The 51793-nt window shown below is 43.6% G+C and carries 52 protein-coding genes and 1 pseudogene; 45 read left to right on the top strand and 8 right to left on the bottom strand.

Features of this window, described 5'->3' with window-relative positions; genetic code table 11:
• The 4 genes and pseudogenes from KH180_RS14745 to KH180_RS14730 form a co-directional block, all read left to right on the top strand.
• Window positions 1-334, top strand: a pseudogene (locus KH180_RS14745) (sugar phosphate isomerase/epimerase); the annotation flags it as partial.
• A 29-nt stretch (window positions 335-363) separates the two neighbouring features.
• Complete coding sequence (locus KH180_RS14740) at window positions 364-1305, top strand: sugar phosphate isomerase/epimerase family protein (RefSeq protein ID WP_290761623.1); 942 nt, start codon at window positions 364-366, stop codon at window positions 1303-1305.
• Window positions 1306-1321: 16 nt separating this feature from the next.
• Window positions 1322-2728: an MFS transporter gene (locus tag KH180_RS14735; RefSeq protein ID WP_290761621.1), complete on the top strand. Its 1407-nt coding sequence runs from the start codon at window positions 1322-1324 to the stop codon at window positions 2726-2728.
• A gap of 185 nt (window positions 2729-2913) precedes the next feature.
• Window positions 2914-3747 carry a Cof-type HAD-IIB family hydrolase gene (locus tag KH180_RS14730; RefSeq protein ID WP_290761619.1) on the top strand — a complete coding sequence of 278 codons (834 nt, stop codon included), beginning with the start codon at window positions 2914-2916 and terminating at the stop codon, window positions 3745-3747.
• Window positions 3748-3841: 94 nt separating this feature from the next.
• Here KH180_RS14730 and KH180_RS14725 read toward each other — a convergent pair whose 3' ends face one another.
• Complete coding sequence (locus tag KH180_RS14725) at window positions 3842-4447, bottom strand: flavin reductase (protein ID WP_290761617.1); 606 nt, start codon at window positions 4445-4447, stop codon at window positions 3842-3844.
• Between the two features lie 175 nt (window positions 4448-4622).
• On the opposite strand from KH180_RS14725, the gene KH180_RS14720 reads away from it, so the two are divergent.
• From KH180_RS14720 to KH180_RS14695, 6 genes are all read left to right on the top strand, one after another.
• Window positions 4623-5654 (top strand): LacI family DNA-binding transcriptional regulator, encoded by a 1032-nt coding sequence (locus KH180_RS14720; protein ID WP_290761616.1) that lies wholly within the window; start codon window positions 4623-4625, stop codon window positions 5652-5654.
• A 285-nt stretch (window positions 5655-5939) separates the two neighbouring features.
• A complete protein-coding gene (iolC, locus tag KH180_RS14715) occupies window positions 5940-6956 on the top strand; it encodes a 5-dehydro-2-deoxygluconokinase (RefSeq protein WP_290761614.1) in 1017 nt (338 codons plus the stop codon).
• A gap of 6 nt (window positions 6957-6962) precedes the next feature.
• Window positions 6963-8900 (top strand): 3D-(3,5/4)-trihydroxycyclohexane-1,2-dione acylhydrolase (decyclizing), encoded by a 1938-nt coding sequence (gene iolD, locus KH180_RS14710; RefSeq protein ID WP_290761612.1) that lies wholly within the window; start codon window positions 6963-6965, stop codon window positions 8898-8900.
• Window positions 8901-8915: 15 nt separating this feature from the next.
• Window positions 8916-9701 carry a 5-deoxy-glucuronate isomerase gene (locus tag KH180_RS14705; protein ID WP_290761610.1) on the top strand — a complete coding sequence of 262 codons (786 nt, stop codon included), beginning with the start codon at window positions 8916-8918 and terminating at the stop codon, window positions 9699-9701.
• 22 nt (window positions 9702-9723) lie between these two features.
• The gene (locus KH180_RS14700) at window positions 9724-10875 is read left to right on the top strand and encodes an iron-containing alcohol dehydrogenase (RefSeq protein ID WP_290761608.1); all 1152 of its coding nucleotides are present in this window, start codon (window positions 9724-9726) and stop codon (window positions 10873-10875) included.
• A gap of 251 nt (window positions 10876-11126) precedes the next feature.
• On the top strand, window positions 11127-11654 hold the full coding sequence (locus KH180_RS14695; RefSeq protein ID WP_330624582.1) for a methyltransferase family protein: 528 nt from the start codon (window positions 11127-11129) through the stop codon (window positions 11652-11654).
• A 68-nt stretch (window positions 11655-11722) separates the two neighbouring features.
• On the opposite strand, the gene KH180_RS14690 is transcribed toward KH180_RS14695, so the two are convergent.
• Window positions 11723-12112, bottom strand: coding sequence for a tautomerase family protein (locus KH180_RS14690; RefSeq protein WP_290761606.1), 390 nt, complete (start codon window positions 12110-12112; stop codon window positions 11723-11725).
• 202 nt (window positions 12113-12314) lie between these two features.
• On the opposite strand from KH180_RS14690, the gene KH180_RS14685 reads away from it, so the two are divergent.
• Together KH180_RS14685 and KH180_RS14680 are read left to right on the top strand one after the other, a co-directional pair.
• A complete protein-coding gene (locus KH180_RS14685) occupies window positions 12315-13061 on the top strand; it encodes an electron transfer flavoprotein subunit beta/FixA family protein (protein WP_290761604.1) in 747 nt (248 codons plus the stop codon).
• 11 nt (window positions 13062-13072) lie between these two features.
• Entirely contained in the window at window positions 13073-14047 is a 975-nt protein-coding gene (locus KH180_RS14680) for an electron transfer flavoprotein subunit alpha/FixB family protein (RefSeq protein WP_290761602.1), read from the top strand.
• 45 nt (window positions 14048-14092) lie between these two features.
• Here KH180_RS14680 and KH180_RS14675 read toward each other — a convergent pair whose 3' ends face one another.
• From KH180_RS14675 to KH180_RS14665, 3 genes are read right to left on the bottom strand one after another with little or no spacing between them, the layout of a single operon-like run.
• A complete protein-coding gene (locus tag KH180_RS14675; RefSeq protein ID WP_290761600.1) occupies window positions 14093-15400 on the bottom strand; it encodes a GntP family permease in 1308 nt (435 codons plus the stop codon).
• A 26-nt stretch (window positions 15401-15426) separates the two neighbouring features.
• On the bottom strand, window positions 15427-16986 hold the full coding sequence (locus tag KH180_RS14670) for an acyl CoA:acetate/3-ketoacid CoA transferase (protein ID WP_290761598.1): 1560 nt from the start codon (window positions 16984-16986) through the stop codon (window positions 15427-15429).
• Between the two features lie 24 nt (window positions 16987-17010).
• Window positions 17011-17787, bottom strand: a complete 777-nt coding sequence (locus KH180_RS14665) for an enoyl-CoA hydratase-related protein (protein WP_290761596.1) — start codon at window positions 17785-17787, stop codon at window positions 17011-17013.
• A gap of 319 nt (window positions 17788-18106) precedes the next feature.
• Between KH180_RS14665 and KH180_RS14660 the strand changes: the two genes are divergently transcribed.
• From KH180_RS14660 to KH180_RS14610, 11 genes are all read left to right on the top strand, one after another.
• Window positions 18107-19249 (top strand): acyl-CoA dehydrogenase family protein, encoded by a 1143-nt coding sequence (locus tag KH180_RS14660; RefSeq protein ID WP_290761594.1) that lies wholly within the window; start codon window positions 18107-18109, stop codon window positions 19247-19249.
• A 345-nt stretch (window positions 19250-19594) separates the two neighbouring features.
• Window positions 19595-20014, top strand: a complete 420-nt coding sequence (locus KH180_RS14655; RefSeq protein WP_290761592.1) for a MarR family winged helix-turn-helix transcriptional regulator — start codon at window positions 19595-19597, stop codon at window positions 20012-20014.
• Window positions 20015-20553: 539 nt separating this feature from the next.
• Complete coding sequence (locus tag KH180_RS14650) at window positions 20554-21822, top strand: M18 family aminopeptidase (protein ID WP_290761590.1); 1269 nt, start codon at window positions 20554-20556, stop codon at window positions 21820-21822.
• Between the two features lie 14 nt (window positions 21823-21836).
• Window positions 21837-22517 (top strand): YoaK family protein, encoded by a 681-nt coding sequence (locus tag KH180_RS14645; RefSeq protein ID WP_290761588.1) that lies wholly within the window; start codon window positions 21837-21839, stop codon window positions 22515-22517.
• Between the two features lie 86 nt (window positions 22518-22603).
• Window positions 22604-24163: a hydroxylamine reductase gene (hcp, locus tag KH180_RS14640; RefSeq protein ID WP_290761586.1), complete on the top strand. Its 1560-nt coding sequence runs from the start codon at window positions 22604-22606 to the stop codon at window positions 24161-24163.
• Between the two features lie 168 nt (window positions 24164-24331).
• Window positions 24332-25114 carry an ABC transporter ATP-binding protein gene (locus tag KH180_RS14635; protein ID WP_290761585.1) on the top strand — a complete coding sequence of 261 codons (783 nt, stop codon included), beginning with the start codon at window positions 24332-24334 and terminating at the stop codon, window positions 25112-25114.
• A gap of 15 nt (window positions 25115-25129) precedes the next feature.
• Window positions 25130-26812: an ABC transporter permease subunit gene (locus KH180_RS14630; protein ID WP_290761583.1), complete on the top strand. Its 1683-nt coding sequence runs from the start codon at window positions 25130-25132 to the stop codon at window positions 26810-26812.
• On the top strand, window positions 26809-27816 hold the full coding sequence (locus KH180_RS14625) for an extracellular solute-binding protein (RefSeq protein WP_290761581.1): 1008 nt from the start codon (window positions 26809-26811) through the stop codon (window positions 27814-27816). The genes KH180_RS14630 and KH180_RS14625 overlap by 4 nt, the downstream gene beginning before the upstream one ends.
• 14 nt (window positions 27817-27830) lie before the next feature.
• Window positions 27831-28928, top strand: coding sequence for a 2-aminoethylphosphonate--pyruvate transaminase (gene phnW, locus KH180_RS14620; protein WP_290761579.1), 1098 nt, complete (start codon window positions 27831-27833; stop codon window positions 28926-28928).
• Window positions 28925-29710 (top strand): phosphonoacetaldehyde hydrolase, encoded by a 786-nt coding sequence (phnX, locus tag KH180_RS14615; protein ID WP_290761577.1) that lies wholly within the window; start codon window positions 28925-28927, stop codon window positions 29708-29710. The genes phnW and phnX overlap by 4 nt, the downstream gene beginning before the upstream one ends.
• Before the next feature lie 133 nt (window positions 29711-29843).
• Entirely contained in the window at window positions 29844-30629 is a 786-nt protein-coding gene (locus KH180_RS14610) for a ZIP family metal transporter (RefSeq protein WP_290761576.1), read from the top strand.
• A gap of 68 nt (window positions 30630-30697) precedes the next feature.
• Here the strand turns inward: KH180_RS14610 and KH180_RS14605 are convergent, their stop codons facing one another.
• Entirely contained in the window at window positions 30698-31264 is a 567-nt protein-coding gene (locus KH180_RS14605) for an HD domain-containing protein (RefSeq protein ID WP_290761575.1), read from the bottom strand.
• Between the two features lie 213 nt (window positions 31265-31477).
• Between KH180_RS14605 and KH180_RS14600 the strand changes: the two genes are divergently transcribed.
• The 3 genes from KH180_RS14600 to KH180_RS14590 all read left to right on the top strand — a co-directional run bounded on the left by KH180_RS14600 (window position 31478) and on the right by KH180_RS14590 (window position 35271).
• Window positions 31478-32587, top strand: a complete 1110-nt coding sequence (locus tag KH180_RS14600) for a prephenate dehydrogenase (protein ID WP_290761573.1) — start codon at window positions 31478-31480, stop codon at window positions 32585-32587.
• 2 nt (window positions 32588-32589) lie between these two features.
• The gene (gene aroA / locus KH180_RS14595; protein WP_290761572.1) at window positions 32590-33870 is read left to right on the top strand and encodes a 3-phosphoshikimate 1-carboxyvinyltransferase; all 1281 of its coding nucleotides are present in this window, start codon (window positions 32590-32592) and stop codon (window positions 33868-33870) included.
• A 99-nt stretch (window positions 33871-33969) separates the two neighbouring features.
• Complete coding sequence (locus KH180_RS14590) at window positions 33970-35271, top strand: glycoside hydrolase family 10 protein (RefSeq protein WP_290761571.1); 1302 nt, start codon at window positions 33970-33972, stop codon at window positions 35269-35271.
• 220 nt (window positions 35272-35491) lie between these two features.
• On the opposite strand, the gene KH180_RS14585 is transcribed toward KH180_RS14590, so the two are convergent.
• Complete coding sequence (locus tag KH180_RS14585; protein WP_290761570.1) at window positions 35492-36262, bottom strand: DeoR/GlpR family DNA-binding transcription regulator; 771 nt, start codon at window positions 36260-36262, stop codon at window positions 35492-35494.
• Window positions 36263-36502: 240 nt separating this feature from the next.
• Here KH180_RS14585 and KH180_RS14580 point away from each other — a divergent pair, with 240 nt between their 5' ends.
• The 17 genes from KH180_RS14580 to KH180_RS14500 all read left to right on the top strand — a co-directional run bounded on the left by KH180_RS14580 (window position 36503) and on the right by KH180_RS14500 (window position 48631).
• Window positions 36503-36811, top strand: a complete 309-nt coding sequence (locus KH180_RS14580; RefSeq protein WP_290761569.1) for a PTS sugar transporter subunit IIB — start codon at window positions 36503-36505, stop codon at window positions 36809-36811.
• Between the two features lie 24 nt (window positions 36812-36835).
• Entirely contained in the window at window positions 36836-38128 is a 1293-nt protein-coding gene (locus KH180_RS14575) for a PTS transporter subunit IIC (RefSeq protein ID WP_290761567.1), read from the top strand.
• A 71-nt stretch (window positions 38129-38199) separates the two neighbouring features.
• The gene (locus KH180_RS14570; RefSeq protein ID WP_290761565.1) at window positions 38200-39249 is read left to right on the top strand and encodes an alcohol dehydrogenase catalytic domain-containing protein; all 1050 of its coding nucleotides are present in this window, start codon (window positions 38200-38202) and stop codon (window positions 39247-39249) included.
• A gap of 15 nt (window positions 39250-39264) precedes the next feature.
• Window positions 39265-39927, top strand: a complete 663-nt coding sequence (locus tag KH180_RS14565; protein WP_290761563.1) for a class II aldolase/adducin family protein — start codon at window positions 39265-39267, stop codon at window positions 39925-39927.
• Window positions 39928-40006: 79 nt separating this feature from the next.
• The gene (locus KH180_RS14560) at window positions 40007-40450 is read left to right on the top strand and encodes a PTS sugar transporter subunit IIA (RefSeq protein WP_290761562.1); all 444 of its coding nucleotides are present in this window, start codon (window positions 40007-40009) and stop codon (window positions 40448-40450) included.
• A gap of 13 nt (window positions 40451-40463) precedes the next feature.
• Window positions 40464-41618, top strand: a complete 1155-nt coding sequence (locus tag KH180_RS14555) for an iron-containing alcohol dehydrogenase (RefSeq protein WP_290761561.1) — start codon at window positions 40464-40466, stop codon at window positions 41616-41618.
• Between the two features lies 1 nt (window position 41619).
• On the top strand, window positions 41620-42660 hold the full coding sequence (locus tag KH180_RS14550) for a zinc-dependent alcohol dehydrogenase (protein WP_290761560.1): 1041 nt from the start codon (window positions 41620-41622) through the stop codon (window positions 42658-42660).
• Window positions 42661-42740: 80 nt separating this feature from the next.
• A complete protein-coding gene (locus tag KH180_RS14545) occupies window positions 42741-43040 on the top strand; it encodes a PTS sugar transporter subunit IIB (RefSeq protein ID WP_290761557.1) in 300 nt (99 codons plus the stop codon).
• Between the two features lie 145 nt (window positions 43041-43185).
• Complete coding sequence (locus KH180_RS14540) at window positions 43186-43512, top strand: PadR family transcriptional regulator (RefSeq protein WP_290761555.1); 327 nt, start codon at window positions 43186-43188, stop codon at window positions 43510-43512.
• On the top strand, window positions 43505-44185 hold the full coding sequence (locus KH180_RS14535) for a DUF1700 domain-containing protein (RefSeq protein ID WP_290761553.1): 681 nt from the start codon (window positions 43505-43507) through the stop codon (window positions 44183-44185). Before KH180_RS14540 ends, KH180_RS14535 begins: the two co-directional genes overlap by 8 nt.
• The gene (locus tag KH180_RS14530) at window positions 44182-44943 is read left to right on the top strand and encodes a DUF4097 family beta strand repeat-containing protein (protein ID WP_290761551.1); all 762 of its coding nucleotides are present in this window, start codon (window positions 44182-44184) and stop codon (window positions 44941-44943) included. The genes KH180_RS14535 and KH180_RS14530 overlap by 4 nt, the downstream gene beginning before the upstream one ends.
• Before the next feature lie 12 nt (window positions 44944-44955).
• Entirely contained in the window at window positions 44956-45144 is a 189-nt protein-coding gene (locus tag KH180_RS14525; RefSeq protein WP_290761549.1) for a PspC domain-containing protein, read from the top strand.
• Window positions 45145-45247: 103 nt separating this feature from the next.
• Window positions 45248-46765, top strand: coding sequence for a sodium/proline symporter PutP (putP, locus tag KH180_RS14520; protein ID WP_290761547.1), 1518 nt, complete (start codon window positions 45248-45250; stop codon window positions 46763-46765).
• A gap of 62 nt (window positions 46766-46827) precedes the next feature.
• Window positions 46828-47343, top strand: a complete 516-nt coding sequence (locus KH180_RS14515; protein ID WP_290761545.1) for a ferritin — start codon at window positions 46828-46830, stop codon at window positions 47341-47343.
• Between the two features lie 155 nt (window positions 47344-47498).
• Complete coding sequence (locus tag KH180_RS14510; RefSeq protein WP_330624580.1) at window positions 47499-47765, top strand: spore coat associated protein CotJA; 267 nt, start codon at window positions 47499-47501, stop codon at window positions 47763-47765.
• The gene (locus tag KH180_RS14505; protein WP_290761543.1) at window positions 47762-48022 is read left to right on the top strand and encodes a spore coat protein CotJB; all 261 of its coding nucleotides are present in this window, start codon (window positions 47762-47764) and stop codon (window positions 48020-48022) included. Before KH180_RS14510 ends, KH180_RS14505 begins: the two co-directional genes overlap by 4 nt.
• 3 nt (window positions 48023-48025) lie before the next feature.
• A complete protein-coding gene (locus KH180_RS14500) occupies window positions 48026-48631 on the top strand; it encodes a manganese catalase family protein (protein ID WP_290761541.1) in 606 nt (201 codons plus the stop codon).
• A gap of 51 nt (window positions 48632-48682) precedes the next feature.
• Here KH180_RS14500 and KH180_RS14495 read toward each other — a convergent pair whose 3' ends face one another.
• Complete coding sequence (locus tag KH180_RS14495) at window positions 48683-49105, bottom strand: metal-dependent transcriptional regulator (RefSeq protein WP_290761540.1); 423 nt, start codon at window positions 49103-49105, stop codon at window positions 48683-48685.
• A 112-nt stretch (window positions 49106-49217) separates the two neighbouring features.
• Here KH180_RS14495 and KH180_RS14490 point away from each other — a divergent pair, with 112 nt between their 5' ends.
• Both KH180_RS14490 and feoB read left to right on the top strand, forming a co-directional pair.
• Window positions 49218-49451: a FeoA family protein gene (locus tag KH180_RS14490; protein WP_290761538.1), complete on the top strand. Its 234-nt coding sequence runs from the start codon at window positions 49218-49220 to the stop codon at window positions 49449-49451.
• Between the two features lie 19 nt (window positions 49452-49470).
• The gene (feoB, locus tag KH180_RS14485; RefSeq protein ID WP_290761536.1) at window positions 49471-51618 is read left to right on the top strand and encodes a ferrous iron transport protein B; all 2148 of its coding nucleotides are present in this window, start codon (window positions 49471-49473) and stop codon (window positions 51616-51618) included.
• Window positions 51619-51793: the final 175 nt, after the last annotated feature.

Genomic DNA, 51793 nt, shown 5'->3' with positions numbered 1-51793 from the left:
CGCAGGAGAAGAACTGACCCATGTGCTGTTTGCAGATACCTTTAACCAGACCATGGACTGCCGCTATATTGCCAATCCGCCGTGGTTAAACGGAAGGGGCAAGGCGGATGTAACGATCCACCAGCACCTGGCAATGGGAGAGGGGGATGTGGATTTTGAAGGAATCTTTGAGACCTTAAGAGAAATGGACTTTGCCAACTGTCAGTTAAAAGAAAACGCGCCGAAGACCGGGGGAGACAACATCGCATGTGTATCCATGTTCGGATTTCCGGAAAAGATGGAGAAACAGGCACCGGAAGCGAGAGAACGCATTGAGCGGGAATTGTTAAAATAAAAAACAGAGAAAAGAAAGGAAATGAAATTATGAAATTAGCACTTTGTACAGATGTATTGGGTGATTTGACATTTACTGAAATGCTCGATAAAGTAAAAGCATTAGGAATTGATGCTGTAGAAATGACAGCAGGAGGCTGGGGAGGCTGCAAGCACGTGCCGACACAGGAACTTCTTGAAGACGATGAGAAATTGGCTGCTTACAAAGCAGAGATTGAAAAAAGAGGAATGGAGATCGCTGCCCTGAACTGTTCAGGAAATCCTCTTTCGCCTGCAGAGATGGGAGAATTACATACAAAGTCAATTTATGACACAGCAGTGCTGGCCGGCAGACTGGGAGTGGAAAAGCTGGTGATGATGTCAGGGCTTCCGGCAGGAGCACCTGGAGACAAGACTCCCAACTGGATTACATCCACAGTATCCTGGCCGGATTATATGGTAGAAGCTGTACGCTACCAGTGGGAAGATGTAGCGGTTCCATGGTGGAAAAAGTTTGTGGAGCACTGTAAGAAACAGGGGATAAAACAAATCGCAATTGAGGAATTCCCATGCCAGCTGGTTTACAATCCTGAAACACTGCTGAAATTAAGAGATGCTGTTGATCCGATGATCGGAATAAATATGGATCCGTCTCATTTGATCGCTATGGGTGCAGATCCAATTGCTGCAGTTCGTGCCCTGGAAGGATGCATTTATCATGTACATGGAAAGGATGCAAGAATTGAACGGGGACTGTGTGATATTAATGGACTGGCAGAGACTAAGCCGGTGACAGATACAAAGAACCGTACATGGAACTATGTTGCTGTAGGGTGCGGACAGGATCTTCAGTGGTGGAAAGAATTCTTTTCCGTATGCCATATGATGGGATATGATGGTCATGTATCTTTGGAAATGGAAGATTTGACTATGAGTGTAGAAGCCGGACTGAGCACTTCAATTGATGCCTTGAATCAGACGATCAGCAAATAAGAGAAGAGGTGAAGGAATGAATCTCAACGGATTTAACAAATGGACTCAGAAGGACCGGGTTACTGGTTTTGAGAAGTTTGCATACGGGTGCGGGGAAATCTCTACGAACATTGTGTTTACAATAGCGACCAGTCTTCTGGTTATGTTTTACACAGATGTGGCCCATGTTTCACCGTCTGTTATCGGAATGATCATCGCTTTATCCCAGGTGTTTAACGGAGTTTCTGATATTACGGCAGGATTTATTGTGGACCGTACCAGATCCAAATACGGCAGAGCCCGTGTCTGGATGCTGAGAATGTCCATTCCGTATGCAGTTGCAGCGGTTCTTTTGATGACAGTTCCGCAGATTGCACCGATGGCTCAGGCTATTTATATTTTTATTACCTACAATTTAATGCTTACGGTAGTATATACGCTGTTTCAGCTGCCGTTTGCCACAACTATGACTTATATGACCAGAAGCCAGGATGAGAGGGCAAAGATCAACATTGTCCGCATGGCAATGAGTCCTGTAGGAAATATTCTGGTAACTCTGCTCTTTACGAGAATACTTGGTATAATGCCGGGCGGAGGAATGGATTCCCAGAGAAACTGGGTAGTGCTGACGGCTATATACGCAGTATTTGCAGCTGCTATGATGCTGTTCTGCTTTGCTTCCGTAAGGGAAAGGGTTGTAGTAAAAGATGATATGGCAGGCGAAAAGATTCCCCTGAAAAAAGCCATACCCGCATTGTTTAAAAATAAGTACTTTGTTATGCTGTTCCTCTTTTTCGTATTTTTCGCCATGTATCAGACCTTTTCAGGGACAATGGCAACCTACTACTGCAAATGGATTGTAGGTGACACGAATATTATCGGAAATGTAAATACGGCATGCTATGGAATCACGATCATTGCAACATTGCTGCTGGGCAAGGTCATGGACTTTACTACTAAGAAAAACTGGTGTATGCTGGGAGCTCTGTTCATCATCGGCGGTTCTCTGATCCTCCTTCTTAACCCGACGAGCATCGCCCTGGTAACATTCGGCGGACTGCTCAGGGGAATTGGTATGACACCGATTCTTGGCATGATCTTTACAATGATCGCTGACTGTATTGAGTACGGCCAGTGGAAAACAGGGCTGAGGACTGCGGGAGCTATTCAGTCTGCGGTTACATCAGGCCAGAAGTTTGGTCAGGGGATTGGGTCAGCCCTCATCGGATTTATCATGGAGGCAAATACATACAGCGGTAATGCATCTGCACAGAGTGCACAGGCATTAACCACCATTTCAAATCTTTTTATCTATGGAATTGCGGTGCTGGGAGTTATTATGATCTTTATCCTGTGTTTCTATCATTTGGACAAAGAGTATCCGAAAATTATGAAAGAATTGCTGGACAGAGAAGCTAAAATTGAACTGAAGGAAGAAAAATAAAACTGTTTATTTCCTATGTTTGTTAGATTGTATATACGAAAAGACCTTTCCAAGGGATAAAATCACTGGGAAGGTCTTTTCCTGTTATTTCTTCTGCGGTATAATAGAGCAAAAGGTACTTTATCAGGCGGGGAACTTGGATCCGGAAGATATAAAACATGCTGAAAGGAACAGCGGGGGACAGGATGAAAGAACAAGAAATTAAATTAATTGCAATGGATATGGACGGCACGCTGCTGACCAGTGAAAAGAAAGTTACGAAGAATACGGTGGAAGTATTAGAGAAAGCCATGGACAAAGGAATCCAGATCGTACCGGCTACAGGGCGGTCCGTAAATGGGCTTCCGAAGGAATTGACAGAGCTTAAAAGATTAAGGTACTGTATTCTTAGCAACGGAGCCAGGGTCTATGATATGCACCGGCAGACATCAATTTACGAGAATCAGTTTAATACGGACCAGATTCTCAGACTTTTGGACACGATCAAGCCCTACCGTGCATTCCGGAGTATAGCAAAAGATGGGAAAGTGTACTGCTATAAGGAAGAGCTGGACAGACTTGAATCGTTCCATCTTGGTGAATATTCTGAGGAGATGATTCGTGCATCCAGAACGCCGGTAGAGGATTTAAAAGAATATATCCGGCGAGAAGGAGGAAGCTCTGAAAAGCTGACGCTGTTTTTTGAAGACCAGGAAGAACGCGCAAAAGCAAGGAAAGAATTGACTGAATGCGGATTATATGCAGTTGTGGCTTCCTTGAAAAATAATCTTGAAATTTCTCTGCATTCGTGCAATAAGGGCGATGCACTGGCTCATTTGATGGAACATCTGAACCTTAAGAAAGAAAACATCATGGCCTGCGGAGATGCAGAGAATGACTATCAGATGATTGAGGCTGCCGGAATCGGAGTTGTCATGGAAAATGGCAGTGATGAGATGAAAGAGATTGCCGATTATATTACAGAGGATCATAACAGTGATGGAGTTGCCAAAGCGATTGAAGCACTCGTGCTGAAATAAGAAATTTTAGATACAAGAAAAAAAGGCAGCCAGGGTTTTGGCTGCCTTTTTATTGCATAGGATCTTCAGAAACCCCTGCGTCTATATGTGAAGATTATTCGATCCGTTCAAAATCCGAAGCTCCGTGTTTGCAGATTGGGCATATGAAATCTGCCGGAAGTTCGTCACCCTCGTAGATGTAACCGCAGATTTTACAGCGCCATCCGGATTTTTTTGTTTCCTGGGGCTGGGGTTTAATGTGCTTGTGATAATATGCATAGGTGACAGAAGGCACATCGGATAACACTTCACCGTCTGTGACATCGGCAATAAACATTGTATGTGTACCGAGATCTACAGTTTCAGCTACGGAAGCGCTGAGAAATGCATTGGCATATTGATTCAGATAAATAATTCCGTTGGATGAACGGTCATATTCTGTGAAATTTTCTAATTTATCCACATCCCGTCCGCTTTGAAAGCCAAAATGTTTGAAAATATCAAAAGGTACTGCTTCAGAAAGGATGGATACGTTAAAAGAACCGGTGGATTGGATCATATCATGCGTGAAATTGCCTTTGTTGACGGCCACGGAAATACGGTTTGGCGTTGTTGTAATCTGCTGCACAGTATTGACAATGCAGCCATTGTCCTTTTCTCCGTCTTTTGCGGATAGGACAAACAGACCGTAGCTTAATTGGAACATTGCTGCTTGATTCATATAAAAACCCCTTTCTATACTTGATTAGTGTTGTCAATATATTCGAATTATAATCCCTTTATGATACATTTGCAATGATGGATTGGGGATATTCCTTTACTTTTGGGAAAAGCGAGGTTATAATAAAATAAATGCGTGCAATGTGTCAAAATTTAAGAAAAAGCGAGGAAAGCACATGGCAGGAACAATTAAAGAAATTGCAGAGCGTGCCGGGGTTTCCCGGGGAACAGTGGACAGGGCGCTGAATAACCGGGGCAGGATTAAGCCGGAAGTGGCAGACCGGATTCTGGCAATCGCCAAGGAGTTAGACTATCATTCAAACAGAAAGGCAAAAAAGGACACGCAGAACCCGGACAAAAATATAAAGATCGGAGTTATCACCCAGCTCTCGGAAGCATCTTTTATGATCCCGGTCAAAGCGGGAATACAAGATGCGGAGAGGGAACTTGAGTATCTGGGGGTAGAGCTTTTGCTGAAGGATATAGATTCAGTGGATGAGCAGGCTCAGATGAAAGCCATTGATGAACTGGAAGCAGAAGGAATCCAGGGTCTTGCTATTATGCCGGTACAGTCAGAGTGTGTCAGGGAACGGCTGAACAGGCTGATGGAAGAAAAAAAGATTCCTGTGGTTACCTTCAACTCTGATATCGTCGGTACAAAGCGTGCATGCTTTGTAGGCCTGGATAACAAGAAAAGCGGGCGTACTGCTGCAGGGCTTATGGGGATGCTGACGAGGGGAAAGGGCAAAGTTTTGGTGATTACAGGATTTTTCACCAACAGTGTAAACAGTCTCCGCGTGGAAGGATTTGTGCAGGAGATTAAGAACTCTTATCCGGATATGGAATTGCTTGGTGTCCAGAGCAGTTTTGATGAGACAAAGGAAGTAGAAAAGATTATTGAAAATACAATGGCTATTGCACCTGACCTGGAGGGAGTCTTTGTGGCATCCGGCGGACAGGCCGGAGTATGCATGGCTTTTGAGAAGCTGAAGCTTGAGAAACGGCCTTATGTTATAGTTTATGATGCCACACCTAATAACGCAAAAGCCCTGAAAGAAGACCGGTATGATTTTCTGATCGATCAGGAAGGGTATGAACAGGGCTACCGGCCTCCGAATCTTTTGTACAATATGATTCAAAAGGGAGAGGAACCAGGAGCAGACCATATCTATACAGATATAAAGATAAAAAATAAATATAATGTATGACATGTTTTATAAAAGAGCGAGATACACAAATATGGTATCTTGCTCTTTTTTTGCGTGTATTTGCGTGTCATATAATTGTGCAATAACACCGAAGAAGTCTGTATACATTTGTGAAATGTAGCAAAAACAATATTTTTTTGAAAAAGTGCTTGCACATAAAAGGCGTGCGTGGTAGTATAAGCACATAAGGAAAGCACATAAAACGCATTTGAAAGCAATAAACAAATTAATAAAACACGCAAACAACACGCAAAAAGCGTGGAATACAAAACTGAGGTGAAAGTTATGAAGTATGTTGAATTTGACCAGACAAGACCAATGGATTTAGTGCTCATCGGAAGGGTAGCTATTGATTTCAACCCGGCAGATTATTTCCATCCATTATCTGAGTGTACGACATTCAAGAAGTATGTGGGAGGATCTCCGGCAAACATCGCAGTGGGCATTACAAGGCACGGAAAGAAAGCCGGGTTCATCGGCAAGGTTTCTGATGACCAGTTCGGAGAGTATGTAGTAGATTTCTTTAATAAAGAAGGAATTGACACATCTCATATTTCAAAATGTACAAACGGAGAAAAACTTGGACTCACCTTCACTGAAATTCTTTCCAGAGAAGAGAGCAGCATTTTAATGTACCGCAACTGTATTGCGGACTTACAGTTATCTGTCGATGACATTGATGAAGAATACATAAAGAACACAAAAGCAATCTTGGTTTCAGGAACCGCATTGGCAGAAAGCCCATCAAGAGAAGCAGTTTTAAAAGCGGTAATGCTTGCAAAGAAGAACGATACGAAAATTATTTTTGACATTGACTACAGAGAATATAACTGGAAAAATTCTGATGAAATTTCAATCTACTACTCACTGGTAGCCAGGGAAGCAGATATCATCATGGGATCAAGAGAAGAGTTTGACCTGACAGAAAAATTGATTCAGCCGGGCAGAACAGACAAAGAATCTGCACAGGCATGGAACAGTGAAAATGCAAAGATCGTTGTCATCAAACACGGCAAGAAAGGATCTACAGCGTATACAAATGACGGAAATGACTACTCAATCAAACCATTTCCTGTAGAAGCATTAAAAGGTTTCGGCGGAGGAGACGGATATGCATCCGGATTCTTATATGGAGTTTTTGAAGGATGGGATATGATCGAGTGTCTTGAATTCGGAAGTGCAGAGGCAGCTATGATGGTGAGAAGCCATTCATGTTCTGAGGAGCTTCCAAATCCGCAGGAAGTAAAAGAATTTATCCGGGAAACAAAAGATAAATATGGCGAAATGATTGCGAGAGTATAGGAGGATATGAAAATGAGTACAACTAGAATGACAGTAGCGCAGGCTCTTGTAAAATTCCTTGACAATCAGTATGTGGAATTTGACGGAGAAGAAACAAAATTTGTAGAAGGTATTTTTACAATCTTCGGACACGGAATTGCCGTTGGACTTGGAGAAGCACTGGACAGCAATCCGGGAAGCTTAAAGGTTCTTCAGGGAAGGAATGAACAGGGTATGTGCCATGTGGCAACAGCCTATGCAAAACAGAACAGAAGAAGAAAGATCATTCCCTGTGCATCTTCCGTAGGACCTGGGGCAGCAAATATGGTTACAGCAGCAGCTACAGCAACCGTCAACAATATTCCGCTTTTGGTACTGCCATCCGATACATTTGCCACAAGACAGCCGGATCCGGTACTTCAGCAGTTAGAAAAGAGCGACAGCCTTTCTACCACAACAAACGATGCATTTAAGCCGGTTTGTAAATATTGGGACAGGATCATTCGTCCGGAACAGCTGATGACAGCTATGATTAATGCAATGCGTGTTCTCACAGATCCGTCAGAAACAGGAGCTGTCTGTATCGCACTTTCCCAGGATGTAGAAGGTGAATCTTATGACTTCCCGGATTACCTGTTTGAAAAACGCGTACATAGAATTACAAGACCATGTGCAGTAAAAGAAGAAATCGAAGACATTGTAAATGTTATAAAAGACGCAAAGAATCCATTGGTGATTGTAGGCGGCGGCGTGAAGTATTCAGAGGCAGGAGAAGCTGTAGAAAAGTTCTGCGAAGACTTTAACATTCCGTTCGGAGAGAGCCAGGCTGGAAAAAGTGCCTGCAAGTCAAGCCATCCTTACTGCTTAGGAGGAATCGGCGTCACAGGAACTCTTGCTGCCAATACCATTGCTGACGAAGCAGATGTGGTTATTGCAGTAGGTACCAGACTTTCTGATTTTACAACAGGATCCAAAGGACAGTTTAAAAATCCTGATGTAAAAATGGTGACCATCAACAACAACAAGTATCATGCATATAAGATGGACGCAGTAAAAGCAGTGGGAGATGCAAAGGCCACTGTGGAAGCACTTTCTGCCAGGCTGAAAGAAGAAGGCTATAAGTCTGCTTATACAACAGAAATTAAAGACGCAAAGGCTGCCTGGGATAAAGAAATGGACCGACTTGCAAACATTGAGTATACAGGTGACGGCTTTGAACCGGAGATCAAAGCAAGAGATCCGCGTACGATTCCTGAGTTCGTAAAACTTACAGGCGGACTCATCACTCAGACTGCAGCACTGTGCAAGATCCGCGAAGTGATTGATGAAAATGCGAATATCGTGACGGCAGGGGGAAGCCTTCCAAGCTGCATGCAGAGAATCTGGACTACAGACAAACGCGGCGGATACCATGCAGAATACGGATATTCCTGTATGGGATATGAAGTTGCAGGAGCTCTCGGCGTAAAAATGGCTGAGCCTGAAAATGAATCCTATGTTGTTGTGGGAGATGCCAGCTTCCAGATGCTGCACAGTGAGATCATGACGGCAATGCAGGAAAAGCAGAAGATCAATATTCTCGTATTTGACAACTGCGGATTCGGATGTATTAATAACCTTCAGATGAACCATGGTGTGGGAAGCCTTGCCACAGAGTTCAGATACCGTGATGAAAACAACGAGATCAAGGGTGATCTGATACCGGTTGACTATGCAAAAGTCGGCGAAGGATACGGACTTAAGACATACAGTGTAAGAACGATTAAAGAACTTGAGGAAGCGCTGATCGATGCTAAGAAGCAGGATGTTGCCACATTGATCGACTTGAAAGTTATTCCTAAGACAATGACAGACGGTTATAAGTCATGGTGGAACGTGGGGATTGCGACAACTTCTGTGAAAGAAAGCGTGCAGAAAGCATGTGAAGGAGTATTAGAAGGACGCGCAAACGCAAGACAGTATTAGAAAAGAGGTATGACAATGGGTAAAGTATTCGGCTATCCTGAGTTTGATGCAAACGGGGAAAAGGTTTTAACAACATACGACAATGAATATAAAGAAATGCTGATGGACATCCGCGTCTTCCGCTTAAAAGCGGGAGATGTGAAGACCTTCTGCAAGGACAAAGAAGAGACAGCAGTTCTCTTATTGAAAGGGGATATCGTATTCTCATTTGATGAGACATCCAGGGAAGTTACAAGAAAAGATGTATTTACAGAAGGGCCTTGGGCGGTGCATATCTGCACAGGAGCCGAGGTTACGGTGGAAGCAAAAGCAGATTCTGAAATCCTGGTACAGTCCACAAAGAATGATACTATATTTGAGAGCAAACTGTATGCACCGGAAGATGCTCCCTGGGGATATTCCTGCGTAGGAAAGTTTGGAAATGTGGCAAAACGCCGTGTCAATACCATCTTTGACCATGACATTGCACCATACTCCAATATGGTATTGGGCGAAGTTTTGAATGACAGGGGAAACTGGTCAGGATATCTTCCTCACAGACATCCGCAGCCGGAAACTTATTATTTCCTGTTTGATCATCCGGAAGGATTTGGGGCAAGTTTTGTGGGAGACCAGGTATTCAAGAGTGCAGACGGAAGCTTTTCAGCAATTCCGGGAGGAGAACTTCATCCTCAGGCAGTAGCTCCGGGATATCAGATGTATACTTGCTGGATGATTCGTCATTTGGATGGAAACCCATGGCTTCAGACAGACAGAAATGAAGATGAGCGCTACGTTTGGCTTCATGACGCAGAATTTTAAGAAATTATAGGAGGATAAAAACATGGCAAGAGAATTTATCGCGCCGGGCCAGATTTACACTGGTGAGGGTGCGCTTGATATGGCAGAAGGAAAGTTAGGGACTCTCGGTAAAAAAGCACTGATCGTTACAGACAGGATCATGGTTGAATTAGGCAATACTGCAAAAGTAGAGAAAGCCTTAAAAAACCAGAACATTGAATATGTGATTTACAGTGAGATCAACGGAGAGCCAACCGACACAATGATCGAAGGAGGCCTTAATCTTTATAAAGAAGAAGGGTGTGACTTTATCATCGCTCTTGGAGGCGGAAGCCCGATTGATTCCATGAAAGCCATCGGGGCTTTGGTAAGCAACGGCGGACAGATTTCTGACTACATGGGAAAAATCATCACAAAGGCAGCACCGACCCTTGTTGCAATTCCTACGACTGCGGGAACAGGTTCTGAGGCAACTCAGTTTACGATTATCACAGATACAAAAAATGATATTAAGATGCTGCTCAAAGGCGCGGTATTAATGCCGGACCTTGCCATCATTGATCCTCAGTTTACAATGACTGCGCCTCCTAAAATTACGGCTGCTACAGGACTTGATGCCCTGACTCATGCGGCGGAGGCTTATACATCAAAACTGGCACAGCCATTATCCGATACATTTGCGCTTTCTGCGATTAAGAGAATTTTCAAATATCTTCCGGCTGCTTTTAAAGACGGAAAAAATGTAGAGGCCAGAGAACAGATGTCTATCGCGGCTCTGGAGGCAGGAATCGCATTTAACAATGCTTCCGTAACTTTAGTTCACGGAATGAGCCGTCCGATCGGTGCCATGTTCCATGTAGCTCATGGGCTTTCCAATGCAATGCTTTTAAAAGAATGCTTTATTTATGCATTAGACGGAGCTTATGACCGCTTTGGAGAACTTGGAAGAGCCATCAATGTGGCAGCAGAGACGGATACAGACCAGGCTGCCAGTGAAAAATTCCTGCAGGCAGTCGTAGATATCTGCGATGAACTTGAAACTCCGTCATTAGAGGAATATGGAATCAATAAAGAAGAATTCTTCAGTGTGATTGACAAAATGGCAAATGACGCTATGGACAGCGGAAGTCCGTCCAATACAAGAAAAGCAATCACTGCAGAAGATGTCAAAGATATTTACCGCAACCTGTGGTAAATCCCAACGCAGTAAGTACGTGCGTTTAACGTACTTAAATATAGATCAATGCAGATTTATGCCACTGAAACTCCTAAAAAATAGAAACAATAAAACAAAAATACCCCGAGCCTAACCCTCCAATACCTGGCTCAAAAATGAATTGTTATTGTGTAATATCTGCATTACAGAAAGCATGGACCTTTTTTCTCCTAGGTCCATGCTTTTGTGCTATAATCGAAACAGAAAAATAAGCTGGAAGAGGTTTTATTATGAATATAAATGGCTTTTTATTGCTGATACCCTTTTTGCTGATAAGATTCGGATTCCTGTCAGTTTTAAATAAGAGTGCAGTAAAACGTGCGGCGTATTTCCCTCCTGTGTATGGAAAAGAAGTGGCAGCATATTGGATTTATCAGATTTCAAATGCTGTAATCTTTCTGTATTTATGTTTTCTGACAGTAAAAACAGAAGCTTCCTGGCGATTCTGTATAAGTCTTCTGATCTATCTGTCGGGATTGGTATTATGTGCGGTTTCAATACTGGATTTTTCGGCTCCGTCTGAAGAAGGGTTAAATCACAATGGGGTTTACCGATTCTCCCGCAATCCTATGTATGTATCTTATTTCATTTGTTTTACAGGATGTGCTTTGCTGACACGGTCACTGATATTATATGGGTTTGTCTTTTTGTTTCAGGTGACTTCGCACTGGATTATTCTTTCCGAGGAAAGATGGTGTATCGAGAAGTTTGGTGATGCATACAGGCAGTATATGAAAAAGGTGAGACGGTATATTTAATGTTTTACTGTAAAGACAGGTCATAACAAAAAAGCCCCTTATAAAGGGGCTTTTTTGTTCTTAAAATTCTACAGATCTCCGGTCAGAAACTGGGCTTTGCCAAAGCCGAAGCTCCAGTCAGCGTCTCCGTTTTCTACGATAGATACTAAGAGATTACAAGGATCTATCCGGCAGTTTTCTTTTAATTTTGTGCAAAGAAGAGAATAAAGCAGTTCTTTTTTATCCTGGGTTCTTTGTTTGCTTGTGACGCGAACGACGATCTGATCCTGGGTCCGCTCAAAACCGAGTCCTGTGTCTAACAGGATCATTTCCTCCGGCTCATGCTGGTTTACGATCTGATAGCGGTCCCGTTCCGGGATTTCAAAGGCTTCCACGGCGCACTGGTGGATGGTATCCAGAATATTTTTAAGTCTTTCTTTATCGTTTTGTCTTAACAAATCTACTTGGATTAACGGCATAACAGATTCCTCTCTTTCTGTGATTGACATATAAAATTAATAATGGTAATATAACAGTATCAATTAATTAGCATACGAACTAATGGGATGCGAATTAATTTGTATGGGTATCATAGCACAGCATTTTTGAAGAGTCAACTTAAAATTTTATATACAAAATTATTTGCAGAGAAATTCAGATTGTGAAGGGAGTGGTGAATGGATGAAGATCTTGATATTTTTAAAAGAAATTCCCCCGGAAGAAGAGCGGAATCTGTACCAGGATATAGAAGGCATTGGTGACAGCGATAAGAATGTCCTGACGGAGGCTTTGAATCTGAGAGATCAGGAAGGAGGAACAGTGACAGCTATGGTTCTCGGTCCGGCTCAGGGAGAGAAGACTGCAAGGGAAGCCCTGACCTGGGGAGTTGACAGATCGGTCCTGGTTTTAAAAGAGGGAAAGACAGCAGGGGATATCCGGGAGAGTGCCCGGGTGCTTGCCAAGGCCATAGAAGAGGAAGGAGCCTTTGATCTGGTTTTATGCGGAAGGCAGGCGATTGACGGAGATGCTGCCCATATGGCGGCTATGACGGCGTTTTTTTTAGATATTCCGCTTATTGCATATTCCAAAAGAATGGAGACGGAAAACGGACAGCTGTATAACTGGTGTGCGGCAAAAGAAGGGACAGAACGGACAAAGTGCAATATGCCGGCCCTGGTTCTGTCGGTGAAAGAGGATCAAAAAATCAGGCATCCCAATGTGTGTGATATTATGTCCGCTTATGCTGAGAGTACTGTGATTCCGGTTATAAAGCCGGAACAGGATGTACGGGAGCAGATTATAAGACAGACAGGGGAGTATCTGCCGGAGGGAAGGTCTAAGCAAAGGAAGATCCTGAACGGAAAAAATGACCGGGAGAAGGCAGAGCTGCTTTATCAGGTATTAAAGAAGCATAAGGTACCAGAATAAAAGGAGACCATATGAACAGACCATACAAAATATTGATCATCGGGGAAATTCAGGAGGGAAAGCCTGCTCCGGCAACTCTGGAATTGATAGGAGAGGGGAAGAAAACAGCTGATCAACTGGATGCAGAGCTCTTGCTTGTAATAGCAGGGAGCGGAATTAAAGGAATCTGCAGTGATCTTCTCCGATATCCTGTGGATCGGATTATTGCAGTGGATCATCCAAGGCTGGAACCAAAACAAATGGAGATTCATTGCAGAGCACTGGAGGCCGTTATCCGGGAGCAGGAGCCGGATATCATTCTCGGAGGGGAAACGCTGTTTGGGAGAACCTTGCTTCCGTCTTTGGCAGCAGTGCTCGGAACGGAAGTAATTACAGATGCCGCCGGCCTGAAGATTGACAGGAAAACAGGAAAGCTTTTGGTCTGCAAACCGGCATATGACGGAAAACGAATGTCTGTAGTGTCAATGCCTGAGTCTTATGTCCAGATCGTTTCTGTAAAGCCGGGAATTTTTCAGAGAGCCGATGAGACGGACGTCAGGAAAGGCAGCATTATCATGACGGAATCTGACTGGCTGGAGAATCTCAAACAACCAAAACAGATACTTGGCATCATTTCTGAGGAGAAACAGATCTCTTTGGAGGATGCAAAGATTATCGTATCCGGAGGACGCGGTCTGAAAGGCCCGGAAGGGTTCAAACTTTTAAAGCTGTTTGCAGGACGCATAGGAGCACAGACCGGCTGTACAAGACCGTGTGTGGACGCTGGCTGGATGCCTGGCAGGCAGCAGATCGGACAGACCGGATCGATTGTTAAGCCGGATCTTTATCTGGCATTCGGGATTTCCGGTGCAATCCAGCACATGACGGGGGTCAGGGCCCGGACAGTCATAGCGGTCAACAGTAACCCGGATGCGGCTATATTTCAAAACTGTGATTATGGGATTGTCGGAGATGCGGTAAAGATACTGGAAGAACTGCTGAAGTAAATAAATAAAAAGAAGACCCGGAAAACCGGATCTTCAAAATTAAGTTTATAGTCCAAAAGAAGCTAAAACGATAAAGATTCCGCAGGATATAAATGGAATGATAATCTGCGTAACCGCAATATCCCAATAAGCTTCCTTATGGGTCATTTTACAAATGCCGAGCAGAGTGATCTGTGCTCCCTGGTGAGGAAGAGTATCTAAGGTACCCGCTGCAATTGCGGAAATCCTATGTACATAAGGAAGCGGGATTCCCATTTTAATATAGGTAGACTTCAGGGCATTAAATGCAACACCCATTCCGCCGGAAGCAGAACCGCAGGCTCCTGCACAGACAGCAACTGTGATCATTACAAATACCAAAGGAGGCATGCTCATATTTTTCAGAGCAGCGACCAGATCTGTAAAGCCCTGTGTTTTCTGTACAACACCGCCGAATCCTACGACAATGGCAGTATTCAGGATGGCAACGCCGGAATCAGAAGCTCCTTTATTAAAGACATTGATCCATTCATTGACACCTTTGACTCTATTGAACATCAGAACGGTTGCCAGGGCTACTCCTGCAAATACAGAAGTCTCTACCGGAAGCTTCACGATGTTAAAGAGTACAAGGATAAGGATAATCGGAAGAATAGCGATGACAACATGAGGAAGATCCTTGTCTTCATCAATAGCCATTTCTTCTTCGCTCAGCTGGTATTTTAAAGATTTATCAATAAAACGATAACCTTTTTTTGTAAACTTTCTTGCACGCATTTCCAGCCATAAAAAGATCATGATAAACATGGCGGCTGTTGTGAGCAGAGATGGTACGAATGCGGCTGTTGCCGGTGTACCTAAGTTATCCATGGCAATGACATTCTGGATAGAAGGAGAACCGGGGCCGCTCATGGACCAGGTCCAGCATCCGGCAGAGATCGCCGCCGGGATGAGCCGCCTTGTAAGGTTGGCTTCCTTAAACAGATTTAATGCGATAGGATAGATAACAAAAAATACAACAAAACCACTGACTCCTCCAAAGGTCAAAAGACCGGTGATGATCATGATGATCGGTGCCACGAATTTTCCGCGGCAGAGACCTGCGATCGCTCTGGCAATGGATTCTGCAGCACCAGTATACTGGTAGACAGAACCAAACAGTGCACCGACAAAGAAGACAAGGAAATACTTTGTTACATAGTCGGAAGCGGCAGGCATAAACGCATTTTTTAACGAGTCCAGAATCGGGAGCCGGGAGCAGATGACAACAAAGATTGTGACAAGCGGCGCCAGGATTAAGGCACTCATCTGTTTAAACGCAAGCACTCCGAACAGGACAATCGCCAGGACTAAGACTAAGATTTGTAAATTCACAAAAACCCTCCTTTATTTGTGGATCGTTAATCGTGTTTCAGGCCCATCAGCTCATCTTTGAAAATTCTTTCATCCATGAGTTTTGGCGTTCCGTCCATTTTTGGGGTGAATCCCATATGGTCGATGATCTGTGTCTGGATATCGATGCCGGGGGCAACTTCCGTTAAGTATACACCGTCTTTCCGGAGTTCAAATACAGCACGTTCTGTAATGTAAAGAACCGGCTGGCCGACTTTATTTGCGTATTCACCGCTGAAAGTGATTTGCTCTACCGTATCCAGGAACTTATTTGATTTACCTTCCTGATCGATGATGAGTTTACCGTCCTGTACGGATGTTTTTAATCCTCCGGCAGTAAAGGTTCCGCAGAAGTAGCAGCGTTTTGCATTCTGTGTGATATTGACAAATCCGCCGCAGCCGGCAATTCTTGGGCCGAACTTGCTGACGTTGATATTTCCGCCTTTGTCTGCCTGTGCAAGGCCTAAGAAAGCGTAGTCAACACCGCCGCCGTCATAAAAATCAAACTGGTATGGCTGGTCTAAAATACATTCCGGGTTGACAGAACCGCCGAATTTGGCACCGCCCTGAGGCACACCGCCGACTGGTCCGGCTTCTACAGTAAGCGTCATATAATCTCCGATTCCCTCTTCATTGGCAACCATAGAAATATATTCGGGGATACCGATACCTAAGTTTACAACTGTATTTTCTGTAAGTTCCATGGCAGCTCTGCGTCCAATGATTTTCTTTGCAGAAAGAGGAGGGTACTCAAGGCTGCTTAAAGGAATACGGAAATCTCCGGTCATAGCACCGTCGTAGTCACAGCCTACGCACTGCTCGTGATCCTTCATGTCTTCAACTTCTACAACAGCATCTACATAGATTCCGGGAATTTTGACTAATTTCGGATCTAATGTTCCGTCGGCAACGACCTTTTCTACCTGAACGACGATTTTTCCGCCGCTGTTTTTTACAGCCTGGGCCATTGTTGTAACCTCTGTGGTGCAGCATTCATGTGACAGGGTTACGTTGCCGTGTTCATCTGCATATGTACCGCGGATAAATCCAATGTTTAACGGGAAGGATTTATACAGTAATTTTTCTTCTCCAAGGATTTCAACTACATCGACGATATCCTCGGTTGTGATGTCATTTAACTTGCCGCCTTCAATCCTTGGATCAGCAAATGTGTTTAATCCGACATGTGTGATAACGCCTGGTTTATGCCCGGCAATCGCGCGGTATAACTGCGCCAAAGTACCCTGAGGCAGGTTGTAGCCTTCAATTTTGTTATCCAGAACCATCTGTCCCAGTGTCGGAACCATGTTCCAGTGTCCGCCGATAACCCGTTTGGTCATTCCCTCGTGGGCAAAATGATCCGCACCGCTTCCGTCACGGTTCCCCTGGGCAGCAGCATAAAATAAAGTCAGGTTTTTCGGAGAGCCGGTTTCCAAAAATCTTTTTTCCAGAGCCTTAGTGAGGGCTTCCGGCATTCCGCTGGCAACAAATCCGCTGGTTGTAATGGTTGTATTATCCTCTACCAGAGCAGCGGCCTGATCTGCGGTAATAATCTTAACTTTTCCCATAATTCTTCTCCTTCATAAAATGCATTAGAAATCTGTTAAATCAGCTTTGCGTTTTTCAAGGAATGCTGTCATGCCTTCTTTTTTGTCAGCAGTAGAGAATGCAAGTCCGAATAAGTCAGCTTCTAATGTAAGGCCGCTGCTTAAGTCTGTGTCCATACCTGTATTGATGGCTTCTTTTGCAAGGGAAATTGCATAGCTGCCTTTGGACATGATTTTTGCTGCCATCTTTTTGCAGTAATCGATCAATTCTGCCTGCGGCACAACTTTATTTGCAAGTCCGATTCTGTAAGCTTCTTCTGCGTCGATCTGGTCGCATGTAAAGATCAATTCTTTTGCGCGTCCTTTTCCTACTAAACGGGAGAGACGCTGTGTTCCGCCGAATCCCGGAAGGATTCCAAGACCTGTCTCAGGCTGTGCGAATTTTGCATTTTCTGCAGCTACACGGATATCGCAGGCCATGGAGATTTCGCATCCGCCTCCGAGGGCATAGCCGTTCACAGCAGCGATGGTTACCTGAGGCATTGTCTCTAATTTCAGAAATGCTTCTTTTGCTAAAAGTCCCATCTGTCTTCCCTCTGCAGGAGTTGCATTGACCATCTCAGAAATGTCGGCTCCGGCTACGAAAGATTTTTCACCTGATCCTGTAAGAATCACGACTCTGATATCTTTCCGTCCGGAAATTTCTGTGAAGCACTGATCTAACTCGGCTAATGTTTCGCTGTTCAGTGCGTTTAAAGATTTAGGCCTGTTGATGGTTACGACTGCTACTTCGTTTTCTACTTCCATTAATAAATTGTTCATTACAAATCCTCCTAAAATCATTTACAGATTACATTTGATAAGTTTTCGTTAGAAAATTAACATGTTGGTGCGCAAATATTTGGGATACAAAATATTATTTATGCTTATAATATGGACTATATTCATCTGGTTGTCAATAGTTTATCAATATGTTTTATATAAATTGTATAGATGTATAAAAAAATATAAAATATTATTGACAGTATGCACAAACAGTGATATATTTAGCTTACAAAATATTAGCGTGCAAATATATGGATACAAGATGATGATATTTATGTTAAGTTTATAGTCTATTTTGGGTGAAAGGAGTCTATCTATGAATTTTGAATTGACAGAACAGCAGGCGGCTATCCAGGAAACAGCAAGGAATTTTGCTCAGACAGAGCTGCAGCCAGGTGTGCTCGAGAGAGATGCAAACAGTGAGTTTCCGGTAGAACTTTATAAAAAGATGGGAGATATGGGGCTGATTGGTCTTCCTTATCCGAAAGAAGTCGGAGGACAGGGAGCTGATTATCTTTCTTATGTATTGGCGGTAGAAGAGATTTCAAAAGTAGATGCCTCTGTGGGTATTTCTTATTCTGTTTCTACTTCTCTATATGGCGGAAGTATTATGAACTCTGACGCTTCCATTGAGAAAAAGAATGAATTTCTCGCACCGGTATTATCCGGACAGCATTTTGGATCTTTTGGGCTTACTGAGCCAAACGCAGGATCTGACGCGGGAGGATGTGTTACCGTAGCAGAAAAAGACGGCGATGAATACATATTGAATGGTATGAAGTGCTTCAATACAAACGGGCCGTTGGCTGATTATACAGCAGTCTATGCTTTGACGGAACCTGAAAAGAAAGCCAAAGGACTTTCCTGCTTTGTAGTAAAAAAAGGAACCCCTGGTTTTTCTGTGGGCAAGGTGGAAGATAAGATGGGAATCCGTTCTGCGCAGGTTTCCGAGATGATTCTGGAAAATGTAAGAGTACCGGCGGAGAATATGGTTGTGCCTTCCGGAGACGGATTTAAGCTGGCGATGAAGACTTTGGACGGAGGACGAATCGGTGTTGCCGCACAGGGACTCGGAATTGCAGAAGGTGCTTTTGAAATCGCAAAAGAATACTTAAAGAGCAGAGAACAATTTGGAAAGCCGTTATATAAAAATCAGTATCTTGCATTTAAGATGGCAGAGCTTGAAATGGAAATTGATGCTGCAAAATATATGCTTTATAAAGCTGCTACAGATAAACAGGAAGGAAGATCTTATTCCATCCCGGCTGCAAAGGCAAAATACCTTTGTACAGAGGCAGCAATGCATGTAACAACAGAAGCGGTGCAGATGTTAGGCGGAAATGGATACATGAAAGGTTACCATGTAGAGCGCATGATGAGAGATGCCAAGATCACTCAGATCTATGAGGGAACCAATGAAATCCAGAAGCTTGTTGTAAGCGGAGCAATTTTCAGATAAAAATCAGGCTTCTCAAGGTGTGACCGATAAAGTCTTGAAGGGATGTCAATGACGGCATCCCTTTTTATTTTTTCATAGGAAAGTGCGTCCTATGAAATAAAAAGCACTCCGTGCAGGATGCGCACAAATGCGCAAGGAATCTATTTGCCTTTGGCAAATCGCATTTGGCGCGCAAAGTGAACAAGCCCCTCAAAGAATGAGGGGTTGGGGGAGATGAGGTGGGCGTGCCCACTTTGTTCAGTGTTCTCTTGACAGAAGTTTGGGTAACGGATATGATGAATTATATAGCATGCGAACAATTTGCGGTGAGAGCATGCAGTTTAGTGTAGGAGGGATAAGGAACCGATGGAATTAAATCAATGTATCAACTATCTTTTGACTACGGCGCAGCATGCGGTGTTTCAGGAGATGAGCTCACAGCTTGCCAAATATGACGTAACTCCTGTACAGTACGGCGTTATGTACTGTCTCTGGGTAAAGAAGAAAAACAGCCCAAAGGAAATCGCGGAAGAGCTGAAGCTGGAGAACTCCACAATCTCAGGGGTGCTTGAGAGAATGGAGAAAAAAGGCCTGATTAAGAGGAAAGTCAGCAAAGAGGACCGGCGGTTTGTGGAAATCGTCCTGACAGATAAGGGAAATGATCTGGAAGAACCGATTTTGGACACAGTGGATGAGGTCAACAGGATCGTACTAAAAGATATGGGACAGCAGGAGCAGGAAGCGCTGAAGGCTTCACTTAGACATTTGGCAGGGATAAATGAATAGTCGTTAAAAAATATGCAGCGGAAAGAAGTTTTTTCCAGCTGCTATTTTTGTGTATAAAACATGCCAAGAGATTATATACATAATTAGATTTTTGCTTTATAATAGGAGTAATTTATAAAAATTGGAAAAAAAGGAGGGCTTTATGTTTATCACGAATTACACTTTGGCTGTTATCACAGCATTTATCATATGTTTATACATACAGCTAAAATTGGTAAAGACAAATCGGCGGGGAATCAAGTTTGTGATCCCGGCTGTTTTAATTTTTTGCGTCCTTATTATATGGGCAGACAATGGATTTGATGTTGTAAAATGTCTACCGATTACGATCATTTTCTTATTTTATTGTTTCATAAATTTACTTATCACTATTTGTTATACGCTTTATCAAAAGGGTAAGAAAAACATTTGATTTGCTCAAATCACTTTTTACATATCACATGAAAGAAATCCACACAAAACTTTCTTTTATTTCACGGTTTTGCTAAAATAGATAGAAATGATTTGAGATAGCAGATAAGTTTGGAAGGAGGCAGATCATGTCAGAGCAAATCAACACACAGTTGTTCAAGTTTATAGAAAAAAGCCCGTGCAGCTATCATGTTGTACAGCAGATCGGAAGAGAACTTGCGGAAAATGGGTTTCTGGAACTTGAGGAAAGCAAGGCTTGGAAGATTGAAGAGGGGGGAAAGTACTTTATCCGGCGAAACGGATCCTCTGTCATCGCGTTTTGTGTGCCGGATAAAGGATTCAAAGGGTTTCACATTACTGCGTCCCACACGGACTCACCCTCGTTTAAAATAAAAGAAAATGCGGAGATTCAGGCGGAAAATCATTATACGAAGCTGAATACGGAAAAATACGGAGGGATGCTGATGGATTCCTGGCTGGACCGCCCATTGTCCGTTGCGGGAAAGCTTGTCGTAAAAGAAGGAGAGGGGCTGAAAGAAATTTTGGTTCATATTGACAGAGACCTTCTGATGATTCCAAGGCTGGCCATTCATATGAAAAGGGGCGCAGAGGATGAGACTTTAAATGCACAGATACATATGCTTCCTCTGTTCGGGGACGGGAACGCCGGGAATGCGTTTCTGACTGAGATAGCCTCCGCAGCAAATGTGGAAATACAGGATATTCTGGGGACAGATTTATACCTGTATAACCGGATGCCGGGAACCGTATGGGGAGCGAAGGGAGAATATCTGTCAGCACCCAGGCTGGATGATCTGCAGTGTGTATTCGCATCCCTGCAGGCATTTGTCAACAGTGAGGGCAGAGAGTATATGAATGTCTACTGTGCTTTTGATAATGAAGAAGTGGGAAGCGGGACAAAACAGGGAGCAGGGTCTACGTTTCTTAAGGATATTCTGCGGCGCGTCAATGAGGCTTTGGGAAGGAACGAAGAACAGTATCGGATGGCAGCAGCGGAAAGTTTTATGATTTCAGCAGACAATGCCCATGCAGTTCATCCGAACCAGCCGGCGAAAGCGGACCTGACAAACCGGCCGTATATGAATGAAGGGATTGTCATTAAATACAGTGCCAATCAAAAATATACCACCGATGCGTATTCAGGTGCTTTGATGAAGCATATCTGTGAAAAAGCAGAGGTGCCGTACCAGACATTCCACAACCGTTCGGATCTGCCGGGAGGATCTACCCTGGGGAATATCCTGACCGGACAGGTGTCTTTGAGAGCCGCAGATATTGGCCTGGCACAGCTTGCCATGCACTCCGCTTATGAGACTGCCGGGACAAAGGATACGGAATATATGATCAGGGCTTTACAGGAGTTTTATCGCAGTTAAGGGAGGCGTATTCAGTGAAACAGCATAAGAAGATTCAGATGTCTGAGGCCTTTCAGCTGGGAGCTGTCCTGGCGGTTGTAGGAGGATTTCTGGATGCGTACAGTTATCTTTTAAGAGGAGGCGTATTCGCTAATGCCCAGACTGGAAATATCGTGCTGCTGGGTATCAGCCTGCAAAAAGGAGAATGGCAGGGAGCTGTACATTATGCCATTCCCATTCTCGCTTTTGCAGCGGGGGTCATTGTAGTGGAAATTATCAAAAAGTATTTTAAACAATATCCAAAGATTCATTGGAGGCAGATCATTGTTATAATCGAGGCGGTTTTGCTCTGTCTTGTGGCATTGATCCCTTCCGGAGAGATGGATATGATAGCCAATGTGATGATTTCCTTCGTATGTGCCATGCAGGTAGAGACCTTCCGGAAGGTCCACGGAAATGCTTATGCGACTACCATGTGCACAGGAAATCTAAGAAGCGGCATGGAAATCCTGTTTAAATACAGCCAGACAAAAGACCGTGAACTGCTGAGCAGGAGCCTGAAATATTTCGGGATCATTCTCTTCTTTATTATTGGGGCAGCAGTGGGTACTGCGGCGGGGCGTGTCCTTTGCCATAATGCGATTCTGATTTGTTCGGCAATGCTGCTTGCAGTATTTTTTATGATGTTTATGGAAACAAAAAAAATTAAAGGTTAATGTGTTGAATATCCAACAGATTTATGAGAACTGTTCCTGTATACTCAAGGAAACACTACAAAAACAAGGATCAGGAGGATAAATCAATGGATAATAAAATGTTTTGTTTTCAGTGTGAACAGACGGCAGGGTGCAGCGGCTGTACGGGTGCTGCCGGAGTCTGCGGGAAAGATGCCCGGACATCAGAACTTCAGGATCAGCTGACGGGTGCACTGATCGGCCTGGCACGGTCGTCAGAAGGAAACCGGACAAAAGAAAGTACAGACAGAGTGATGCTGTCAGGGCTTTTTACAACTGTGACCAATGTCAATTTTAACCCGGAAACCATAAGGGAGCAGATTGAGCTTGTGCATAGAGAACAAGAAGATAATGATGATTATAATATGGCGGACCTTTGGGAAGAACAAGAAGATATCCGTTCCTTAAAATCACTGATTTTATTCGGGCTTCGGGGGATGGCAGCTTATGCCTATCATGCTATGGTTCTTGGCTATTCAGATCAGGAAGTAAATCAGTTTTTCTATGAAGGACTGGCATCTGTCGGGTATGATCTTCCCCAGGAACAGCTTTTGTCTCTTGCCTTAAAACTGGGGAAAGTGAATTTAAGGTGTATGGAGCTTTTGGATCAGGCCAATACAGAGACCTTCGGCAGCCCAAGTCCGGAAAATGTATCGTTTAAAGTGGAAAAGGGACCGTTCATTGTTATAACAGGCCATGATCTGTATGATTTGAAGCTGCTGCTTGAGCAGACGGAAGGTAAAGGGATTCACATTTATACCCATGGAGAGATGCTTCCGGCCCATGCATATCCGGAGCTGAAAAAGTATTCCCATCTGAAAGGGAATTTCGGCACTGCATGGCAGAATCAGCAGAAGGAATTTGACGGCATTCCGGCGCCGGTACTGTTTACCACCAACTGTCTAATGCCGGTGAAGCCTTCTTATGCTGACAGAGTATTTACCACAGAGGTTGTTTCTTATCCTGGTATGGTCCATATCGGAGATGACAAAGATTTTACGCCTTTGATAGAGAAAGCATTGGAACTGGGAGGATACTGTGAAGACAAAGAGTTTACGGGAATCAACGGGGGAAACGGCACAGTCACAGGTTTCGGCCACAATGCCGTATTGTCTGCGGCAGATACAATTGTAAATGCGGTGAAAGATGGAGACATCAGCCATTTCTTTTTGGTCGGCGGCTGTGACGGGGCACATAAAGAGAGAAGCTACTATACAGAATTTGTAAAACAGGCTCCGAAAGACAGTGTGGTCCTGACACTGGCCTGCGGCAAATACCGGTTTAATGATATGGATATGGGCCGGATCAGGGGACTTCCCAGAATTATGGATATGGGCCAGTGCAATGATGCATACAGTGCTGTCCGTACAGCACAGGCATTGGCAGAGGCGTTTTCCTGCGGGATCAATGATCTGCCGCTGACTTTGATATTGTCATGGTATGAGCAAAAGGCGGTCTGTATTTTGCTGACACTCCTGTATCTTGGCATGAAAGACATTTATCTCGGACCAAAGCTTCCTGTGTTTCTGTCCCGGGGAGTACTGGACATCCTTATAAAAGAATACCGGATCCGCCCGATTACTGATCCGGCAAGCGACTTAAACGTAATTCTTAAGGGAAGATCTTAAATAGAAAAATAAATCATTAAAAAAAACAGAAGGAAAAACCTCTTTTCAGGTTCTTCCTTCTGTTTTTTTACCAACATTTAACATGATATTCAAATGAATTCAAACTTTCAGTGATAGACTAGGCCTTGTTCAAAGAGATTGAGTTGATTGAGAAAGGAATGGAAGTTTATGCTGAAATTACAAAATATAAAGAAATCTTATGACGGCACCACCGTGCTGGACGGAATATCACTGGAAATACCGGACGGAGAGATTGTATCAATTTTAGGGCCGTCCGGCTGCGGAAAGACAACGCTTCTGAACATGATCCTGGGGATCACAGAACCGGACAGCGGGCGTATTGAGTTTAACGGGGAAGACATCACAAATTCCCCTATGGAAAAAAGAGGGTTTAATATTGTGTTTCAGGATTATGCCCTGTTTCCGAATCTGAATGTATACCAGAATATTACTTACGGGCTGAAAAACAAGCCGGATATTTCTTCTGAGGAAGAGGTGGAGGAGCTGATCAGCCTGCTTGGTTTAAAAGAGCATCTTCCAAAGAAGATTGAACAGCTTTCAGGGGGACAGAAGCAGAGGGTGGCTCTGGCAAGAACCCTGGTTATGAAACCGAAGATCCTTCTCCTGGATGAGCCTTTAAGTGCACTGGACGGAGTGATTAAGGAATCCATCAAAGACAGAATCAAGACCATTGCAAAAGAATTTCATCTGACGACTGTAATCGTAACACATGATCCGGAAGAGGCACTGACTCTTTCTGACAGAGTGCTGATCGTAAATGAAGGACGGATTTCCCAGTACAGCAAACCGGAGCAGATTGTCAATGCACCGCAGAATGATTTTGTAAAGAACTTTATATTAAACCAGCTGGAGATCAAAAAGAATAATATCTTTACACTGTTTAAAAATCAGCTGAATATTCAGCCCGGAAAGGAAAGCCTTGTCTCATAAGGCGGTAAATATAAGATGAAACATAGAAAAGAAAAAGAGATTAAAATTATATTTGCCGGCATCATGGTCATTTTTCTGTCATTTTTGGCAATACCGATGGTACAGCTCCTTATGAAATCTTTTACAACAGAGCAGGGCGGGCTGACCTTACAAAATTTTCAGGCCGTATTTGCAGGGAGAGACTTTTTTGAGATATTGAAAAACAGTTTCGGAGTAGCAGGGCTCAGCGCGGTGCTCACTACACTGCTTGCTTTTTTTCTGGCCTACACGATCCATTATACCAATATACCCCGCCAGATAAAAACGCTTATCAAAGGGGCAGCAGTTCTTCCCATGTTTCTTCCCACGATTACCTATGGCTTTGCCATTATCTATTCGTTCGGAAAACAGGGCCTGCTGACCCGCCTGTTTGGCCGTCAGCTGTTTCATATTTACGGCATCAATGGACTTTTGATGGGCTATGTGATCTATACACTTCCTATCTCGTTTATGCTGATCAACAACACTATGGGATATATCGACAAAAAGTACATGGTAGTCTCAAGGGTCATGGGAGACAGCCCGCTTGCAAATTTTAAAATGACAGTGCTGCGTCCGCTTTTGGGCACATTGGCTGCCTCCGTTATTCAGTCTTTCTTTTTAAGCTTTACGGATTTTGGTATCCCAGCGGCAGTGGGAGGAAAGTTTCAGACTGTGGCTGCACTGCTTTACAGCGAGATGCTCGGAAGCATTCCAAATTTCCAGAACGGAGCGGTGGTGGCTGTTGTCATGCTGGTTCCTTCTGTGGTCAGCATCACTGTGCTGAAGATTTTAGAAAAATACCAGATCAGGTACAACAAAATTTCGAATATAGAATTAAAAAAGAACAAAGCCAGAGACGTGATTTGCGGAGGAGCGGGTATCCTGCTGATTGTTAGTATCCTGTCCGTTTTTGCGGTTATCTTCGTGATCCCCTTTGTGGAGGAATGGCCGTACCGGCTGAATTTTACCATGGCCAATTTCAGAAATGTTTTTGAAGACCCGAACCTTTCCAACGTCTACACGAATTCGCTGTTTGTTGCCGCAGCTACGGCTGCACTGGGTACCCTGGCCGCCTACGGAAGTGCTCTTGTGACCGCAAGGAGCAAAATAAGCGTCAAAGCAAAGGAGGTCATTGAGGGAATTGCACTGGTGACAAATACAATACCGGGAATGGTACTTGGCCTTGCATTTTTATTCCTGTTTACAGGTACCGGCCTTCAGAATACATTTTTGCTGATTATCATCTGCAACGTGATTCACTTTTTCTCTACACCGTACCTGATGATGAAAAGTTCGCTGGGGAAAATGAATGCATCATGGGAAACAACCGCAATGCTCATGGGAGACAGCTGGGCAAAAACGATTTTGAGGATTGTAACACCCAATGCACTGAGCACGATTATTGAAGTGTTCAGCTATTATTTCATTAATGCGATGGTAACAATCAGCGCTGTGATCTTTATTGCGGGAGCCAGGACGATGGTCATCACGACAAAGATCAAAGAGCTGCAGTATTATAACAAATTTAACGAAGTGTTTGTGCTTTCGCTTCTCATTCTTGCTACCAATATCACAGGAAAATTTATCTTTACAAAACTGGCGGAGATGACGGAAAGAGGCACAGTAAAACAGTTCTTTAAATTACATATTAGAAAAAATAAGGAGAGAAGTTTATGAGAAAGACATGGTTAAAAAGAGCATCTGTGATGTGTATGGCTGCTATGCTGGCGGCAGCAGGGGTTCTTGCCTCAGGATGTTCCAGTAAAAAGCAGGATGATCAGGTTGTCATCTATTCCAATGCGGATGACGAAGCAGTGGAAGCTATGAAAAAGGCACTGGATGGAAACGGATACGAAGGAAAATACATTCTTCAGACATTCGGCACATCAGAGCTTGGCGGAAAACTGGTGGCAGAAGGTAAAAAAATAGAGGCAGATATGGTAACGATGAGTACGTTCTATATTGAAAGTGCCCAGGATAAAAATAAGATGTTTACGGACCTTACATTTGACAGGAACCTGCAGAAAGAAGATGACTTCCAGAAATATGAATCTCCGATTACGGCACAGGAAGGTACATTGATCCTGAATACTGAAGTCATGAAGGAGAAAAAACTTCCGAAACCAACTTCTATTAAAGATCTTGCAAAGCCGGTATATAAAGGTTACATATCTGTGACTGATGTAAAAGCATCATCTACCGCATGGCTTTTGATTCAGGGGCTGGTATCTGAATACGGAGAAAAAGAAGCAAAATCCATTCTTCACGATATTTATCAGAATGCAGGAGACCATATTGAGGATTCAGGATCTGCTCCGATCAAAAAAGTGCGTGCAGGAGAAGTAGCGATCGGATTTGGATTAAGACAGCAGGCTGTGGCAGACAAAAAAGACGGACTTCCGATTGATTACGTGGATCCGAAAGAAGGAAACTTTTCTCTGACCGAGTGTGTGGCAGTCGTTGACAAAAAAGACAGCGATAAGAAAAAACTTGCTCAGGAAATGGCAGAGTGCATTATTAAAAAAGGAAGAGCTGACCTGATCAAAACATATCCGATTCCAATCTACAATGGTGAGAAAGAATCCAGCGAAAATAAATCAGGAAACCCAAAAGTATTTAAAGAAAAGCTTACCTTGGATCTGCTGGAAAAACATCAGGAATTATCAGAAAGTGCGAAATAAGAGGAAGGTATAAGATGAATCAGTACAAGCTATTAACTCCCGGACCGCTGACTACTTCGGATACAGTAAAAAAAGAAATGCTCTTTGACCACTGCACCTGGGATGACGATTACAAAAATATAACACAAAAAATCAGAAAGCAGCTGCTTTCCCTGGCCCATGTCTCAGAGGACGATTACACAGCCGTCCTCATGCAGGGCAGCGGGACCTTTGGCGTGGAATCTGTGATTACCAGTGTGATTGGTGAGGACGGCAAGCTTCTGATTATTGCCAACGGCGCTTATGGGGAACGGATGGAGAACATCGCGGCTCATGCTAAAATACCGTATAAAATCTACAGGGAAGATTACCGGACAATTCCTTCCGCGGCGGCGGTGGAAAAAATTCTGAGTGATGATCCGGAAATCAGCCACGTGGCTATGGTGCACAGTGAGACAACTTCAGGAATACTCAATGATATCGCTTCTGTATCTTCCGTTGTGAAAGGACATCATAAAACGTTTATTGTGGATGCTATGAGCAGTTTCGGAGGAGTGGACATCCAGGTTGGGAAACTGGGAATTGACTTTCTTATCAGCAGTGCAAATAAATGTATTCAGGGTGTGCCGGGCTTTTCTTTCATTATTGCTGACAAGAAAAAATTGATGAACAGCAAGGGTAAAGCAAGAAGTCTGTCCCTGGATCTTTATGAACAGTGGGAGACGATGCACAGGGACGGAAAGTGGAGATTTACATCTCCTACCCACACAGTTCTGGCATTTGCAAAAGCGCTGGAGGAACTTGAACAGGAGGGCGGAATTGAGAAGCGGGCAGAGCGTTATAAGGAAAACAACCGCATCCTGATTGAGAGATTCCGCGCCATGGGAATTGAACCTTACATAGACAGCACACATCAGGGTCCTGTTATCACTACATTTTTTTATCCGGAAGAAGCAGATTTTACGTTCAGCCAGATGTATCATTATATCAAAGAGCGGGGATATGCAATCTATCCGGGAAAAGTGACAGAAGCTGAAACTTTCCGGATCGGTACCATAGGAGAAATATATCCTGAGGATATTGAGAAACTTTCTGAGATCATGGAGCAATTTTTAAAGGAGAGACAAAAATGAGCAGAGGTATAGAGGCAGTTATATTTGACTGGGCAGGAACAACAGTTGATTACGGATGCTTTGCTCCGGTGCAGGCATTTGCGGAGGTGTTTAAACATTTTGGTGTTGAGCCGACAATGGATGAAGTCAGAGAGCCAATGGGAATGCTGAAAATAGACCATATCCGAACTATGCTTTCCATGCCCCGGATTCATGGCTTGTGGGTGAAAGAACATGGGACCCGGCCCGGCGAGGATGATGTAAAACAGATGTATGATCTTTTTGAATCTAAGCTTATGGATATTTTAGATCAGTTTACAAAAATCAAACCATATGTTCTTGAAACTGTAAATATGCTCCGGGAAAAAGGGATTAAAATCGGTTCCACCACAGGATATACAGACGCAATGATGGAAGTTGTGGCAAAAGGTGCAAAAGAACAGGGATATGAGCCGGATGCATGGTTTTCACCGGATTCTGCCGGGGGAATCGGCCGTCCGTATCCGTATATGATTTTTAAGAATCTGGAAGCCTTGAAAGTTTCTTCTGTAAAAAACGTGGTAAAGATCGGAGATACAGTTTCTGACATCAAAGAAGCAAGGCACGCAGGTGTCATTTCTGTGGGTGTAGTAGAAGGAAGCTCTGAGATGGGAATGACGGAAGAAGAGTATGCAGAATTAACAGATTCACAGAAGGAAATGGCCTGCAGAAAAGTAAAGGAGACGTTCAAAAATGCCGGAGCCCATTATGTGATAAAAAATATGTCGGAACTGTCTGAACTTTTGAAAAAATTGACCCAATAAAGGACTTTATGTTTTCGGCAGGATTGCATATAATAAAAATATATGAAATAATAAGTCATATCTTAAGGTATGGCTTATTTTAATTATATAAATGAACATATGATGATACATTGATAAAGAAAGGAAAAGTTATATGGAAGCTTTGAAATGGGCGGCTGCCGGTACAGGCTTTACATTTTTGATGACAGCGCTGGGTGCCGCCACTGTATTTTTCCTGAAAAGCGATATTCATGCAAATATGCAGAGGATTTTTCTTGGGTTTGCCGCGGGAGTCATGATTGCGGCCTCTGTATGGTCACTGCTGATCCCGGCTATCGAGGAGGCAGAAGCCAACGGGCAGATTGGCTGGATTCCGGCTGCCGGAGGTTTCATGCTCGGAGGAGGCTTTTTGCTTTTGATGGACCGGCTTATGCCGCATCTGCATCTGGGAGAGAAGAATCCGGAAGGTCTTTCTTCTTCCTTTAAACGGACGACACTTCTTGTGCTGGCAGTGACTCTGCACAACATACCGGAAGGAATGGCTGTGGGTGTAGCCTTTGCTGTGGCAAGCGGACACGGCGGTGCGGGTTTCAGCGCTGCAGCTGCCTTGGCTTTAGGCATCGGGATTCAAAATTTTCCGGAAGGTGCAGCGATCTCGCTTCCGCTTAGAAGGGAAGGATTTTCAAGATTTAAGTCTTTTGTTTATGGGGCACTGTCAGGAATTGTAGAATTTATTTTTGGGGTCCTGGCCGTTCTTGCAGCGAAAGGACTTGGCATGTATATGCCGTGGCTTTTATCGTTCGCTGCGGGTGCTATGATCTATGTGGTAGTGGAAGAACTGATTCCGGAAGCCCATCTGGGAGAACATTCCCATACAGGAACCCTTGGTGTCATGGCAGGGTTTCTGATTATGATGATATTGGATGTGGCTTTAGGATAGCCGTATTTGATGGGGTATCTCTGCCGAGAACAACCCACCCTCCCAAATGCTGGGAGGGTGGGTTGTTTTTAATATACGGAAGGGTCTATATCCACAGTGTCTTTAAATACCTGGTCTACAAGACAGCAGTATTCATTATATTCATGAAAATCAGAGAATTCTTCAAAGCATTCGATCATACTTTTATAATACCATCCCTGCATGTTTTTATCTTTCATATTAAAACGCTGCCACAGCTCGTCCCCCAGAAGCTTATAGTCTCTGGCCAGAGAACGGACATTGGCAAGCTTGTCCCCAAGGGCTATGACCTTGGCAGGACGCTTGGCCCGGTGCTTTAGAAAGTCGATCGTATGGCTCTTTCTTTCGATCCAGGAACGGCTTTTATCTTCGCTTTCCATCAGAACATAATCCGCTACTTTGTCACCGAATTCTCTGCGGATGTCTTCACTGGACACATCTTTGCAGTCTTCGATCACATCGTGGAGAACCGCGGCGCACATCATCTCTTCATCCGGTGTAATACCGGCAACGATCGAGGCGACTTCCAGAGGATGGATCATAAACGGAATATTCGTTCCTTTTCGCTTCTGGCCGGAATGGGCATTCGCTGCAAAGATAATTGCTTTTTCAAACATGGGTTTCTCCTTTTTTGCGGACATTTTTACATACTTATCATAAATCATTTTTACTTCACGGTCAATGCAGGAATTTTCCGCTTTGTTACTTTAAAGTGACGATGTGTTGACTTTTGGGAGGCAGCACGGTAAAATAAAGCTTAATCGTGCAAAGCACGCCTGAACAAGGGCACAGAATGCGGAATATGAATCAACATAAGGAGAGCGATCTATATGTCAACAGAGACGAATTTTACAATCGGTTTTATCGGGCTTGGGCTCATCGGCGGTTCCATTGCCAAAAACATACGCCGGGTATTTCCCAATTATACAGTAATCGGATATGATACAGACAAAGAAGCCCTGGAAAATGCTGTGGAGGAGGGAGTTCTCGACAGAGCTGCTTCTGAGATCAAAAGTGATTTTGCCGAATGCAGCTATATATTTTTATGTGCACCGGTACAGCACAATCTTCAGTTTTTGGAACAGCTGAAGCCATATATTAAAGAAGGCTGTATTTTGACAGATGTGGGCAGCGTAAAAGGCGGGATACATGACAAAGTGAAGGAACTGAACATGGAGTCCTGTTTTATCGGGGGACATCCTATGGTTGGTTCAGAGAAAGCCGGATTTTCCTACAGCTCTGACCGCTTGATTGAAAATGCCTACTATTTTATCACGCCGACCGGAAAAGTCAGTGAAGAAAAGGTAAAAGAATTCACCGCATTTATTGAGGAATTAGGGGCCCTGACTATTTTGCTGGATGCAAAACGCCATGATGCTTTCACAGCGGCTATCAGCCATGTTCCGCATATTATGGCGGCTGAGCTTGTACATACAGTAAAGGATATGGATACCGAGGACGGGATACTAAAGCAGCTGGCAGCAGGGGGATTTAAGGATATTACGAGAATCGCATCATCATCTCCGGTTGTGTGGGAACAGATCAGTCTTTCAAACAAGGAAAATATTAAAGAGATTCTGCTGCAGATCAAGGACAGTATCACGGGAATGATCGATGCCCTGGACAGGAGTGACCGCAAATATTTGAACCAATATTTTAAAGAAGCGGGGGAATACAGGGAAACGGTGCCGGACAGTGCGGTGGGACTTATGGAGAAGTCCTATGAAATCTTTGTTGATATTCCGGATGAACCGGGAACTTTGTCTACAACAACAACCCTGCTGGCATTGAATAATATCAGTATTAAAAATATCGGTATTATCCATAACCGTGAATTTGAAGAGGGTGTCTTAAAGATCATGCTCTATGACGATGTCTCTGCGAAACGCGCCAGGGAGATACTGCAGGATAAAAATTACAGTGTATATGAAAGGAACTGACAATGAAACTGAAAAAAGTAAAAGGATTAAACGGCACCATATCAATACCGGGAGATAAATCCATCAGCCACAGAGCTGTCATGTTCGGCTCTCTGGCAAAGGGCACCACAAAAATCACAAATTTTCTCTCCGGGGCTGACTGTCTTGCAACGATAGACTGCTTCCGGGCAATGGGAGTTCAGATCGAACAGAACGGAACCAATGTTACAGTTCACGGCAACGGCCTCCATGGGCTGAAAAAACCGGAAAAGCAGCTGGATGTGGGAAACAGCGGGACAACAACCCGGCTGATCTCCGGTATTTTAAGCGGACAGGATTTTGAAGTTACTTTGTCAGGAGACGAGTCTTTAAATAAACGTCCGATGGGCCGGATTATGAAGCCTCTTGCCATGATGGGAGCAGATATCGAAAGTATCAGCGGAAACGGATGTGCGCCGCTCAGGATCAGCGGAAGACCCCTGAAAGCTGTTCATTATAATTCGCCGGTGGCATCAGCCCAGGTAAAATCTGCAGTGCTTTTGGCAGGACTTTATGCGGACGGAAAGACCAGTGTCACAGAACCTGCACTGTCCAGAAATCATACAGAGCTGATGCTTCAGTCCTTTGGGGTTGAGGTGACGTCGGAAGGAACAACGGCTGTGCTGACACCTCCGGAAGAGATGACGGCTGCGGATATTGCAGTTCCGGGAGATATTTCTTCCGCAGCGTTTTTTATCGCAGCAGGCCTTGTGACACCGGATTCCTGTATCACATTAAAGCAGGTCGGAATCAACCCTACAAGAAACGGGATCTTAAAAGTATGTGAAGCTATGGGGGCAGACCTTACATTATCCAATGTTAAGGATGATAACGGGGAGCCGACAGCAGATATTACGGTAAAGACAAGCAGACTGAAAGGAACTGAGATAGGAGGGGAACTGATTCCTGCATTGATCGATGAAATTCCTGTCATTGCTTTGATGGCGGCATTTGCAGAGGGAGAGACGGTGATCAGGGATGCAGCAGAGCTTAAGGTGAAGGAATCCAACCGGATTGACCTTACAGTAGACAATCTGGTCAAAATGGGCGTGGACGCAGAAGCTACAGAAGACGGGATGATCATCCGGGGTGGAAACCCTCTGAAAGGAGCCTCTGTATACTGTAAGTATGACCACAGGATTGCTATGACATTTTCCATAGCAGGAATCAATGCTGACGGCGTGACCGTGATCGAGGATGCAGAGTGTGTTGATGTGTCATATCCTACTTTTTATGAACAGCTGAACATGCTGTCCGAGCAATAAGATTCTTTCATTGACAAGCTGGAAAATTCTTCATACAATGGAGATGACAGTACAGCAAAGATGAGAAAAGCATATATGGGAAGGGAAGGATCACAGAGCATGAAAGAGACAAAAGTTAGACTTCTGCGCCTGACAGCGTGGCTGATTGCCAGTGCCATGTTTGTCAGCCTGAGCAGTGAGGCAGTTGTGCGTGCCGCACAGAGAAGAAACCAGATATCAAAGGTGCAGCCGAAAACTGCTGTGACCGAGACAGAAAAACAGGCAAAGAAGAGCAATATATCAGAGGAATACAAGGCATTCTGGTTTTCTTTTTATGATTACGATGAGTATCGTGACGCTTATAAAAAGAACAATGCCGCAAACTTTAAGAAGTATTTTACAAAAGTCATCAACAAAGGGAAAAGTCTGGGTATGAACCGTGTCATCGTGCAGGTGAGGCCGTTCGGCGATGCCATCTATAAGTCCAAGTATTTCCCTTGGTCCAAATATATTTCAGGAAAACAGGGCAGGAGCCCTGGATATGATCCGTTAAAGATTATGGTGTCTGTGGCGCACTCCAAAGGAATGGCCATCGAAGCGTGGGTCAATCCTTATCGGGTGACAAAGGGAAGCACCAATTATAAAAAGCTTTCTAAAAATAATCCGGCCAGAAAGTGGCACAACAAAAAATCCACACGGCGAAATGTTTTATCTTACGGAGGAAGCCTTTATTACAATCCGTCAAAAAAAGCAGTCCAGAACCTGATTGTCAACGGTGCAAAAGAAATCGTGCAGAAGTATGATGTAGACGGTATCCATATGGATGATTATTTTTATCCAAGCTTTACAAAAAAGAATGTAAAGAAAGCGTTTGATGCGAAAGAGTACAATAAGTCTTCCTACAAAAAGAAGAAAAAAAGCATCTACACTTACCGAAGGGCACAGGTTAATAACCTGGTCAAAAGGATGAAAAAGACGATTAAAAAGGTGGATCCGAATGTGACCTACGGCATCAGTCCGGCGGGGAATATTGACAATCTCACAAGCAAGTATTCATATTATGTGGATATTTATAAGTGGCTGAATTCCACAGCCTACGTGGACTATATTTGTCCGCAGGTGTACTGGGGATTTAAGCATCCGACCGCAGCCTTTGACAAGGTGACGAGACGCTGGGTAAAGGCGGCAAAGAAAAAGAAAGTAAAACTGTACATAGGAATCGGTGTTTACCGTGCCGGACACAACGTAGGACAGAACCGTGCCGAGCGGAAGGAATGGAAGAGTGACACCAAAGTGCTGAAAAAGCAGGTGCAGTATGGAAGAAAATATAAAGTAGACGGCTTCGCATTTTTTGATTACCAGGATCTGAAAAGCAAGGCCAGCAAAAAAGCAGTAAATCAGTTGAAAACAGTTTTAAAGTAAATCAAATTTTTGAGCTTATTCAGAGTTTATTATTGAAACCTGAATAAGCTCTTTTTTTATTCCATAGGAAAGTTCTCCGTGCAGGATGCGCACAAATGCATAGAGAAATTATTTCCCTGTGGCAAATTGCATTTGGTGCGTAAAGTGAACAAGCCCCTCAAAGAATGAGGGGTTTGGGGAGATGAGGTGGGCATGCCCACTTTGTACTTCCATAAAACATTTATACATCGGCGATAAGAAGTTCTTTTGCATTATTCCGGATACTTTCGGCATCCTCAGATGAGATTTTGGAATCTGTAATCAGCAAATCTATATCACGGATAGAATTTCCCTGAAAAGCTTTATGAAGGCCGATTTTTGATGAGTCCAGTATGAGTACTTTATATCCTTCCATTTCACAAATGATTCTGATGGTACTCATCTGGATCTCATTTGCACACTGTATTTCATGATTATGGTGGTTATGAAGCCCCAGTGCGGAAAAGAAAATCTTTTCAGGATAGATTCTCTTCATATTCTCAAGAGTCAGATTTCCGGTTAATGAGTAGTTGGATGTCGATACTTCTCCTTCCAATGCATATATGTGCGTCACGTTGGAACGGGGTCCATAATGTATAATCGCCAGATTAGGGGTAAAGACAGTGATATTTTTTGCAGTGATCTCTTTATAGAGAAGAAAACAAGTGGAGCCTGTATCAAGATAAATTGTGTCATTGTCCTTAACCTGTTCTGCTGCAGACCGGACGATAGAAGCCTTTTCTTTTTCATTCACTTTTTCCCTGATGTTGAATTTAGTGATCCGGTCATCGGAAAGTGCCCGGGCACCGCCGTGGATTCTTTCAATCAGATGCTGTTCATCCAAATCAGCCAGATCCCGGATAATTGTGGATTTTGAAACATTAAATTCATTCATTAACTGGGGAATCGGTACATATTCATACGTTTTAATATAAGATAATAATTTATTTAACCGCTGTTCTTTTTTTGCCATAATTTTTCCTTTCTTTATAGTTCTATCATACTAAAATGACACAAAGATGTCAATATTATATTCAAAATGATATAAATAAATCAAAAAAATGAATATTTTTGAGAAAAAAGGTTGACAAATACGGAAAACAGGACTAAGATTGAATCAAAAGAATCAGTAAAACGACAAAAATAATTCATTAACTGGAGAAAATGGTTAAAAAATGAAACAATCATATCAAAAATATAAGGAGGTGAAGTTATGGCAAGAGAAATAAAAGCGATGGTGGCATGCGGAAGCGGTATTGCAACCTCAACAGTAGCGGCAAATGCAATTCTGGATATTTTTCAGGAACTTAAGATTGATGTGAAAATCACCAAAGGCACTGTTCCGGAAATATCAGAGAAAGCAGATGAAATGGATATTGTTTTTGTAACAAACTGCTACAGAGAAGAGATTTCGTGTCCGGTTGTAAATGTCACGGCGTTTTTGACAGGAATAAGAAAAGACAAAAAAATAGAAGAAATCAAGAATATTGTTACAAGTCTGAATGAAAAAATCAATGGATGACGAAAGGGTGTAAAGGAGGATTAAATGGAACTGATTAATACAGTTGTAAAATTTATTTCAGATGTTGGGGCTTCCGCAATGCTGCCGTTTGTAATTGCTGTGCTGGGCCTTTATTTCAGAATAGGAATAAAAAAAGCAATCAGAAACGGACTTATGGTGGGTATTGGCTTTCTTGGGATCAATACGGCTCTCGGAATACTTACAAGCGCAATGGGGAACATTTCGGGTTATTACCAGAATCTTGGAAGCGGGTTTACGGTTATTGACGGAGGATGGCCGGCACTCGGCGCCGCAGGATGGTCTACACCGTTTGCAGTACTGGTAATTCCGCTTGGTTTTATTTTGAACTTTATTTTGGTGAGAGTCCGGTTTACAAAAACTTTAAACGTAGATCTGTGGAATTACTGGCATTTTTTGATCACCGCATGTATGGTGTATTATCCGATGCGGCTGGGAGGTGCTTCCGTGATTGCGGCGGGGATTGCAGGGACAGCAGTTGCGCTGGTCTGCTCAGTCATTGTTCTGAAGGTGGCAGATGCAACAGCAGACAGCTGGCAGGATTATTTCGGACAGGAAGGGACTGCTGTCACAACACAGTTCGCTATGGTCACGGCATATCCGATTGCTAAAATGACCAATTGGGTCCTGGATAAGATTCCTGGAATCAAAGATACAAAATTTGATTTACATACGCTCAGTAAAAAGCTGGGGATTTTTGGAGATACGTCAGTCATGAGTTTCGTAATTGGGATTATCTTGTGTATTATTACGAAACAATCAGCGGCAAATACACTGACGATCAGCATCTCTATAGCGGCAGCGATTGTTCTCCTTCCCAAAATGGTATCCGTACTGCTGGAGGGACTGGGGCCTATCGGACAGGCAGCTTCAGAGTTTATGCAGAAGAAGCTTGGAAATGAATATGACATTAATATCGGAATGGACGTAGCATTAGGTCTCGGTGATTCTTGTGCCATTCAGACAGCTGTTATTATGATTCCGATTACAATAGCACTGGGCTTTATTGTTCCGGGAGTTAATTTCTTTCCAATCGGCCTGGTAGGGGGAATGGTTTATACAACAACAGTTTCTTCGTGGGCGTCCAAAGGAAATGTGCTGAAAACATTGATTTCGGCAATTATGGTTACAGTATATGAACTGATTGCGATGAGTTTTATGGCAGGCCTTACGACGCTTGTGGTAAAAGCGGCCGGAACTATGGATTTGTCCGGAGGGGCTCAGGTAGTCGGCACAGTCTGCGATACGGTTTATAACGTAATTATTGCGATTATTGCAAAAATTGCAGGGCTTATTTAGGTAGTATTTATTTATTGCATGCAGATAAATATTTATTTATATTCAATTCAATTTAAATTAGGAGGTAAGTTATGAGTGAGATTCCAGCAACAATGAAAGCAGCATTATGGTATGCACCGTTAGATGTAAGATTTGTAGAGGTTCCGGTTCCGGAAATTGATGATAAGGGAGTTCTGATTAAGACAAAGGTTACATTGACCTGCGGGACTGATGTTAAAACATATAAACGTGGTTATCCGGGTGAAAAACCAGGTGCTACATTCGGGCATGAAGTAGCGGGTGAAATTGTAAAAGTAGGAAAGAATGTAGAAGGTTTTCAAGTCGGTGACCGGGTGGTAACACACAATACGGCACCATGCGGAAGCTGCTATTACTGCAAGATCGGCAGGAATGACGGGGAATGTGAGTCCCTGGTGCGTATTAAGGGAGGCCATTCTCAGTATGTTGCTGTTCCGGACCAGATTGTCAGAACAAATCTGTTTCATATTCCGGATGAGGTTCCATATAAGGCAGCAGCACTGGTAGAGCCGTTTTCTTGTGCGGTTTATGGTGCGGACATGACTCCGGTACATTTTGGAGACTATGTAGTTGTTTTGGGGGCAGGCCCGATCGGACTTATGATCGCAATGCTTATGAAGAAAAAAGGGGCAAAGGTAATTCACGCAGATTACAGTGAAGACCGTTTGGAAGTCAGCAAATCACTGGGAACAGATATTATATTTAATCTGACGGATGTGGAGGACCCGGTAAAGGAGATCCGTGCATTAACTCCGGAGGGAAGGGGTGCAGATTCTGCCATTGATGCTTCCGGACAGCCGGCTGCATGGGAAAATGCGATAAATATTGTGCGCAAAGCGGGATTTGTCAATCTGTTCGGAGGATGTAAAGCAGGCACCACGATTACGGTTGATACACACAGAATCCACTATGACGGTATTACCATGACAGGATTCTATCACACAACTCCAAGACATGTGCAGATGGCAGCAGATATGATTATTAACGGAGAAATACCTGTCGATACATTTGTCACAAATGAATATCCATGGGAGCAGCTTATTGAGGCTGTTGAGGCTCATGGAAGACAGGAAGGAATTAAAAATGCGGTCAACTGGGATTGATTTGGAGGTTAAAAAATGTCGGAAGCATTAGAAAAAGCAAAATCAGAGGTTGTGCGTGCCTGTAAGATTATTTCCGGAAATGGATATGTCCTTGGAACGGCAGGAAATGTATCTTCCATTGTAGAAGGAGAGAATCTGTTTGTTATTACACCGTCCAGTTATCCGTATAATATCATGGAAGAAAAGGATTTGGTTGTGGCAGATCTGGACGGAAATATTGTAGAAGGAGATAAAAAGCCGTCGATTGAGTTTACAATGCATCGCGGAATATATCTGGAAAGAAAAGATGTAAAAGCGATTGTACATTCCCATTCTCCATACGCAACAGCAGCAGCCAGTATTGAGGGAATTGACAGGATTCCGGCTGTTGATATTGAGGCAGCTTTTGGACTCGGCGGAGATATGGACATTGCCGGATTTGCTCCTCCGGGGAGTCCGGAACTTGCAAAGTTTGCGAGGGAGACCATCGGGCAAAAAGGCGGTGTGTTGTTGTCAAACCACGGAGCCATCGGTGTGGGCAAAAATATGGATGACGCATTGCTGGCCAGTGATAATATTGAAAGAAACTGTAAATTGTTTTTAAATATAGGGACGCGGGGCAATGTAAAATCTATGCCGGAAGAATTTATGGAGTTTTCCTCCTCCATTTTTAAGGAGGTCAGCGGCATTACAGAGTAGAAAGACAGGATGGGCCGGACTTTGGATATAAAGTCCGGCCCTTGTCAATTTCACGAAGAACAGAGAGTGAGGAACAAGCATGATAAAAAAGGTTTATGTAATAGAAGGAGATGCAGAAAATCAAGAACAGGCGCTGATGCTTACTTTTCAAAAATTATATAAGGAGGGCTGTGTAAAAGAAACTTTTTATGAAGGATGTGTACAAAGAGAAAAGAAATTTCCTACAGGATTAGACACTCTGATTCCGGTAGCGATTCCTCATACAGATGCTGTCCATGTAAAATCTCCGGCGGTGTGTGTATTAAGGCTCAGAAAACCAGTGGCATTTTCTTTAATGGAAGATGACTCCAGGCAGACGGAAGCAGAGTTTGTATTTAATATGGCATTGGAGTCGGACGGGGATCAGCTTGGGATGCTGAATAAAATTATAGGCACCGTTCAGAATGAAATGCTTCTTAAAACTGCAAAGACGATGGCTTGTGATGAGTTGGAAGCTTTGTTTCAAGAAGAATGGATGGATTAGGAAAGGAGATACGATGGACAATTTTACATTTTACAGCCCTACAAGGTTCTGCTTTGGGAAAAACTCAGAAAACGAACTGGGAAAACTTCTCAAAAGGATTCAGTCTAAAAAAGTAATGATTTTTCATATGAGCGGTCCTGAATTAAAATCAGGAATTCTTGACAGGGTAAAGGAAATATTAAAGAAAGAAGGAATTGACTATGTAGAAATGGGAGGAGTAAAGGCCAATCCAAGACTGGATTATGCTTTGGAATGCATTGAAACTGCAAAAGCTCAAAAGGTGGATTCTGTCCTTGCCATCGGCGGAGGGAGCTGTATTGACACAGCGAAGGCAACGGCAGCGGGAGTATTGTGTGAGGATGATTTTTGGGCACATTTCCAAAACAATATCCCGTTTGACAGGGCACTTCCGATTGGAGCTATCGTTACAATTGCGGCGTCCGGAAGTGAGGGATCGGAGGCATGTCTGCTGAAGGATGAGGCAAACAACATAAAAGTCGGACTGCACAGTGAAGTGTTTCGTCCTGCATATGCGATTGAAAATCCAGAACTTACCTTTAGCCTTCCCAAATACCAGACGGCATGCGGAATTACCGACATTATGATGCATGTGATCGAACGTTATTTTACAAATACAAAGGGGACAGAGCTGACGGATCAGCTGAGTGAGGGTGTTCTGCGCACCATGATAAAGTATGGGCCGATTGTTATGAAAGAACCGGATGATTATGAGGCAAGAGCGCAAATCATGTGGGCAGGCGTGATTGCCCATAACGACATTTGCGGAGTGGGCCGTGAAATTGATCTGGCCAGCCACATGATACAGGATGTAATCGGGGGACTGTATGATTCTGCCCATGGGGCAGGGCTTGCAACCATTTGTCCGGCATGGATGAAATATGTATACCAGCATGACATTCCAAGATTTGTGCGCTATGCGGAGGAAGTATGGAATGTAAAAAACGATCCCTTTGACCAGGAGTCGACAGCGCTGGAGGGAATCAGGAGAACAAAAATGTTCTTTCAGTCATTAGGTATGCCTGTGACTTTGGATGAACTTGGTGTTGAAGAAAAAGATATGGATTTTCTGTGCAAGGGACGCTGTGTGGGACATTTTGTGACACTCTGTGAACAGGATATCCGGGAAATTTACAGGCTGGCAAAGTGATATGAGAGGAATAAAGAGAATCAGCGGCAGACCAGAAGATATGGTACTTATGGATCTCCCTGAACCACAGATTCCAAGGGATGACTGGATTAAGATAAAGGTGGCCTATGCAGGGATCTGCGGATCTGATATTAAAATGTTCAGAAGGGATTGTTCAGGCCTGGACAGCAAACTGAAACCTCCGGTGATCCCGGGACATGAATCAAGCGGAATTGTTTGGGAAAAGGGAAGTGCTGTCACAAATATTGAGGTTGGAGACCGGGTTATTTACCATACAATGGTAGATAACTGCGGAACCTGTGAATATTGTCTGACGGGCAACTGGGGGCTGTGCAGTTCAAGAAAAGGTATTGGATCCGATCTGAACGGAGCATTTGCAGAATATTTGGTATGCCCTGCGAAAAATGCCATCAGGATTCCAGAGGAAGTATCTTTGAGAACGGCGGCGCTGACAGAGCCTTTGGCATGTTCTGTGAGAATCGTAGAAGAAATAGGAGAAATCAGAAGAGGAGAGAAGGCAGTTATCTTTGGGCCGGGGCCGATCGGGGCATGCTGTGCAGTACTGGCCAAAGCTAACGGAGCGGTTCCTGTGGTAGTTGGGACAAGGCATTCCCGGCACAGGATGAATGTTTTGAAAGAAAACGGAATTCAATGTTTTATCAATGATGAGAACTTATTAGAAAATATAGATAACTTTTTTGGCGGACCAGCGGACCTGGCGGTTGATGCAGTTGGAAATGAAAAAGTCTTTCTTAAGGCACTTGATATAGTAAAAAAACTGGGGAGGGTCATTGCCGGAGCGGTTGATGAATCAGGAAAAGGCTATGCAGTTCCTATGGATGAGGTTTTCCGAAGACAAATAAAAATCCTTCCTTCATGCTCATCTGCCCCAAAGGACTGGCACAAAGCCTTAACATTGCTGTGGGAGTATCATGATGAATTTGAGAGCTTTATCAGTGCACAATACCCTCTGGAAGAATGGAAAGAAGCATTTCAGAAGGCCGAAAGCAGAGAAGGTTTTAAGATTATGCTGAAACCATAAACAGTTTCTCCGGCTTTATGTTCGGCTGCAGTTATAGTATAATAAAATATATATACTGTAGTCACATAGGAGGGAGAGCTATGAACAGACCGGTCAAAGTTATAGTAGCATGCGGCAGCGGAATTGCAACTTCTACAGTTGCGGCAAATAATATTCAGGAAATTTTTGATGAACTGGGAGTGAGTGTACAGATTACAAAATGTTCCATGTCAGAACTTTCGTCATATTCTGACGGTATGGATATCATTTTTGTGACAAATAATTACCGGGATGAAATGCATTGTCCCGTTATCAATGTCACTTCTTTTATAACAGGAATTCAGAAAGATAAAACAGTGAATAAAATAAAAGACACAATATTAACCATCCAAAAAAACTAAATACCGGAACAATTCAGAAATGGAGCTGCTGCATGGAGTGTGTGAACGGAAATGCAGATCAGCTCCTTTTTGATTGACATATTATAAAAATGAGTATATTATATATCATATAGTATTGAAAAATTTATAATATGGGAGCGTGTCTATGGTATTTAATACAGGAGCTGCTTTGCTGGACGCCATTGTTCTGGCAGTAGTCTCAAAAGAAGAAGAAGGATCCTATGGGTATAAGATTACCCAGGATGTAAGAAAAGTCCTGGATGTATCAGAGTCTACTTTGTATCCCGTGTTGCGCAGACTCAGAAAAGAAGGCTGTCTTGAGGTGTATGACAGACAGTGTGACGGGAGAAACCGCAGGTACTATAAAGTGACCAGCCAGGGTATGATTCAGCTGAATTTATATAAGTCAGAGTGGAAATCGTACTCATTTAAGATTACGAAAATATTTGAAGGAGGGGCAGTCCATGACTAGAGAGGAATTTTTGGACCGACTGGCATATTTGCTTCAGGACATTTCGCCGGAAGAACGGGACGATGCAATTGGATATTATGCGGATTATTTTGAGGAGGCAGGACCGGAAAGGGAACAGCAGGTGATCGAAGAACTGGGAAGCCCGGAAAAGGTAGCCGTGATGATCCGTGATTCTTTGAAAGGAACAACAGGGGAGCACGAATATACAGAACAGGGATATCACAATCAAAGATACGATGAAAACACAAAAATGCCGGAAAAAGCAAAAGAGAGATCAGGTTTTCATTTTAAAGGAAACCGGGACCGGAATCTTGTCCTGATTATTATGCTGATTATCGGTGCAGTTGTACTGGGACTTCCGATGATCGGAGTTGTAGGAGGAACCGCTGTCGGTATTTTCGGAGTGTTTTTCGGAATCGTTTCTGCGGTGGCGGGTGTAAGTGTAGGCCTTTTAGCGGGAGGTTTCGGTATGTTTGCGGCCGGAATTGTTAAAATGTTTACTCATCTTCCTGCGGGGCTTATGATGAGCGGAGGCGGTTTGATCATGATGGCAGTAGGTCTTCTGTTCTGCATACTGTTCGTATGGATTTTAGTGAAAGTGATCCCGCCGTGTATCAGGGGAATTGTAAACCTGTTTCAGCGTATATTTCATAAAGGGGGAGAAAAGATATGAAGAAATTTTATAAGATCTGTCTCATCCTATGTCTGATCTTTACTGTTGCAGGAACAGGATGCATAATCGCAGCGGCAGCAATGGGGTTTTCCTTCACAGATACTTATTATTATGTCAGAGACAGAGTAAACGGATACACAAACCGGGATGAAAATTCAACTGCAGAGACACTACAATTTCCGAAAGACAAAGTAAAGCATCTGAAAATATCCGTCGGAAGCAGGGACCTTTCGGTTGTCAGAGGTGAAGGAAGCCAGATTGTTCTCAAAACCAAAGGAAAGCGGAAGCTCTTTCAGTCTCAGTGGAATGAGAGTATGAATGAACTGGTCATAGAATCAAGATCCACAGTTTCGCGAAATTTTTTCTTTGACTATGGATACGAGGGAGCAGTTTTAAGCATACCTAAGGATGTGAACCTGGACACCTTCCGGCTGGACGTGGGAAGCGGAGATTTCGTCTCTCAGGAACTGGCGGCCAAAAGCATGAAGGTTCAGTGCGGAAGCGGAGATATCAATTTAAGCGGCATTCAGTCCAATGTGATCGATATTTCATGCGGAAGCGGAGACATCGAAGCAGATGTATGGGACAGCAGGGAAAATTACAGATATGATATTACTGTGGGAAGCGGAGATGTGACACTTGACGGCCATGAACTGGAACACGATAACAAAAAGGGGGCCTGGGGCAGCGGAAACAAGTCGATTGATGTGGACTGCGGAAGCGGAAACATCGACATAAACTTTTTAAACAATATATAAGGAGGAGTTTTTATGAGCAGTAAACGGTTATATAAGTCCAGAGAGGATAAAATGATCTGCGGGGTCTGCGGAGGTATTGCAGAATATTTTGACGTGGATCCTACCTTGGTCCGTCTGGGAGCTGTTCTGTTAGGATGTTCAGGAACCGGGATAGTGGCCTATATTGTGGCGGCAGTCATTATGCCGGAAAAAAGGTACTGAAAATAGTAATTGCGCGGGTTGTCAGACCTGTGATATAATATTATCCGAAAAAGACCAAGTCAAAAGGCTTGGTCTTATATTTTGACAAAGAGGAGAAAATCATATGAAAACACCAATTTTAATCGCCATGATCGCCTACATGGCAATGGTAGTCTACATCGGAGTGATTTACAGCAAAAAGAATAAGACATCCGAGGATTACTTCCTTGGAGGGAGAGGACTGGGGCCCTGGGTAACTGCCATGAGCGCTGAGGCATCTGACATGAGCAGCTGGCTTTTGATGGGACTTCCGGGGCTTGCTTATGCGTCCGGTTTCAGCCAGGCCGGATGGACAGCCATCGGTCTGATCCTGGGGACTTATTTAAACTGGAAGATCGTTGCAAAACGTCTCCGCCGGTACACGGAGGTTTCCAATAACTCTATCACAGTACCGGACTTTTTCAGCAACCGTTTTAAAGATGATAAGAACATTTTAATGCTCATTTCATCTGTCATGATCCTGATATGCTTTACTGTATATACAGCATCAGGATTTGCAGCCTGCGGAACTTTGTTTAATTCAGTTTTTGGACTTAACTACCAGGCAAGTATGATCGCCTGTGCCGCAGTTATAGTTATCTACACATCCATCGGAGGGTTTCTTGCAGCCAGTACAACAGATTTGATCCAGGGGCTTTTGATGTCCTTTGCTATCGTGACCGTGCTGATCGTGGGAGTTGCTGCTGTGGGAGGCATCGGAAATATTGTGGAACACGGGCAGACCATGGAAGGATTTTTTGATGTCATGAAATATCATGATCCGGTCACCGGACATGCTGTGTCCCAGGGGGTTATCCCGATTTTGTCAGGACTTGCATGGGGACTCGGATATTTTGGAGTTCCTCATATTCTTGTACGTTTTATGGCGATTAAGAATATAAATGAAATTAAAAAGTCCAGAAGAATTGCTATGATATGGGTACTGATCTCACTGACAGTCGCAGTCTGCATCGGATTTACGGGAGCAGCACTTTACCCGAATGTACAGGAGCTTGCGGGAAGCGGAAACCAGAGAATTTTTATCTATATGACCATGCATTTATTTAAAGGGATCATTCCTTTGCTTTTTGCAGGAATTATCCTGTCAGGAATTCTGGCCGCGACTATGAGTACATCGGACTCCCAGCTTCTGATCGCTTCCTCCTGTGTGGCGAAGAATATGTACCAGGGATTCTTTAAAAGAAAAGCATCTGAAAAAAAGATTCTCATTATTTCCAGAGTTACAACCGTTGTCATCGCAGTGATCGGAGTGATTGTGGCATTGGACGAAAACAGTTCTGTATTCAAGCTGGTGGAAAATGCATGGGCAGGCTTCGGAGGAGCTTTTGGTCCGCTGATTATTTTTTCTCTTTTCTGGAAACGGACCAATTTAAAAGGTGCAGTTGCAGGCATGGTCAGCGGCGGCGTGATTGCATTGGCATGGCCTTACACGCTGGCTAAACTGGGCGGGATTTTTGAAATCTATTGTCTCCTCCCTGCATTTATCGTATCTTCCTTACTGATTATCGTAGTCAGCCTTTTGACAGAAGAGCCGACCAAAGAGATGAAGGAAGAATTTGAGGAAGCGAGAAAGCCGCTTTAAAATTTTACATATTTGCGTTATGATAATAAAGAACAGTTTTTACCAAAGAAAGGGGAAGTCATATGTTAAATGAAAAAGTAGCAGAATTAATGAATGACCAGATTAATAAGGAGTTTTATTCTTCCTATCTATATTTGGATATGTCCAATTTTTATGTGGAGAAAAATTTAGACGGGTTTGCCAACTGGTTTAAGATCCAGGCACAGGAAGAAAGAGATCATGCCATCTTATTTATGGAATATCTCCAGGCAAACAACAGTAAGGTGACATTCAGTGCTGTAGCACAGCCGGACAAAGTATATGAACAGCCGGTGGATCCTCTGAAGGCAGCTCTGGAACATGAGCAGTATGTTACATCACTGATTAACAATATCTATGACGCAGCATATCAGTGCAAGGATTTCAGGAGTATGCAGTTCCTGGATTGGTTTGTAAAGGAACAGATGGAAGAAGAGAACAATACGGACTCTCTCGTCCAGAAGTATGAAATGTTCGGAACCGATCCGAAGGGATTATATATGCTGGATGCAGAGCTTCAGACAAGAGCTTACACGGCACCTTCACTGACTGTTTTATAAAATTTAATAAATTTTTCCGGGATTGCCTGTTTTTATAGGCAATCCTTTTTTTGGCGTTCATGACTTTGATCTCATAATATAATTAAGCCTGGCTCTGCACATTCTAACGATGTTCACATAAACTGATATTATCAGAATTGAAAGGAGATATTTCGTTGGAAAAATACAATCATCAAAGATGCTCTTGCGGACAGCCTGAACCTTATGAGATGGATCGTACCAGAGGATGCGGAGCAAACATGAGACAAAAAGATCATATCAGCCGCCGCCGCGATGGTGTCGACTCTATGCCGCTTGCTATGGCTTATGTACCCTGGCAGCATTGGGATCAAGTCTATTGTCCTGAAGAAGGATTAGCCTGCGGCACCATTTTCCCGGAACTAAATAAACCATTTTATGGGAAAGCGGGGTGCAGACGATGAATAAATATGACCAGCAAAAACTTTTAAGCTATATTGATGCAGTTAGTTTTGCATTGATCGACACAACATTGTATCTGGACACTCATCCGGATGATCAGGAAGCTATCAGTCATTTTAATCAATATCAGTGTGCAAGAAACAAGGCTGTTAAAGAGTATTCCCAATACTTTGAACCATTAACCATTGATTCTGCAGAGATCACTGACACATTTACCTGGGCTACGACCAAATGGCCTTGGCAGAAGGAGGGATGTTAGACTATGTGGAATTATGAGAAACGATTAGAATATAAAGTCAACATCAAAAAATGTGATCCTATGCTTGCCAAAGTCATTATTACCCAGTATGGCGGACCAAACGGTGAACTGGGTGCATCTATGAGATATCTGTCACAGAGGTTTGCAATGCCTTATAAAGAGGTATGCGGTGTTCTCACCGATGTCGGAACAGAAGAGCTTGCCCATCTTGAGATGGTATGTTCTATTGTCCATCAGCTCACCCGTGATCTTACACCGGAGCAGATACAGGCAGCAGGCTTTGATCAATACTATGTAGACCACACAACCGGAATCTGGCCTCAGGCAGCCAGTGGAGAACCGTTCAAAGCCGATTTCTTCCAGTCTGTAGGAGATCCGATCACTGACCTGAATGAAGACTTGGCTGCAGAGCAGAAAGCCAGAACAACTTATGATAACTTGCTGCGACTGATCAAAGACCCTGATGTCAGAGATCCGATCGCCTTTCTGAGACAGAGGGAAATTGTTCATTATCAGAGATTCGGCGAGGCTCTTCGGAGAGTTCAGGACCATCTTGATTCTAAAAACTTCTATGCATTTAACCCTGCATTTGACTGTAAGCCAAAATAAACCTAAACACTTCTTCATTATGAAAACGGCAGATTATATTCTGCCGTTTTTTTAATCTTCATATGTCTTTAAAAATTTTTCTAAATTATATAATGTTCTCTTATTGATAAAATGTTCTATTTTTTCTACTTGTTCCAGTTCATCTTCGCTTTGGTTGACCATGCACAAAAAACGGTTCAGGACATCGTGCCGGAATAAAAGATAATCCCCGGCCTGTTTTCCTTTATCTGTGAGACGGATATATCCATATTTTTCAGATAAAAGGTAGCCGCTGTCCTTGAGGTTTTTTACCATCTTTGAAGCAGAGGAAGGCTTGACATGAAGCATCTGTGCCAGCTGGCTGACCCGTACGACCTGTTCTGTCAGGAGCAGACGGCAGATCATTTCCAGATAATCTTCCATTGAGGCTGTCATACTGTCAGATTCTCCTTTTTGGTATCCTTTCAGTGTATAAAATCCTTCCTTATGTTCCATGGGCTCCATCCTTTTTATGAAATGTTGTAACGCTTTTCTTTGTCCCCCAATATAATAGCATTGAGAAATAAAGTTTCCCTATCCTAATTTCTATTAAGGAGTGAATAAATATATGAGTCAGAATTGCAGTTTAAACGAATTGAATCCGGGACAGAGTGCCGTGGTAGAAGAACTTAAGACCAGAGGAAGCATCCGGAGGAGGCTTCTGGATATCGGTTTAGTCAAGGACACAAAGGTAGAATGCGTCGGGAGAAGTCCGGCAGGGGATCCGGCCGCTTTTTTAATTCGCGGGGCAGTCATTGCCATACGTTCAGAAGACCTGAAAGATATTGTTGTAAGGATTTAAAGCAGAAGGGAGTATTACAATGGGACTTACCAGTCATTCGACAGGGATCAGCTCCGTAGATCAGGGGCTGGATGTGAGAAAACAGAACCCAAAGGATAAGATTGTTGCTGTAGCGGGAAATCCTAATGTAGGAAAGAGTACAGTCTTCAACAATCTGACTGGAATGAGGCAGCATACAGGGAACTGGCCCGGGAAAACGGTGGCAAATGCACAGGGCTACTGTCAAACAGAACGTAATTCTTATGTGATGATTGATATTCCGGGCACCTATTCTCTGCTGGCACATTCTGCAGAGGAAGAGGTGGCCAGAAATTTCATTTGTTTTGAGAAACCGGATGCGGTGATCGTTGTCTGTGATGCCTGCTGTCTGGAGAGAAATATGAATCTGGTTCTGCAGACTTTAGAGATCACAGACCGGGTTGTCGTATGCATCAATCTGATGGATGAAGCCAGAAAAAAGGGAATCTGCATTGATACTGCAAAGCTTTCTGATCTATTAGGTGTTCCTGTGGTAGCCTCAGCAGCCAGGAGCGGTGAAGGATTGGAAGACCTGATGAAAGCAGTTGATGATATAACAGAAGGGAAGTGGGAGAAAAAAGCTTTTAAAGTGAAGTATGAGACCCAGCTGGAAGAGGCGCTTAGAAGTCTTGAACCGGCTGCAGAAGTAAAAACTAAGGGAAAGCTTCCGGCCCGATGGACTTCACTGATGCTTCTGGAAGGAGATTCTGCCCTGCTTCAGGAATTGGAACAGTGTCTTCAGATAGACATCGGAGAAGATGAAGATGTCAAACAGGCAGTTGAAAAAGCAAAAGCACTTCTTTCAGAAAATGGGAAAGAATTTCTTGATGACAGGATTGTTTTCGGACTTGTAAAAACTGCTCAGAAAATATGTGCAGATACAGTGGTGTACCAGACAAAGGATTATTCAAAGGGGGACCGTAAACTGGATCATATATTAACAAGCAGAAAAACAGGATACCCTGTGATGATAGGGCTGCTGGCCGTAGTACTGTGGCTTACGATCATCGGAGCGAATTATCCGTCAGAGATGCTGTCGAAAGGATTGTTTTGGCTGGAAGACCGTCTCGTAGAGTTTTCCCGGTCAGCAGGGATGCCTCCGTGGCTGTATAGTATGCTTTTTTCAGGAGTCTACCGGGTTTTGGCATGGGTTGTATCTGTGATGCTGCCTCCGATGGCAATATTTTTTCCGTTGTTTACACTTTTGGAGGATGCAGGCTATCTTCCCAGGGTAGCATATAATTTAGACCGCCAATTTAAACGGTGCTGTACATGCGGAAAACAGGCGCTGACTATGTGTATGGGATTCGGATGCAATGCCGCAGGCATTGTCGGATGCCGGATTATTGATTCGCCGAGAGAAAGGCTCATTGCCATTCTTACAAATTCTTTTGTGCCGTGCAATGGCAGATTTCCGACTTTAATTCTTCTGATCAGCCTGTTTTTTGTAGGAACAAAGGAAGGAATTGGAGCCTCTGTTGGGTCGGCAGTGCTGCTGACACTGATGATACTGTTAGGAATTGCCGTGACGCTGGCCGTATCAGGAATTCTGTCAAAAACTATGCTCAAGGGGTTTCCTGCCTCTTTTACTTTGGAGCTGCCGCCGTTCAGAAAACCGCAGATCGGAAAGGTCATAGTCAGATCTATTTTTGACAGAACACTGTTTGTGCTGGCACGGGCGGCGGCAGTGGCAGCACCGGCAGGACTGCTGATCTGGATTATGGCAAACGTCTCAATAGGAGAAACGACCCTGCTTGGCGGATTTACTTCACTGCTGGACCCGTTTGGCAGGATAATCGGTTTGGACGGCGTAATTCTGGCAGCCTTCATTCTTGGGTTTCCGGCCAATGAAATTGTTGTTCCGGTAATGATTATGGCGTATCTGTCCCAGGGAATGATCACAGAAACCGGAAGTTTGGAGACCATTCGGCAGCTTTTACTACATAATGGATGGACGCAGACAACGGCGTTGTGTATGATGCTGTTTTCATTGATGCACTGGCCATGTTCCACGACACTCCTGACAATTAAAAAGGAAACAGGAAGTCTTAAGTGGACTTTTGCAGCTTTTCTCATTCCCACAGCAGCAGGCTGTCTGTTTTGTTTTTTAACAAAGCAGGTTATGCAGATGATTTGTTATTTTTTATAAATGAAATGAGGTGAATAAAACCAGGCCTGAATCTCAGACCTGGTTTTGTTTTTTTATTTCATAGGAAAGTGCGTCCTATGAAATAAAAAACGCTCCGCGAGGATCGCACTGCGGCGATAAGGAATCATGTCGCCAAAGCGACCCGCCGCAGGCGGAGAATCCCGCAAGCGGGATT

Origin of the sequence: Anaerostipes sp., from assembly GCF_018381315.1 — a bacterium.
Taxonomy (GTDB): Bacteria; Bacillota; Clostridia; order Lachnospirales; family Lachnospiraceae; genus Anaerostipes.
The sequence above is the reverse complement of the archived record's forward strand: the minus strand, read 5'-3'. Positions and strand labels throughout refer to the sequence as shown.

Coding starts and splice junctions, on each gene's coding strand:
- hcp (WP_290761586.1), top strand. CDS start 22,604: ATGGATAATAAAATGTTTTGTTTTCAGTGTGAACAGACGGCAGGGTGC.
- KH180_RS14625 (WP_290761581.1), top strand. CDS start 26,809: ATGAGAAAGACATGGTTAAAAAGAGCATCTGTGATGTGTATGGCTGCT.
- KH180_RS14660 (WP_290761594.1), top strand. CDS start 18,107: ATGAATTTTGAATTGACAGAACAGCAGGCGGCTATCCAGGAAACAGCA.
- KH180_RS14665 (WP_290761596.1), bottom strand. CDS start 17,787: ATGAACAATTTATTAATGGAAGTAGAAAACGAAGTAGCAGTCGTAACC.
- KH180_RS14540 (WP_290761555.1), top strand. CDS start 43,186: ATGGTATTTAATACAGGAGCTGCTTTGCTGGACGCCATTGTTCTGGCA.
- KH180_RS14490 (WP_290761538.1), top strand. CDS start 49,218: ATGAGTCAGAATTGCAGTTTAAACGAATTGAATCCGGGACAGAGTGCC.
- KH180_RS14570 (WP_290761565.1), top strand. CDS start 38,200: ATGAGTGAGATTCCAGCAACAATGAAAGCAGCATTATGGTATGCACCG.
- KH180_RS14680 (WP_290761602.1), top strand. CDS start 13,073: ATGAACAGACCATACAAAATATTGATCATCGGGGAAATTCAGGAGGGA.
- KH180_RS14700 (WP_290761608.1), top strand. CDS start 9,724: ATGGCAAGAGAATTTATCGCGCCGGGCCAGATTTACACTGGTGAGGGT.
- KH180_RS14690 (WP_290761606.1), bottom strand. CDS start 12,112: ATGCCGTTAATCCAAGTAGATTTGTTAAGACAAAACGATAAAGAAAGA.
- KH180_RS14685 (WP_290761604.1), top strand. CDS start 12,315: ATGAAGATCTTGATATTTTTAAAAGAAATTCCCCCGGAAGAAGAGCGG.
- KH180_RS14550 (WP_290761560.1), top strand. CDS start 41,620: ATGAGAGGAATAAAGAGAATCAGCGGCAGACCAGAAGATATGGTACTT.
- KH180_RS14650 (WP_290761590.1), top strand. CDS start 20,554: ATGTCAGAGCAAATCAACACACAGTTGTTCAAGTTTATAGAAAAAAGC.
- KH180_RS14505 (WP_290761543.1), top strand. CDS start 47,762: ATGAATAAATATGACCAGCAAAAACTTTTAAGCTATATTGATGCAGTT.
- KH180_RS14635 (WP_290761585.1), top strand. CDS start 24,332: ATGCTGAAATTACAAAATATAAAGAAATCTTATGACGGCACCACCGTG.
- KH180_RS14580 (WP_290761569.1), top strand. CDS start 36,503: ATGGCAAGAGAAATAAAAGCGATGGTGGCATGCGGAAGCGGTATTGCA.
- KH180_RS14525 (WP_290761549.1), top strand. CDS start 44,956: ATGAGCAGTAAACGGTTATATAAGTCCAGAGAGGATAAAATGATCTGC.
- KH180_RS14575 (WP_290761567.1), top strand. CDS start 36,836: ATGGAACTGATTAATACAGTTGTAAAATTTATTTCAGATGTTGGGGCT.
- KH180_RS14670 (WP_290761598.1), bottom strand. CDS start 16,986: ATGGGAAAAGTTAAGATTATTACCGCAGATCAGGCCGCTGCTCTGGTA.
- KH180_RS14530 (WP_290761551.1), top strand. CDS start 44,182: ATGAAGAAATTTTATAAGATCTGTCTCATCCTATGTCTGATCTTTACT.
- KH180_RS14610 (WP_290761576.1), top strand. CDS start 29,844: ATGGAAGCTTTGAAATGGGCGGCTGCCGGTACAGGCTTTACATTTTTG.
- KH180_RS14500 (WP_290761541.1), top strand. CDS start 48,026: ATGTGGAATTATGAGAAACGATTAGAATATAAAGTCAACATCAAAAAA.
- KH180_RS14535 (WP_290761553.1), top strand. CDS start 43,505: ATGACTAGAGAGGAATTTTTGGACCGACTGGCATATTTGCTTCAGGAC.
- KH180_RS14655 (WP_290761592.1), top strand. CDS start 19,595: ATGGAATTAAATCAATGTATCAACTATCTTTTGACTACGGCGCAGCAT.
- iolD (WP_290761612.1), top strand. CDS start 6,963: ATGAAAATGAGTACAACTAGAATGACAGTAGCGCAGGCTCTTGTAAAA.
- KH180_RS14565 (WP_290761563.1), top strand. CDS start 39,265: ATGTCGGAAGCATTAGAAAAAGCAAAATCAGAGGTTGTGCGTGCCTGT.
- KH180_RS14735 (WP_290761621.1), top strand. CDS start 1,322: ATGAATCTCAACGGATTTAACAAATGGACTCAGAAGGACCGGGTTACT.
- KH180_RS14555 (WP_290761561.1), top strand. CDS start 40,464: ATGGACAATTTTACATTTTACAGCCCTACAAGGTTCTGCTTTGGGAAA.
- KH180_RS14705 (WP_290761610.1), top strand. CDS start 8,916: ATGGGTAAAGTATTCGGCTATCCTGAGTTTGATGCAAACGGGGAAAAG.
- phnW (WP_290761579.1), top strand. CDS start 27,831: ATGAATCAGTACAAGCTATTAACTCCCGGACCGCTGACTACTTCGGAT.
- KH180_RS14605 (WP_290761575.1), bottom strand. CDS start 31,264: ATGTTTGAAAAAGCAATTATCTTTGCAGCGAATGCCCATTCCGGCCAG.
- KH180_RS14725 (WP_290761617.1), bottom strand. CDS start 4,447: ATGAATCAAGCAGCAATGTTCCAATTAAGCTACGGTCTGTTTGTCCTA.
- aroA (WP_290761572.1), top strand. CDS start 32,590: ATGAAACTGAAAAAAGTAAAAGGATTAAACGGCACCATATCAATACCG.
- iolC (WP_290761614.1), top strand. CDS start 5,940: ATGAAGTATGTTGAATTTGACCAGACAAGACCAATGGATTTAGTGCTC.
- KH180_RS14740 (WP_290761623.1), top strand. CDS start 364: ATGAAATTAGCACTTTGTACAGATGTATTGGGTGATTTGACATTTACT.
- phnX (WP_290761577.1), top strand. CDS start 28,925: ATGAGCAGAGGTATAGAGGCAGTTATATTTGACTGGGCAGGAACAACA.
- KH180_RS14720 (WP_290761616.1), top strand. CDS start 4,623: ATGGCAGGAACAATTAAAGAAATTGCAGAGCGTGCCGGGGTTTCCCGG.
- KH180_RS14545 (WP_290761557.1), top strand. CDS start 42,741: ATGAACAGACCGGTCAAAGTTATAGTAGCATGCGGCAGCGGAATTGCA.
- KH180_RS14515 (WP_290761545.1), top strand. CDS start 46,828: ATGTTAAATGAAAAAGTAGCAGAATTAATGAATGACCAGATTAATAAG.
- feoB (WP_290761536.1), top strand. CDS start 49,471: ATGGGACTTACCAGTCATTCGACAGGGATCAGCTCCGTAGATCAGGGG.
- putP (WP_290761547.1), top strand. CDS start 45,248: ATGAAAACACCAATTTTAATCGCCATGATCGCCTACATGGCAATGGTA.
- KH180_RS14585 (WP_290761570.1), bottom strand. CDS start 36,262: ATGGCAAAAAAAGAACAGCGGTTAAATAAATTATTATCTTATATTAAA.
- KH180_RS14630 (WP_290761583.1), top strand. CDS start 25,130: ATGAAACATAGAAAAGAAAAAGAGATTAAAATTATATTTGCCGGCATC.
- KH180_RS14600 (WP_290761573.1), top strand. CDS start 31,478: ATGTCAACAGAGACGAATTTTACAATCGGTTTTATCGGGCTTGGGCTC.
- KH180_RS14695 (WP_330624582.1), top strand. CDS start 11,127: ATGAATATAAATGGCTTTTTATTGCTGATACCCTTTTTGCTGATAAGA.
- KH180_RS14560 (WP_290761562.1), top strand. CDS start 40,007: ATGATAAAAAAGGTTTATGTAATAGAAGGAGATGCAGAAAATCAAGAA.
- KH180_RS14730 (WP_290761619.1), top strand. CDS start 2,914: ATGAAAGAACAAGAAATTAAATTAATTGCAATGGATATGGACGGCACG.
- KH180_RS14495 (WP_290761540.1), bottom strand. CDS start 49,105: ATGGAACATAAGGAAGGATTTTATACACTGAAAGGATACCAAAAAGGA.
- KH180_RS14590 (WP_290761571.1), top strand. CDS start 33,970: ATGAAAGAGACAAAAGTTAGACTTCTGCGCCTGACAGCGTGGCTGATT.